Annotated in this window: 47 protein-coding genes, 2 tRNA genes and 1 pseudogene; 32 read left to right on the forward strand and 18 right to left on the reverse strand. The window is 65.1% G+C overall.

The features are described 5' to 3' along the window. The first annotated feature begins 79 nt into the window (after positions 1-79). Together E4487_RS06295 and E4487_RS06300 are read left to right on the forward strand one after the other, a co-directional pair. Positions 80-156, forward strand: a tRNA-Pro gene (locus E4487_RS06295). A 5-nt stretch (positions 157-161) separates the two neighbouring features. Continuing rightward, a tRNA-Lys gene (locus E4487_RS06300) sits at positions 162-237 on the forward strand. Positions 238-453: 216 nt separating this feature from the next. Here the strand turns inward: E4487_RS06300 and E4487_RS06305 are convergent. From E4487_RS06305 to E4487_RS06320, 4 genes are all read right to left on the reverse strand, one after another. Then, complete coding sequence (locus E4487_RS06305; protein WP_037046213.1) at positions 454-1,755, reverse strand: NAD(P)/FAD-dependent oxidoreductase; 1,302 nt, start codon at positions 1,753-1,755, stop codon at positions 454-456. Positions 1,756-1,818: 63 nt separating this feature from the next. After that, positions 1,819-1,992 carry a DUF3094 domain-containing protein gene (locus E4487_RS06310; protein ID WP_037046215.1) on the reverse strand — a complete coding sequence of 58 codons (174 nt, stop codon included), beginning with the start codon at positions 1,990-1,992 and terminating at the stop codon, positions 1,819-1,821. A 24-nt stretch (positions 1,993-2,016) separates the two neighbouring features. Further along, on the reverse strand, positions 2,017-2,565 hold the full coding sequence (locus E4487_RS06315; protein WP_037046217.1) for an MOSC domain-containing protein: 549 nt from the start codon (positions 2,563-2,565) through the stop codon (positions 2,017-2,019). Further along, positions 2,562-3,191 (reverse strand): DUF1780 domain-containing protein, encoded by a 630-nt coding sequence (locus E4487_RS06320; RefSeq protein WP_037046220.1) that lies wholly within the window; start codon positions 3,189-3,191, stop codon positions 2,562-2,564. Before E4487_RS06320 ends, E4487_RS06315 begins: the two co-directional genes overlap by 4 nt. A gap of 119 nt (positions 3,192-3,310) precedes the next feature. Between E4487_RS06320 and E4487_RS06325 the strand changes: the two genes are divergently transcribed. Beyond that, positions 3,311-4,000, forward strand: coding sequence for an energy-coupling factor ABC transporter permease (locus E4487_RS06325; protein WP_037046222.1), 690 nt, complete (start codon positions 3,311-3,313; stop codon positions 3,998-4,000). Between the two features lie 103 nt (positions 4,001-4,103). Further along, the gene (locus E4487_RS06330) at positions 4,104-4,319 is read left to right on the forward strand and encodes a hypothetical protein (protein ID WP_175252960.1); all 216 of its coding nucleotides are present in this window, start codon (positions 4,104-4,106) and stop codon (positions 4,317-4,319) included. Positions 4,320-4,373: 54 nt separating this feature from the next. Here E4487_RS06330 and yacG read toward each other — a convergent pair whose 3' ends face one another. The 5 genes from yacG to pilB all read right to left on the reverse strand — a co-directional run bounded on the left by yacG (position 4,374) and on the right by pilB (position 9,147). Continuing rightward, positions 4,374-4,568 (reverse strand): DNA gyrase inhibitor YacG, encoded by a 195-nt coding sequence (gene yacG / locus E4487_RS06335; RefSeq protein ID WP_175252961.1) that lies wholly within the window; start codon positions 4,566-4,568, stop codon positions 4,374-4,376. Then, positions 4,565-5,173 carry a dephospho-CoA kinase gene (gene coaE, locus E4487_RS06340; protein WP_175252962.1) on the reverse strand — a complete coding sequence of 203 codons (609 nt, stop codon included), beginning with the start codon at positions 5,171-5,173 and terminating at the stop codon, positions 4,565-4,567. The genes yacG and coaE overlap by 4 nt, the downstream gene beginning before the upstream one ends. A gap of 180 nt (positions 5,174-5,353) precedes the next feature. Then, positions 5,354-6,223, reverse strand: a complete 870-nt coding sequence (locus tag E4487_RS06345) for an A24 family peptidase (protein ID WP_175252963.1) — start codon at positions 6,221-6,223, stop codon at positions 5,354-5,356. Next, a complete protein-coding gene (locus E4487_RS06350) occupies positions 6,224-7,441 on the reverse strand; it encodes a type II secretion system F family protein (protein WP_218952866.1) in 1,218 nt (405 codons plus the stop codon). It abuts the gene before it with no gap. A 2-nt stretch (positions 7,442-7,443) separates the two neighbouring features. Next, positions 7,444-9,147, reverse strand: coding sequence for a type IV-A pilus assembly ATPase PilB (pilB, locus tag E4487_RS06355; protein ID WP_175252964.1), 1,704 nt, complete (start codon positions 9,145-9,147; stop codon positions 7,444-7,446). Between the two features lie 223 nt (positions 9,148-9,370). On the opposite strand from pilB, the gene E4487_RS06360 reads away from it, so the two are divergent. Together E4487_RS06360 and tfpZ are read left to right on the forward strand one after the other, a co-directional pair. Beyond that, entirely contained in the window at positions 9,371-9,859 is a 489-nt protein-coding gene (locus tag E4487_RS06360) for a pilin (protein ID WP_218952867.1), read from the forward strand. Positions 9,860-9,969: 110 nt separating this feature from the next. Further along, positions 9,970-10,704, forward strand: coding sequence for a TfpX/TfpZ family type IV pilin accessory protein (gene tfpZ / locus E4487_RS06365; protein WP_175252965.1), 735 nt, complete (start codon positions 9,970-9,972; stop codon positions 10,702-10,704). A gap of 22 nt (positions 10,705-10,726) precedes the next feature. On the opposite strand, the gene nadC is transcribed toward tfpZ, so the two are convergent. Continuing rightward, a complete protein-coding gene (gene nadC / locus E4487_RS06370; RefSeq protein ID WP_175252966.1) occupies positions 10,727-11,575 on the reverse strand; it encodes a carboxylating nicotinate-nucleotide diphosphorylase in 849 nt (282 codons plus the stop codon). Positions 11,576-11,950: 375 nt separating this feature from the next. Here nadC and E4487_RS06375 point away from each other — a divergent pair, with 375 nt between their 5' ends. The 5 genes and pseudogenes from E4487_RS06375 to E4487_RS24825 all read left to right on the forward strand — a co-directional run bounded on the left by E4487_RS06375 (position 11,951) and on the right by E4487_RS24825 (position 18,177). Further along, positions 11,951-14,257, forward strand: a complete 2,307-nt coding sequence (locus E4487_RS06375; RefSeq protein WP_150608078.1) for a DUF1631 domain-containing protein — start codon at positions 11,951-11,953, stop codon at positions 14,255-14,257. A gap of 191 nt (positions 14,258-14,448) precedes the next feature. Continuing rightward, the gene (gene ampD / locus E4487_RS06380) at positions 14,449-14,997 is read left to right on the forward strand and encodes a 1,6-anhydro-N-acetylmuramyl-L-alanine amidase AmpD (RefSeq protein WP_175252967.1); all 549 of its coding nucleotides are present in this window, start codon (positions 14,449-14,451) and stop codon (positions 14,995-14,997) included. 12 nt (positions 14,998-15,009) lie between these two features. After that, a complete protein-coding gene (gene ampE / locus E4487_RS06385) occupies positions 15,010-15,843 on the forward strand; it encodes a regulatory signaling modulator protein AmpE (RefSeq protein WP_047592421.1) in 834 nt (277 codons plus the stop codon). A gap of 1,272 nt (positions 15,844-17,115) precedes the next feature. After that, a pseudogene (locus E4487_RS24820) lies at positions 17,116-17,322 on the forward strand (HAMP domain-containing protein); the annotation flags it as partial. A 150-nt stretch (positions 17,323-17,472) separates the two neighbouring features. After that, positions 17,473-18,177 carry a methyl-accepting chemotaxis protein gene (locus tag E4487_RS24825; RefSeq protein WP_373921507.1) on the forward strand — a complete coding sequence of 235 codons (705 nt, stop codon included), beginning with the start codon at positions 17,473-17,475 and terminating at the stop codon, positions 18,175-18,177. 48 nt (positions 18,178-18,225) lie between these two features. Here the strand turns inward: E4487_RS24825 and E4487_RS06395 are convergent, their stop codons facing one another. Together E4487_RS06395 and cra are read right to left on the reverse strand one after the other, a co-directional pair. Beyond that, on the reverse strand, positions 18,226-19,005 hold the full coding sequence (locus tag E4487_RS06395; protein WP_175252968.1) for a TatD family hydrolase: 780 nt from the start codon (positions 19,003-19,005) through the stop codon (positions 18,226-18,228). Positions 19,006-19,086: 81 nt separating this feature from the next. After that, entirely contained in the window at positions 19,087-20,073 is a 987-nt protein-coding gene (gene cra / locus E4487_RS06400; protein ID WP_175252969.1) for a catabolite repressor/activator, read from the reverse strand. A 179-nt stretch (positions 20,074-20,252) separates the two neighbouring features. Between cra and ptsP the strand changes: the two genes are divergently transcribed. The 4 genes from ptsP to E4487_RS06420 all read left to right on the forward strand — a co-directional run bounded on the left by ptsP (position 20,253) and on the right by E4487_RS06420 (position 28,096). Continuing rightward, a complete protein-coding gene (gene ptsP / locus E4487_RS06405) occupies positions 20,253-23,114 on the forward strand; it encodes a phosphoenolpyruvate--protein phosphotransferase (protein ID WP_175252970.1) in 2,862 nt (953 codons plus the stop codon). Further along, positions 23,114-24,034, forward strand: coding sequence for a 1-phosphofructokinase (gene pfkB, locus E4487_RS06410; RefSeq protein WP_150608090.1), 921 nt, complete (start codon positions 23,114-23,116; stop codon positions 24,032-24,034). Before ptsP ends, pfkB begins: the two co-directional genes overlap by 1 nt. Positions 24,035-24,046: 12 nt before the next feature. After that, positions 24,047-25,774, forward strand: a complete 1,728-nt coding sequence (locus E4487_RS06415) for a fructose-specific PTS transporter subunit EIIC (RefSeq protein ID WP_175252971.1) — start codon at positions 24,047-24,049, stop codon at positions 25,772-25,774. A gap of 147 nt (positions 25,775-25,921) precedes the next feature. Then, positions 25,922-28,096, forward strand: coding sequence for a hypothetical protein (locus tag E4487_RS06420; RefSeq protein ID WP_175252972.1), 2,175 nt, complete (start codon positions 25,922-25,924; stop codon positions 28,094-28,096). A gap of 145 nt (positions 28,097-28,241) precedes the next feature. On the opposite strand, the gene cobB is transcribed toward E4487_RS06420, so the two are convergent. The 3 genes from cobB to E4487_RS06435 form a co-directional block, all read right to left on the reverse strand. Beyond that, positions 28,242-28,949 carry a Sir2 family NAD+-dependent deacetylase gene (gene cobB / locus E4487_RS06425; protein WP_152487889.1) on the reverse strand — a complete coding sequence of 236 codons (708 nt, stop codon included), beginning with the start codon at positions 28,947-28,949 and terminating at the stop codon, positions 28,242-28,244. A 154-nt stretch (positions 28,950-29,103) separates the two neighbouring features. Further along, positions 29,104-29,811 carry a response regulator gene (locus tag E4487_RS06430; RefSeq protein ID WP_051800504.1) on the reverse strand — a complete coding sequence of 236 codons (708 nt, stop codon included), beginning with the start codon at positions 29,809-29,811 and terminating at the stop codon, positions 29,104-29,106. Continuing rightward, positions 29,786-33,181: an ATP-binding protein gene (locus tag E4487_RS06435; protein ID WP_175252973.1), complete on the reverse strand. Its 3,396-nt coding sequence runs from the start codon at positions 33,179-33,181 to the stop codon at positions 29,786-29,788. Before E4487_RS06435 ends, E4487_RS06430 begins: the two co-directional genes overlap by 26 nt. 354 nt (positions 33,182-33,535) lie before the next feature. On the opposite strand from E4487_RS06435, the gene urtA reads away from it, so the two are divergent. The 9 genes from urtA (at position 33,536) to E4487_RS06480 (ending at position 42,768) form a co-directional block, all read left to right on the forward strand. Then, positions 33,536-34,768, forward strand: coding sequence for an urea ABC transporter substrate-binding protein (urtA, locus tag E4487_RS06440; RefSeq protein WP_150608098.1), 1,233 nt, complete (start codon positions 33,536-33,538; stop codon positions 34,766-34,768). A 96-nt stretch (positions 34,769-34,864) separates the two neighbouring features. After that, positions 34,865-35,782, forward strand: a complete 918-nt coding sequence (urtB, locus tag E4487_RS06445; RefSeq protein WP_047589803.1) for an urea ABC transporter permease subunit UrtB — start codon at positions 34,865-34,867, stop codon at positions 35,780-35,782. Positions 35,783-35,875: 93 nt separating this feature from the next. After that, on the forward strand, positions 35,876-37,051 hold the full coding sequence (urtC, locus tag E4487_RS06450; RefSeq protein ID WP_175252974.1) for an urea ABC transporter permease subunit UrtC: 1,176 nt from the start codon (positions 35,876-35,878) through the stop codon (positions 37,049-37,051). After that, positions 37,048-37,809 carry an urea ABC transporter ATP-binding protein UrtD gene (gene urtD, locus E4487_RS06455; protein ID WP_175252975.1) on the forward strand — a complete coding sequence of 254 codons (762 nt, stop codon included), beginning with the start codon at positions 37,048-37,050 and terminating at the stop codon, positions 37,807-37,809. Before urtC ends, urtD begins: the two co-directional genes overlap by 4 nt. Positions 37,810-37,872: 63 nt before the next feature. After that, positions 37,873-38,562 carry an urea ABC transporter ATP-binding subunit UrtE gene (urtE, locus tag E4487_RS06460; protein ID WP_037046284.1) on the forward strand — a complete coding sequence of 230 codons (690 nt, stop codon included), beginning with the start codon at positions 37,873-37,875 and terminating at the stop codon, positions 38,560-38,562. A 327-nt stretch (positions 38,563-38,889) separates the two neighbouring features. After that, positions 38,890-40,119 carry a formamidase gene (fmdA, locus tag E4487_RS06465; protein ID WP_037046287.1) on the forward strand — a complete coding sequence of 410 codons (1,230 nt, stop codon included), beginning with the start codon at positions 38,890-38,892 and terminating at the stop codon, positions 40,117-40,119. 59 nt (positions 40,120-40,178) lie between these two features. Then, positions 40,179-40,526, forward strand: coding sequence for a zinc ribbon domain-containing protein (locus E4487_RS06470; protein WP_134676905.1), 348 nt, complete (start codon positions 40,179-40,181; stop codon positions 40,524-40,526). 108 nt (positions 40,527-40,634) lie between these two features. Beyond that, positions 40,635-41,678 (forward strand): aliphatic amidase, encoded by a 1,044-nt coding sequence (locus tag E4487_RS06475; protein WP_175252976.1) that lies wholly within the window; start codon positions 40,635-40,637, stop codon positions 41,676-41,678. 55 nt (positions 41,679-41,733) lie between these two features. Next, on the forward strand, positions 41,734-42,768 hold the full coding sequence (locus tag E4487_RS06480; RefSeq protein ID WP_175252977.1) for an AAA family ATPase: 1,035 nt from the start codon (positions 41,734-41,736) through the stop codon (positions 42,766-42,768). A gap of 175 nt (positions 42,769-42,943) precedes the next feature. On the opposite strand, the gene E4487_RS06485 is transcribed toward E4487_RS06480, so the two are convergent. Then, positions 42,944-44,527, reverse strand: a complete 1,584-nt coding sequence (locus tag E4487_RS06485) for a peptide chain release factor 3 (RefSeq protein WP_037046300.1) — start codon at positions 44,525-44,527, stop codon at positions 42,944-42,946. Between the two features lie 237 nt (positions 44,528-44,764). Here E4487_RS06485 and E4487_RS06490 point away from each other — a divergent pair, with 237 nt between their 5' ends. From E4487_RS06490 to E4487_RS06515, 6 genes are all read left to right on the forward strand, one after another. Continuing rightward, the gene (locus E4487_RS06490) at positions 44,765-47,296 is read left to right on the forward strand and encodes a sulfite reductase flavoprotein subunit alpha (RefSeq protein WP_175252978.1); all 2,532 of its coding nucleotides are present in this window, start codon (positions 44,765-44,767) and stop codon (positions 47,294-47,296) included. Positions 47,297-47,753: 457 nt separating this feature from the next. Beyond that, complete coding sequence (locus E4487_RS06495) at positions 47,754-48,917, forward strand: type III PLP-dependent enzyme (RefSeq protein WP_037046306.1); 1,164 nt, start codon at positions 47,754-47,756, stop codon at positions 48,915-48,917. Between the two features lie 127 nt (positions 48,918-49,044). Next, positions 49,045-49,713: a Fe2+-dependent dioxygenase gene (locus E4487_RS06500; RefSeq protein WP_175252979.1), complete on the forward strand. Its 669-nt coding sequence runs from the start codon at positions 49,045-49,047 to the stop codon at positions 49,711-49,713. Between the two features lie 19 nt (positions 49,714-49,732). Continuing rightward, positions 49,733-50,845: an alpha-hydroxy acid oxidase gene (locus E4487_RS06505; protein ID WP_175252980.1), complete on the forward strand. Its 1,113-nt coding sequence runs from the start codon at positions 49,733-49,735 to the stop codon at positions 50,843-50,845. Between the two features lie 248 nt (positions 50,846-51,093). Continuing rightward, a complete protein-coding gene (locus E4487_RS06510; protein WP_175252981.1) occupies positions 51,094-53,298 on the forward strand; it encodes a TonB-dependent siderophore receptor in 2,205 nt (734 codons plus the stop codon). A gap of 166 nt (positions 53,299-53,464) precedes the next feature. Further along, positions 53,465-54,208: a 5-oxoprolinase subunit PxpA gene (locus E4487_RS06515; protein ID WP_037046316.1), complete on the forward strand. Its 744-nt coding sequence runs from the start codon at positions 53,465-53,467 to the stop codon at positions 54,206-54,208. Here the strand turns inward: E4487_RS06515 and E4487_RS06520 are convergent. Then, on the reverse strand, positions 54,190-54,492 hold the full coding sequence (locus E4487_RS06520) for a DUF2218 domain-containing protein (protein ID WP_037046322.1): 303 nt from the start codon (positions 54,490-54,492) through the stop codon (positions 54,190-54,192). The genes E4487_RS06515 and E4487_RS06520 overlap by 19 nt on opposite strands. A 49-nt stretch (positions 54,493-54,541) precedes the next feature. After that, complete coding sequence (locus E4487_RS06525; RefSeq protein WP_175252982.1) at positions 54,542-55,183, reverse strand: NAD(P)-dependent oxidoreductase; 642 nt, start codon at positions 55,181-55,183, stop codon at positions 54,542-54,544. Between the two features lie 100 nt (positions 55,184-55,283). Between E4487_RS06525 and E4487_RS06530 the strand changes: the two genes are divergently transcribed. Beyond that, on the forward strand, positions 55,284-56,174 hold the full coding sequence (locus tag E4487_RS06530; RefSeq protein WP_175252983.1) for a LysR family transcriptional regulator: 891 nt from the start codon (positions 55,284-55,286) through the stop codon (positions 56,172-56,174). A 69-nt stretch (positions 56,175-56,243) separates the two neighbouring features. Then, the gene (locus tag E4487_RS06535; protein ID WP_134676899.1) at positions 56,244-57,131 is read left to right on the forward strand and encodes a PA4780 family RIO1-like protein kinase; all 888 of its coding nucleotides are present in this window, start codon (positions 56,244-56,246) and stop codon (positions 57,129-57,131) included. Positions 57,132-57,205: the final 74 nt, after the last annotated feature.

The raw sequence follows: 57,205 nt of genomic DNA on the forward strand, positions 1-57,205 counted from the left end.
ATAGCTCAGTCGGTAGAGCAAATGACTGTTAATCATTGGGTCCCTGGTTCGAGTCCAGGTCGCGGAGCCAAATTCCAATCGGGGTATAGCGCAGTCCGGTAGCGCGCTTGCTTTGGGAGCAAGATGTCGGGAGTTCGAATCCCCCTACCCCGACCATATTTGGGTCGTTAGCTCAGTTGGTAGAGCAGTTGGCTTTTAACCAATTGGTCGTAGGTTCGAATCCTACACGACCCACCACCATTCGAAGAAGCCCGCCTAGCGCGGGCTTTTTCGTGTCTGGCGTTCGGGTTTGCGGCGTGGTCGCTCGCTTGTCTCTCCTCTCGCGCTTGCGGAGAGGAGGTGGGGGAGGGTGTAAGCGGGGTATGTGGACGCCGGTTTTGCCCTCTCCCGCCCTGCGGGCACCCTCTCCCATAAATGGGAGAGGGTCATCAGAAGGCCGCTCCGCGGCCGCTGTCAGTGCAGTTTCAGGCGCGGCTCGGTGCTGCGGCCGATGCGGTCGCTGAGCATCAGCAGCAGCGTGCGCGGCACGCCGTACAGCGCCATCTGGTGCATGCGATACAGCGATACGTAGAACACGCGCGCCAGCCAGCCTTCCAGCATCACGCTTCCGGTGAGGTTGCCCATCAGATTGCCCACGGCGGAGAAGCTCGACAGCGAAATCAGCGAGCCGTAGTCACGATAGCGATACTCCGGCAGTGCCTGGCCGCTGATCTTCAGGCGCAGCGACTTGGCCAGCAGTGACGCCTGCTGGTGCGCGGCCTGGGCGCGCGGAGGCACGTTGCGCCCTTCGCTGCCGGGTTGCGGGCAGGCGGCGCAGTCACCGAAGGCGAATACGTCGTCATCCCGCGTGGTTTGCAGCGTCGGGCGTACCTGCAGCTGGTTGATACGGTTGCTCTCCAGGCCATCCAGGTCCTTGAGAAAGCCCGGTGCGCGGATACCGGCGGCCCATACCTTCAGGCTGGCGGGGATGAAGTTGCCGTCGGCGGTCTTCAGGCCTTCGGCCGTCACTTCGCTGACGGCGGCGCCGGTCAGCACGGTAACGCCGAGTTTTTCCAGGGTCTTGTGTACCGGCCGGGCGATGCGCTCGGGCAGGGCCGGGAGAACGCGCGGGCCCGCTTCGATCAGGGTGATGCGCATGTCTTCGGGGCGAATCCGGTTCAGGCCGTAGGCTGCCAGCTGTTTTGCCGCATGGTGCAACTCGGCCGCCAGTTCCACCCCGGTGGCCCCGGCGCCGACGATGGCGATGTTGATCTGCGAGCCATCCTCGTGCTCGCTGGCGTGGGCGCGCAGGTAGTGGCTGAGCATGCGGCGGTGGAAGCGCTCGGCCTGCTCGCGGGTATCCAGCAGGATGCAGTGCTCGGCGGCGCCAGGCGTGCCGAAGTCGTTGGTGGTGCTGCCCACCGCGATCACCAGGCTGTCGTAGGCGATGCGCCGCTCGGGCATCAGCACCTGGCCGTCATCGTCCAGGGTCGGGGCTAGGGTGATGTGCTTGTCCGCGCGGTCGAGACCGGACATGCGGCCGAGCTGGAACTCGAAATGATTCCACTTGGCCTGCGCCACGTAGTTCAGTTCGTCTTCCGAGGAGTTCAGCGAGCCGGCCGCCACTTCGTGCAGCAGGGGCTTCCAGATATGGGTGAGGTTGGCGTCGACCAGGATGATCCGGGCTGCGCCGCTCTTGCCCAGTTTTCTACCAAGGCGGGTGGCCAGCTCCAAACCGCCGGCGCCGCCGCCGACAATCACGATGCGATGGGACATGGAAAGTGCTCACAAGGCTTTGAAAAAGACGGTGTGAGTGCGAGAGGGCGAGCGCGAGGCAGCTCATAGCACCAGTCGACTCAGAAAGCGGCTCAGCAGGCCCAGGCCGATGACGGCGATCAGCACGATGGTGAGCAGGCGCCAGACGCGAAAGGGCTGACGCTCGACCTGATGCTGCGGCGCACTCAGGTACTGATCGACTTTCTGCTGGTCTTCGGGGCTCAGGCGGCTGGTCATGGAAGGGCCTCTGCGTGAATGCGGCTATTCTAGGCGCGCCCGCCAGCCTTGGCGAGCGTCGTTGTCCTGCGGGTCAGAAAGGTTGTCGAGGATTTCGACTCGCACGCTGTCGTCGAGGCGAATGATGCCGCCCTCGATCACCCGTGCGGTGATGCCGCCATGGCCGCGCATGGCCTGGAAGGTGCCACGGCCAAGGCGCTCCTCGAGGCGCGCGCAGGGCTGGCACCAGCCGGTGGTCTGCAGGAGCGCCTGGCCGATGCGGAAATAGCGGCCCTTGAGGCTGAACAGGTTGATGCCGGCGACCGCGATATTGCGCCGTAGCTCGTCCGGCGGCAGTGGCGTGTCGCGGCCGAGCAGGGCGGCGACCACGGCCAGGTGCTCCCACTGGATCAGGGTGACCTGCCGTGCGTTGCGTGGTCCGGGGCGGCTGTGGTCGCCGGTCAGTCCGGCTTCACGGCGGGCCTCGACGGCTTCGACTTCGAGCATGGCTTCCCGTGCCTTGGGGCGTACGCCAATCCAGCGCACGCGTCCGCTTTGCGGCACATCGGCCAGCAGTTCCTGCAGCGGGCTCACAGGCCGATACCGATGTCGAACAGCACGCTGCGGCCCAGGTTGTGGCGCAGGAAATCCGGGGCGTCCGGGTGGGCGAACAGCACGCGGGCGAAGCGCGGACCGACCAGCGACAGCGAACGCCAGCCCTGGCGCAGGTACTCGGTGGGCGGTGGGAAATGGCTGTTGCAGTCCAGCACGGCCCGCTTGAGGCTGACGAACGCGACCAGGTCCAGCTCGCCCAGGTCGATGCCGCGCTCGCGGTAGTTGTGTGCCTTTTTGCGCAAGGTCGGAGCCAGGCGCGCCTGCATTTCGCTGGCGGGAATGCGCTTGGGGCGGGCTTCGCGGCGCACCAGCTGGCTCAGGGAAAAGGCACTGCGACGGCGCTCCAGCTCGGCTCGCCATTCGTCGTTGAGGCGCCGCCCCTCGTCGAGGACGAAGAACACTTCGAAGTTGGCCTCGCGAAACAGCACGTCGGGCGGTTCCTGGCCGCTCGGGTTGAAGTCGTCGCTGTGGTGGCGCACGTTCAGTGCCTGCAGCAGGCGCTGGCAGACCCAGCGTTCACGCTCCCATTTCCTGGCGTTGGAGAGGAAGGCGTTGGCCTGTTCGGCCTGATGCGTGAGCAGACGCAGGTAGTCGGAATCGTCCATCACCGAAGCTTAGCCGTTGCACGGGGCGATGCGCCAGGTGTCTGAACAGGCGTTCTGAGGCGGTGTAGACTGCCTGGCAAACCCCGCGAGCGACGAACGGAAAGGAAGGTCGAGACCCCATGATCGCTTCTGAGCTGTTGGCGTTCAGCACATTGCTGGGCGGTTGGCTGATCTATGCACTGGCGCTGCTCTGGGCACTGGTGCGCGCGCCCTGGCTGGAGCTGTTCAGCGATCTGCGCCGCCAGCACCTGCTGTTCGGCACGATGCTGGGGTTGTTCCTGCTCTGGCTGGTGCGTCGCGATTTCGACTCGGGGCTGTCCTACCACTTCATCGGCATGACGGCGGTCACCCTGTTGCTGGACTGGCCCCTGGCGATACTGGCAGGCCTGGCAGCGCAGATGGGGTTGCTGGTCATGGGGCGTCTGGATCTGGCCGCGCTTGGCGTCAATGGCGTGCTGCTGGTGCTGATCCCGGTGCTGGTGACCGAGCTGTGCGCGATACGGGTGGAGCGCGCGCAGCCCCGCAATCTGTTCGTCTACATCTTCTTCTGCGGCTTCTTTCCCGCGGCACTGGCCACCCTGATGACCTTGCTCGGTGGTCTGGCATTGCTGTGGATGGATGGCCTGTACCCGATGCCGCCGTGGCTCGATGACTTTGCCGGGTACCTGTGGCTGGTGGCGTTTCCCGAGGCCTTCATCAACGGCACGATCGTCACGGCACTGGTGGTGTTCTATCCCGACTGGCTGGAGACCTTCAATCGCAGTCGCTACCTGCAGGCGCCCTGGAAGGAAGGCGATCGCGGCGAGTGAATGGCGCTGCATCGAGCGCCTGAATGGCGGGCCAGGCGTTGACGCGAGTCAATGCCCGGGCAGGGGCGTGCGCCATGCTGTGGAAAACCATGGGAGGCTAGGCATGAGCATTTACAAGTGGGCCAGAGACGCCCTTGGCGACGACCTGCGTGAGGCCGAGGCGCAGGGCTTCGATCGGCTGATGGTGCTGCGTGCGTTGCTGGCGGAGGTGGTGCAGCAGAACAAGGCGTCGCGCAACGCGCAGGAGCTGGCGCACGAGCTGCAGTTTCTTGCCGACAACCTCGACGAGGAGCGTGACTACGCTTTCATGCGCCCTTGAGCGGCAGCGGGGAGCCGCTTCGAGCGACGGGCTGCTTGGCCAGGCGGTTGCTGCTCAGTGCGGCCGCGTCGGCAGGTCGCCGCTGAACAGCTCGTCTTCCAGGTTGTCGCCGGGGATGGCGTGTTCTTCCGCAGCCCAGGCGCCCAGATCGATCAGTTTGCAGCGTTCGCAGCAGAAGGGGCGGTAGGTGCTTTCCGTTTTCCATTCGACGGGCGCGCCGCAGGTGGGGCATTGAACGGTGGTGGTCATGATTGGCCTCCGCGCAGGGTCAGATAGAAGGTGTGCAGACGCTCGACTTGCGCATCGAGCCAGGCCAGGTCGCGATCGTTGTTCAGCACGTCGTCGGCATGCCGCAGCCGCTCCTCGCGGCTGGCCTGTGCCTGCATGATGGCGCGTACCTGCTCCTCGGAGCTCTGGTCGCGGGCGATGGTGCGTTGCACCTGCAGGTCAGCGGGCGTGTCGACGACCAGAATACGCTGCGTCATATGGCGCTGGCCGGACTCCACCAGCAGCGGCGACACCAGGATGGCGTAGGGTGACTCGGCGCGCGCCAGGACCTGCACGATTTCCTGGCCGATCAGTGGGTGCAGCAGGCTTTCCAGCCAGCGGCGTTGCTCCGGGTCGGTGAAGATCAGCTTGCGCAGCGCGGCGCGGTCCAGCTCGCCATTCGCCTGCAGCACACCGTTGCCGAAATGCTCGACGATCCTGGCCAGCGCCGGTCGTCCTGGCTCCACGACCCAGCGCGCCGCGTGATCGGCATCGACCACATGTACGCCGCGTTCGATGAAGCCTTGCGCCACGGCGCTCTTGCCGCTGCCGATGCCGCCGGTGAGGCCAAGTATCCAGGGTTTCATAACGCCGATGCGGTCCCGTGATTGCTCAAGGGCGCGATTGTAAGGGGGATTGCCGGGTGAGGCGAACAGTCAGTGGATGCGTACCCGCCGGCGAGCGGATGAGCGTGTGTATCGCTGGCGAGCTGACTCCTGCAGGAGTCAGCGTCATGCAGTGTGGATCTTGGGGGGCGGTATGGATTCCTAGAAGCCGGCAAACTTCAGGTAGCTGCCGGTAATCACATCGCCCCACAGCAGCGCGATCCAGCCGGCAATGGCCAGATAGGGCCCGAAGGGCATCGGCGTGCTGGAGTCGCTGCCGCGCATGCGCAGCAGGATCACGCCAAGTACCGCGCCAACCAGCGAAGACAGGAGGATGGTCAGCGGCAGAATCTGCCAGCCACCCCAGGCGCCAAGCATTGCCAGGAGCTTGAAGTCGCCGTAGCCCATGCCTTCCTTGCCGGTGACCAGCTTGAACAGCCAGTACACCGACCACAGGCTCAGGTAGCCGGCAATGGCGCCCCAGAGCGCGTCTTCCAGGCTGGTGAACAGGCCGAAGCCGTTGACGATCAGGCCCAGCCACAGCAGCGGCAGTACCAGAATGTCCGGCAGGATCTGGTGGTCGGCGTCGATCAGGCTCATCGCCAGCAGGCCCCAGCTCAGTGCCAGCATGGCGCCGGTCTGCCAGGTGAAACCGAAGTGCCAGGCGATATAGCCGGACAGCACACCGCAGGCCAGCTCCACCAGGGGGTAGCGCTTGCTGATGGGCGTCTTGCAGTTCGAGCATTTGCCACGCAGGAACAGGTAGCTGATGACCGGCACGTTCTCCCAGGGGCGAATCTCATGCCCGCAGCCAGGGCAGCAGGAGTTCGGCAGCACCAGGTTGAAGGTCTCTGCTTGAGGTGCCGACGGTATCTCCAGCACCTCGCGGGCCTGGGCTTGCCAGTCGCGGTGGAGCATCTTCGGCAGGCGGTAGATCACGACGTTGAGGAAGCTGCCGATTAGGACACCAAATAGTGCGATACATAAAACAAAGGCCAGCGCATGGCTGGCCAGGAAGTCAAGGACGAGCATTTAAACCACGGAGCCCAGTTGGAATATGGGGAGGTACATTGCGATGATCAGGCCGCCGACCAGTACACCCAGTACGGACATGATGATGGGTTCCATCAGGCTGGTTAGGCCGTCAACCATGTTGTCCACTTCTGCTTCGTAAAAACTGGCGACTTTATCCAGCATTTCATCCAGTGAGCCGGACTCTTCACCAATGGCTGTCATTTGCACCGCCATGCTTGGGAATGTGCCAGTGGTGCGCATGGAGAAGTTTAATTGCATGCCTGTGGAGACATCAGCCTTTACTTTGTTTGTTGCATTCTTGAATACGATGTTACCGGTCGCGCCAGCCACGGAGTCCAATGCATCCACTAGGGGGACACCTGCGGCAAATGTAGTGGACAGTGTGCGAGCGAAACGTGCGACTGCAGATTTGTACAGGATATCGCCGACGATGGGGAGCTTGAGTACGCCCCGGTCTACCGAGTCTCGCAGCTTTTGGGATCGTTTCATCGACTCTTTGAAGGTGAAGGCGGCTGCAAAAATAACGATCAGGATGATGAACCACCACTCCTGCAGTGACTGAGATATGCCAATGACCATCTGGGTGAAAGCCGGCAGCTCTGCACCAAAGTTTGCGAAAACCTGCTCAAATTGTGGCACGACTTTAATCAGTAGGATGGCGGTTACAATGACGGCCACTACCACAACGGCAATGGGGTAGTTCATTGCCTTTTTGATCTTCGCTTTCAGTGCCTCGGTTTTCTCTTTGTAGGTCGCGATACGGTCCAGCAGGTTTTCCAGGGCACCGGCTTGCTCTCCCGACTCCACCAAGTTGCAGTAAAGTTCATCGAAGTATTCAGGTTTTTTTCGCAGTGAGGTGGCAAAGCTGTTTCCCGCTGCTACTTCCTGCTTTATCTCGTCAACCAGCTTCTGCATGTTGGGATTGTCGAAACCTTCGGCAATGATGTCGAAGGACTGCAGTAGTGGCACCCCGGCCTTCATCATGGTCGCCATCTGTCGGGTGAACAGGGCGATATCCATGGGCTTGATCTTCTTGCCCTTGCTGAAGGACAGGGAGGATTGCTTGCGCACCTTGGTCGGATTGATGCCCTGTTTGCGCAGCTGTGCCTTGACCAGGGCAGGGTTCTGCCCATTGATCACGCCGGAGACGACCGCGCCGCGTCTGTCTTTGCCTTCCCACTTGAATGCGCTGGTTTTTAGAGCTTTTTCCGCCATGGTTAATCCTTGGTCACGCGGTTGACTTCCTCAAGGCTGGTAACCCCTTGCATGGCCTTGAGCAAAGCGGAGGTGCGTAGATCATTAAAGCCGTCTTTACGCATCTGTGTGGCGATATCGATGGAGTTGCCTTCCTCCATGATAATCCGCTGCAGGTTGGCCGTGTTTTTAACCACTTCATAAATACCGACACGACCCTTGTAGCCGCCCTTGCAATTATCGCAGCCAACCGGGCCGTAGATCTTGAAGGTGCCGATCTTGTCTTCGGGGAAACCTTCGGCCAGCAGGGTATCGCGTGGTACGTCGACTTCTTTTTTGCAAGTGCTGCACAGCTTGCGTGCCAGGCGTTGGGCAATGATCAGGTTGACCGAGGTGGCGATGTTGAACGACGGCACGCCCATGTTACGCAGGCGAGTCAGGGTTTCTGCCGCGCTGTTGGTGTGCAGGGTGGACATCACCATGTGTCCGGTTTGTGCGGCCTTGACGGCGATTGAGGCGGTGTCGAGGTCACGGATCTCGCCCACCATGATGATGTCCGGGTCCTGACGCAGGAACGCACGCAAGGCTTGGGTGAAGTCCATGCCCTGCTTGGGATTGACGTTGACCTGGTTGATACCCTCGAGGTTGATCTCCACCGGGTCTTCCGCAGTCGAGATGTTCACGTCCGGGGTATTGAGAATATTCAGGCCGGTATAGAGCGAAACGGTCTTGCCCGAACCGGTGGGGCCGGTCACCAGGATCATGCCCTGTGGTTGCTTGAGGGCGCTAAGGTATAGCTCCTTCTGATCCTCCTCATAACCGAGGGCATCGATACCCATCTGTGCGCTGGTCGGATCGAGAATCCGCATCACGATTTTCTCGCCCCACAGAGTGGGCAGTGTGTTGACGCGGAAGTCGATGGCCTTGGTCTTGGAGATCTTCATCTTGATCCGACCATCTTGTGGCTTGCGGCGCTCGGAAATATCCAGAGCGGCCATGACCTTCAGGCGGGCGGAGATGCGTGGGGCAAGTTGGATTGGCGGGCGGGCAACTTCATGTAACAGGCCGTCCGTTCGGAAGCGTACCCGGTACGCTTTTTCGTAAGGTTCAAAGTGCAGGTCGGATGAGCCTCCCTTGATGGCGTCCAGCAGCATCTTGTTGACGAAGCGCACCACCGGGGCGTCATCTGCATCAGCGCCACTGTCACCGGCAGGCTTGTCGTCGTCCACTGCTTCGACATCCAGCCCGTCCAGGTCGACATCGGCGAGGTCCTCCATGCCACTGGTGGATGAGTCGAAGAACTTGTCGATCGCGTCGCCCAGCTTGTCATCCTCGACCAGAATCGCTTCGGTGGTGAGGCCGGTGCTGAACTGCACATCGGTCACGGACTGATGGTTGGTCGGGTCAGAGAGGCCAACGAACAGCTTGTTGCCGCGTCGCCAGAGCGGCAGCACGCGATGCTGGCGTACCAGCTTCTCGCTGACCAGGTCGCGCGGCTGCCCTTCCTTGTCGATGGCGTGGAGGTCAAAGAAAGCCACGCCGAACTGCTCGGCAGCCAGTTCGGCCAGGGCTCGGCTTTTGACCAGCTTGTTCTGCACGAGATAGGTGACCAGCGAGAGTTTATTGCGCTGGGCCTGCTGCTGGGCCTGTTGGGCTGCTTTTTCGTCCAGTAGCTCGGCCAGCACCATCTGCTTGGCCAGACCGGACAGGGTTACGCTTTCGTTCATCAGAGGCTCCACAAACTATGCTTGCCTTATAACCCAGTCGCCAGAGGGCTGCCAAACGCGCTTGTGTGGGGTGACAAAAAATGGCAGTTAGTGCTTGGTTGGGTTTGCATGTGCAGTTGAAGAGTGATCCAGTTGCCCAGAAAAGGTGGCTGTGGAAAGTTGGCACGTAGACTGCATTGTGCTTTGCAGGTCGCAGGACCTATCCATTTCTAGGAGAGAATGCATGAAAGCTCAAATGCAAAAAGGCTTTACCCTGATCGAATTGATGATCGTGGTTGCGATCATCGGTATTCTGGCTGCCGTCGCTCTGCCGGCCTACCAGGACTACACTGCACGTGCCAAGCTGTCCGAAGTTATTCTGGCCGGTTCGGTGTGCAAAACTTCTATTCAGGAATCCGCAGATGCCGGCCTGCGTGCAGCAAAAACGGGCGATGACTGGGGTTGTGGTGAAGAAGGTTCTGCTAACCCAGTTGAAACTCAATACGTTGAGAAGATCAACACTGATGCTGCTGGCGTGATCACTATCACCGCTCAGAACATTAAGGCCACTGACGTCGATGGTCAGACCGTGATTCTGACTCCTTATTCCGATGCTGGGGGCTCTACTGCAATGGGCTCTGGCGATTACGTTTCCCCGGATAACATTCCTGTCAAAGCTTGGATCTGCACCTTCAGCGGCGATGCCAAGTACATGCCGGCTACCTGCCGCTAATCTCGCTGCAGGCAACGGGTGGTGTTGATGCCATCTGGCGCATAGCATGAGTGGGGCGCCCCGTTTTACGGGGCGTTCTTGTTTCTGCTCTTGATGCAATGGACTTTTTGATGAGTGCCCGTTTCAAAGCTTTCTTTATCCATCTGCTCTGCTCCCTGGGGCTCGCCTTGTGCGGTCTGTACTGGGTATTTGAAGTCTGGTACCCCGCGCCGTTACACATTGCGCTTGGTGTGACCTCCATTTTTATCCTGCTGATATCGGTGGATGTGATAATCGGGCCGCTGTTGACCTTGCTGGTTTACAAACCGGGTAAGAAGACTTTGGTGCTCGATCTTTCGGTGATCGTGGTACTGCAAATGGGGGCGTTGACGTATGGTCTGTGGTCGGTAAGTCAGGGGCGTCCGGCCTGGATCGTCTTCAATACGGACCGTTTCGATCTTGTGCAGGTGTTAGATATTGATGAGCGGGGCCTGGCGAGCGCTTCGCCAGCATATCGTGCTGCGTCTTGGTTTGGGCCGCAGTGGGTAGGGGCTCGTAAGCCCGATGATGCTCGCCAGCAGCAAGATCTTATCTTTGAGAGCTTGGCTGGCGGCAGTGATCTTGCCCAGAGACCGGAGTTTTTTGTTCCGCTGAGTGCTCTGTCAGAACAAATGCAGCAGCGTGTTCAGCCCCTGCAGCGTCTGAATGAGTTCAATGACAATGCAAGCGTGGCTCATGTGCTGAAGAAGTGGCCTCAGGCTGTTGCCTGGGTACCGATGATGGCGCGTGTTGAGCCGATGGTGGTGCTACTGGGAGAGAATCACAAGGTTCTGGCAGTAGTTGCGCTCCATCCTTGGGCTCCTTAGTGGGTATAGGGGGCAGAATTTCTCACAGCGCCAACCGCATCGACAAATCCACCGCCTTCACATCCTTGGTCAGCGTCCCCAGCGAGATGTAGTCCACTCCGGTCTCGGCGATCACGCGCAGGGTGCTGTCGGTGATGCCGCCCGAGGCTTCGAGTTTCGCGCGGCCGGCGGTGAGTTTGACCGCTTCGCGCATGTCCTCCAGTGACAGCTCGTCGAGCATGACGATGTCGGCGCCCGCGTCGAGGGCTTCGCGCAGTTCTTCCAGGCTTTCCACTTCTATCTCCACCGGCTTGCCCGGGGCGATCTGGTGGGCGGCGTTCACCGCCTGGGCGATGCCGCCGCAGGCGGCGATGTGGTTTTCCTTGATCAGGAAGGCGTCATACAGGCCGATGCGGTGGTTGTGGCAGCCGCCGCAGGTCACCGCATACTTCTGGGCCAGGCGCAGGCCGGGAAGGGTCTTGCGGGTGTCCAGCAGTTTCACCCGGGAGCCTTCGACCAGGTCGGCGTAGTGGCTGCAGCGGGTCGCCACTGCCGAAAGGGTCTGCAGGAAGTTGAGAGCTGCGCGTTCTCCGCTGAGCAGCGCGCGTGCCGGGCCCTCCAGGCTGAACAGGGTCTGCTCGGCTTGGGCGCGCTCGCCGTCCTGCACGTGCCAGTGCACCGTGACCCGCGGATCGACCTGGCGAAAGACCGCATCGACCCACGCCGTGCCGCAGATGGTCGCTGCTTCGCGGGTGATCACGCGGGCGCTGGCCAGTCGCTCCGCCGGAATCAGCTGGGCCGTGATGTCCCCGCTGCCGATGTCTTCGGCCAGGGCACGGCGGACATTGGCTTCGATTTCGCTGCTGAGGTCGGCGAGGGTCAGGTTGGGCATGATCGGCTCCGGAGTAGGCGAGGGGCGATTATAGAGGCAGGACGGCATCGGGCTACAGCGCTCGCGGGCATCGCTTCGATCCACGGGTGACGAGCAGAGCTCTGCCCGACCGCCGGTGCGGCGTCACGCGGCTGTCAGCGTTAGTCTGTAGGCTCCACGGTCGTCGGGTACTGGCTACCGTCTGGAGGTGGCGTGTGGCTATCTGTGACCTGCATCATGTCTGTAGGAAAAATTGGCTTGGTATGGCTCGCAGCCTCCCTATAATGCCTTTACATTTTTCATTATTGACGCCAGGCCTTTGACGTTAGGGATGACGCTCGGTTGACGCTGTGCAGACCAGGAAGCCCGGGTTCGGGCAGTCTGCGGGAGACTAGAATGAAGACCGACGCGAATGTGGTGCACCTGAACAAGGCCACCGCAGAGCAATCGCCAACTTCGCCGGTAGGAAGACTGCCCGTGGCGCTGATTCAGGTGCGTGACAAAGCCGCGCAACAGCTCAAGCAGAATCTGCAGAGTCTGTTCGACAACGCCGACGATACCCTCTTCGAGATGGCGGATCGGGCGACCAGCAATGCCGAGCAGAATGCCTTCTTCGAGGCCATGCGCGACCTGCGTCTCAAGCGCAAGACCATCGAGCGTGGTTTCCTGCAGAAGGTGTTCGAGTCTTTCGCCAATCTCAACCAGTACGAGATCGGCAAGCCGCAGCCTGCCCTGGATGCGGTGTCCTTCGACAGCCTCAGCCTGGTGCAGAACGACGAACTGGAAGAAACCGTGGCACTGGACGCCATGGTGGCCAAGGTCATGAGTCGTGACGCCGCAGCGCTGGGGCATCTTACTACGCGTCTCAACGCGGTGATCAGCAAGAAGCTGGATGACAAGAGCAACCCGCTCGGTCCGACCCTGCTCAGCGAATACTTCCTCGATGCCTGCAGCGGCCTGGGTGTCGAGATCAAGGTCAAGCTGATCATCCTCAAGCTGTTCGAGAAGTACGTCCTGGGCAGCTGCGACAATCTGTATGCCGAGGCCAACCAGGCGCTGGTCAGTGCCGGCGTATTGCCCGAGCTGAAATCCGCACCACCGCGCCGCCAGTCGCGCCCGGCAGCCTCCACTTACGTGCAGTCCTCTGCCGAGGAAGGCATGCCGCTACTCGAAGGGGCCGACCAGGGCGTGCAGGAGGTCTTCGGCGCGCTGCAGGACCTGTTGTCCCAGGTGCGTGGCAGCGCGATGCCGCGCCGCGCCCAGGTAGCCGATGCGCTGCCCATCACCAGCAACGATCTGATGCGCCTGCTCTCGCACATGCAGCAGCGCACGCCGGCGCAGATCAACCTCGACGACTTCGACCTGCGCAACCAGCTCGAGCACCTGCTCGAGCGCGCCAGTGCCAAGAGTGGCAAGGCGCGTGTGGTCGGTGAAGTCGACGAGGACGTGATCAACCTGGTGTCGATGCTGTTCGAGTTCATCCTCGACGACCGCACCCTGCCGGATTCGCTCAAGGCGCTGATCGGCCGCCTGCAGATCCCGATGCTCAAGGTCGCGGTGCTGGACAAGACCTTCTTCAGCCGTGGCAGCCATCCGGCTCGTCGCCTGCTCAACGAAATTGCCTCTGCGGCATTGGGCTGGGGCGAGCAGGACGATGCGCAGCGCGACAGCCTGTATCAGAAGATCGAACAGGTGGTGCAGCGTCTGCTGAACGACTTCGTCGATGACCCGGCGATTTTCTCCGAGTTGCTCGCTGACTTCATGGCCTTCACGGGCGATGAGCGTCGCCGCAGCGAGTTGCTCGAACAACGCACCCGTGATGCCGAGGAAGGCAGCGCCAAGGCCGAGCTTGCCCGCCGTCAGGTCGAACAGGCATTGAACGAGCGCCTGCTGGGCAAGACGCTGCCCGAGGTGGTGGTGCGTTTGCTGCAGGAAGCCTGGAGCAAGGTGCTGATGCTCACCTGCCTCAAGCACGGCGTGGAATCGCCGGAGTGGCAGGCTGCCCTGCAGACCATGGATGACCTGGTCTGGAGCGTTGCGCCGCATGAGGACCCGGAAGCCCGTCTGCAACTGCTGGAGCTGGTCCCGGGCCTGCTCAAGGCTTTGCGCGAAGGCATGGCCAGCGCAGCCTTCGATCCGTTCTCCACCAGCGAGTTCTTCAGCCAGCTGGAAGTGCTGCATGTGCAGGCCTTCCAGCGCTTCAAGCGCGCTGCTGCCGAGGCCGAGGTCACGCCCGAGCAGGCCGAGGCCGTGCAGGCTGACGCCGGCGAGGGTGACCTCGAACTGCCGCTGCTGGAGTTGCCCGCCGAGGAAGCGGTGGTCGAGGACGCACCGGCGATGGTCGAGGTGGTCGAGGAAATCATCCTGCTGGCTCCAGGGCAGACCCGCCCACAGGAGCCGGAAGTGATGTTGCCGGACGACGACGAGGCGCTGCTGCAGGTAGACAGCCTGCGTGTGGGCAGCTGGGTCGAATTCCAGGAAGACGAGGAGCACAAGCTGCGTTGCAAGCTGGCGGCCATCATCAAACCGACCGGCAAGTATGTGTTCGTCAACCGCACCGGTATGAAGGTGCTGGAGAAGAGCCGCAACTCGCTGGCCGTGGAGTTCCGTCGCAACGCCATTCGCCTGCTCGACGATGCGCTGCTGTTCGATCGCGCGCTGGAGTCGGTGATCGGCAACCTGCGCAAGCTGAAAAACGCCTGATCGATCGCCGATGCGTGCGCTGTCCTCAGGGCACGCGCTTCCGGCGTGAGGCATTGCATGCCTCGTCCTGGCGTGCCTGACGGCGACACGACCCATTCGACATTTCCTGTCCCGCGCACATCCTGTTGCCGTCTCGCGCTTGGCCGTCCGGGTTGGCTGCTCTAGAGTGATGGCTCGCTCAGGAGTGTCACATGCAGCTCGACCCCTCAACCGGCTGGTTTCAGGGCATTTGTCATTGCCCGTCACCCAACTTCAACGCCCGTCCCGACGGCGAGATCTCGTTGCTCGTGGTGCACAACATCAGCCTGCCGCCTGGACAGTTCGGTACCGGCAGGGTGCAGGCGTTCTTCCAGAACCGCCTGGCGACGGATGAGCACCCCTTCTTCTCCGAAATTGCCGACCTGCAGGTCTCTGCGCATTTCTTCATCGAGCGTGATGGCTCGCTGACGCAATTCGTCTCCTGCCTGGATCGCGCCTGGCATGCCGGTGTTTCCCGCTTCGATGGACGGGACAACTGCAATGATTTTTCGCTAGGTGTGGAGATGGAGGGGACCGATGACCAGCCCTACACTGACAGTCAGTACGCAAGGCTGACCGAGCTGACGCGCCAGTTGCTGGACGCCTACCCGGCCATCTCGACCCAGCGCATTCGTGGGCACTGCGACATCGCGCCGGGACGCAAGACCGATCCGGGCCCCGCGTTCGACTGGCCACGCCTGTACGCCACATTGAAGGATTGAGGAGAGGTAGCGATGAGTTTTCTGGTCATTCTGCTGGTGCTTTGGGTCGAGAAGTTCTCCGCCTGGCGCCTGCGCATCCAGCAGGACGGCCCCTGGCTCGCGCAGTTGCGACGCGTGCAGCAGGGCAGTCTGCAGCAGGCACCGTGGCTGTGCCTGGGCCTTCTGGTGCTTCTGCCAGTCGCGGCACTGGGGTTGGTCCTGCTCGTGCTCAAGCCGCTGGCCTATGGCTGGCTTGCCTTGCCGGTGCACCTGCTGGTGCTGATCTACAGCCTGGGCCGTGGCGATCTGCTCGCAGCCCTAGGCCCTTTCCGTGATGCCTGGCGTCGCGGTGATGGGCAGGCCGCCTACCACGTCGCCGAGCGTGACCTGGCGTTGCAGCCGGAAGAGGGCACTCAGCTGCTGCAGCAGGTCCAGGGGCACTTGCTGTGGCAGGCCTACCAGAGTTTCTTCGCGGTGATCTTCTGGTATCTGCTGCTCGGTCCGCTGGCGGCGCTGGCCTACCGGCTGCTGGCGCTGACGTCCGAGCACGCCGAGCAGGCCGCGCTGCGCGAGCGGGCGGTTCAGCTGCGACACGCCTTCGACTGGTTGCCGGCGCGGGTGCTGGCTTCCAGCTTCGCCCTGGTGGGCAACTTCGTTGCGGTCACTCGTGCCCTGTTGCACGAGTTGCTCAGCTGGGACATCGCCGCCGCCCAACTGGTGATCAAGGCCGGGCGTGCAGCGGGGGAGATGCCGGCCCCGGTCATGGGTGAGGAGGGCGTGGATACGCTGGATCAGCTGTGGCAGCTGCTGATTCGCGCCGCAGTGGTCTGGTACGCCGCTTACGCGGTGTGGGTGCTGCTCATCTAGAGGTGATCGGAGCGCCCTGGCGAACGTTGGCCGGGGTCGCTGCAACCTCGAAGGCTTCCTGCGAGGCGGTTCGGGGTGTCGCGCGGGTTTAACCTTAAGTTACAGAGAGGCGGGTCGATAAGGGGTATAAGGGGGCGGTAGCCTGTCCTGTTTAGTGATTCGCGTCACATTTATCTGCCTGTATTCGCCGCGTGGATTCGCGCGCCGCAGGTCGGGCTGCACAGGACGCCGTCGTCAGCCCGTGAGAGGCTCAGCGGCCGTTCAAGCAACACCCATAACAATAATGGCAACTGGAGACGTCTAGTGAAGACCGTGTTGTATCCGGCCATCGCGCTGATGAATCGCCTCAGCTTCGGCATGAAGTTCAGTCTGATCAGTGTCCTGTTTTTCCTGCCCATGCTGGTCACCAATTTCTATCTGGTGCGTGACTCCTACCGACAGTTCGTCGGGACCGAGAATGCACTGGAGAGCCTCGAGCTGCTGGGCCAGAGTCTGCAGCTGCGGCGTGACCTGGAAAGCCTCAATGACCTGGTGCAGATTAACTCGATGATCGGCCAGTCCGGCCAGGCGGGCGATCTGGAAAGCCGCATCGGCCAGCTGCAGCAGGCGTTGAGCGCGGGGCTGCAGGGCCTGGAGCCGGTCACCCAGGATGCCGAGCAGGCGGCCGAGTTCGTCAGCAAGCGCGACGAGCTGCTGGCGGATCTCAAGAGCGCGGAAGGCGAGACGTCGCTGCAGAGCAAGGCGGTCATCGTCGAGAAGCTGCTCGGCTCCTCGCAGGTGTTCATCAAGCTGGTGGCCAGCCAGGCCGGTCTCAGCCAGGACCCGCAGCGCCAGGTTCGCCAGATCACCGAGCTGATCACCAACGTCACTCCGCAGATCACCGACGTGCTGAGCCAGGGCCGTGCCATCGGCGCCTACTCGCTGGGGCAGGGCTTTCTCAACTCGGCAGCCAGCACCAAGTTCGATGATCTGTTGCTGCAGCTGGAGAAGCTGCACGCCGAATATGGCCTGAACCTGCAGGAGGCGCTGGCGGGCAGCGTCGCCGCGCAGAATGGCCTGGGCGGTCTGGCCGAGGCCAGTCGGCAGAGCCTGAAGGACAGTGCTGTGCTGTTCGAGGACCAGGTGATCATCGCCGACAGTCTCGATACGCCCTGGGCCCAGTTCTACGAGCAGGTCAGCCAGCAGATGGCCAAGACCTACGCGTTCAACGATGGCCTGCTGGCCTTTCTCGATAGCCAGCTGAGCGAGCGCCTGACCGAGAACCGCGCGCAGATGGTGTTGCTGGTGGTCGCGCTGGTCGTGGTGTTCCTGCTGATCGTCTACCTCTACAGCGGTTTCTACGTGTCCACGCGCTCGACTCTGAAGACCCTTGGCCAGGTCATGGACAAGGTGGCGGCTGGCGACATGACGGTCACCTTCCAGGCGCAGAGTCGCGACGAACTGGGTGAGCTGGGGCAGGTGTTCAACCAGACCGTCATGCGTATCCATGACCTGATCGAGCGCGTCGGCCACACGGTCGGCGAAGTGGGCGGCCAGGCCGACCGCGTCGAGCTGGTGTCGGGCGAGAGCAACCAGGCCGTCGCCGGTCAGCGCGCGCAGATCGAGCAGGTCGCCACGGCGATGAACCAGATGTCGGCCACGGCCCAGGAAGTGGCGCGTAGCGCCGCCGCTGCGGTGAACAGTGCACAGAGCGTCAACCAGGAAACGGTCAGCGGCCGGGCACTGGTCGAGTCGCAGGTCGGGGCTATCCAGCGCCTGGCCGGGGAAATCGACCAGTCGGTGGCGGTCATCGACCAACTGGCCAGCGACAGTGCCGCCATCAGCCAGGTGCTGGACGTGATCAAGGGCATCGCCGAGCAGACCAACCTGCTGGCGCTCAACGCGGCCATCGAGGCGGCGCGTGCCGGAGAGCAGGGGCGCGGGTTCGCGGTGGTCGCCGACGAGGTGCGCAACCTGGCCAAGCGCACCCAGCAGTCCACCGAGGAGATCGAGGCGATGATCGCCAAGCTCCAGGGCGGTGTCGGCGCCGCCGTCAAGGCGATGAATGCCAGCCACCAGATGGCCGATGGCACGGTCAGCGAGTCGGCCAAGGTGCAGCAGGCACTGGAGAACATTCTCGGCGCGGTGGGCATGATCGTCGATCAGAACCAGCAGATCGCGGCGGCCGCCGAGCAGCAGACCGCCGTGGCGCACGATATCGACCAGAACATCGTCGAGATCAACCATGCCGGTGAGCGCACCGCCGCTGGCGCGAGCCAGACCGAGCAGGCCAGCCGCGAGTTGAGCGAACTGGTCACCCGCCTCAAGCAGTTGATCGGCGCGTTCCGCGTCTGATCGGCCCGAGGGCTTGAGTCGCCCTGATCGCGGCTCAAGCCTGGTGGCCTAGCCCCAGCCGAACAGCGCCTCCGCATTGCGGCTGCTGGCCGCCGCCAGCGCCTCGGCCGACATGCCACGCAATGTCGCCAGCTCGTTGCAGATTTCCGCAAGGTGCTCCGGGCTGTTGCGCTGGTTGGCGTGCATGGAGGGCGCCATGTCCGGCGCGTCGGTCTCCAGCACGATGGCCTCCAGCGGCAGCCCGGCCACGACCTTGCGCAGGCGATTGGCCTGCGGCCAGGTCGCCGCGCCGCCCAGGCCCAGGCGAAAACCCAGCCTGATGTATTCGCGTGCTTCCTCGGCGCTGCCGGCAAAGGCGTGGATGATGCCGCCACGCGCCGGACGCAGGCGCTTGAGCGTGGCGATGGTCGCTGCGTGCGCACGGCGTACGTGCAACAGGACGGGTAACTCGAACTCGATTGCCAGGTGCAACTGGGCTTCGAACAGGGCCTGCTGGCGCTGGCGATCGAGGTGGTCCAGGTAGTAGTCCAGGCCGAACTCGCCAACGGCGCACAGCCTGGGGTGGCCGATCAGCCTGTCCAGCCAGGCGCGCAGCTCGCCCAGGTGCTCAGGGCGGTGCTCGTCCAGATACACCGGGTGCAGGCCGAATGCGGCGTACAAGCCTTCGTTCGACTCGACCAGCTGCCACAGGCGCTGCCAGTTGCTCTGGTACACCCCGAGGACGACCACGCGCTGTACGCCCAGGGCCTGGCTGCGTGCGAGCACCTCGGCGCGGTCGGCGTCGAAGTCCGGGAAGTCGAGGTGGGTGTGGGTATCGATCAGGCGCATCGTTCACTCAGGGTCGACCATTTTCGACCAGGTTGCCAGTACCGGGGCGAGCCGCCGCCCCATCGGGATTGCCAGCGGGGGTCAGATACGCGCCTTGAAGCTGCGTCCGATGGCCTCGATGCCGGGCTGATAGTCGTCCTGTTCCACGGCCCGTAGGGCCCAGCTCAGCACGCGCTCGGCGATGCGCTCGTGCTGCTGGCTCATCGCATTGACCCGCAGCGGCAGGAAGTCCAGCAACTGGGTGTCACCGAAGGTCGCCAGGCGTATCGCCGGCTGCTGCTCGCCGTGTCGCTCGCGCAGGGCGTCGAACACGCCTTCGAGCAGGACGTAGGCGGTGCTCAGCAGGGCGTCGGGCGGGCCGGCGTCGGCCAATAGCGCCTGCATCTGGCGGTAGCCGCAGGCCCGGCTGAACAGCTCGCCGTGGTACACGCTGACGCGCCCGTCGAAGCCGGCCAGCGCGGCATGGAAGCCCCGTTCGCGCGCCTGGCTGATGACCAGTTCCGGGCGGGCACCGAGCAGAGCGATATGCCGGGGGCGGGGCGTCAGCAGGCTGGCGGTCAGGGTGCGTCCGGCCTGTTCGTCATCGCTGACCACCGAGCGGATATGCCGGGGTGACAGCGCGCGGTCCACCGCGATCACCGGCAGGCCGGAGGCGACGATCGACGGATACAGCGGGTCGTCCGGCGGCAGGCAACTGGCGACGATCAAGGCGTCGCAGCGGCGCGAGCGAAACAGCTCGAGCAGTTGGCGCTCGCTGTCCGCGGCGTCGTCGGAGCTGGCGATCAGCAGCTGATAGCCGGCGGCGCGCGCCTTCTGCTCGAGCAGCTTGGCCAGGCGCGCATAACTGGGATTCTCCAGGTCAGGCAGGATGAAGCCCAGGCAGCGACTCTGCCCCCTGCGCAGGCTGGCGGCCTGCTGGTCGGGTCGATAGCCATGTTCCTCCACCACCGCCAGCACGCGCGCCACGGTCGCGGGGCTGATGCGCCGGCGTTCGGCCTGGCCGTTGATCACGTAGCTGGCGGTGGTGACCGAGACCTGGGCCAGGCGGGCGATGTCGCTGAGTTTCACGGGCGCACCCTGTAGAGATGAGGTTTCGGCTGTGCGAGCGCGGCGAGTCTACACCGTCCCGGCGACGACCGGGCTTCAAGGATGCCCCGTTATCGGCTAAGGTGCCGGAATGTGGTGAATCGTTTCAGCAGTCTAGTTCACCTGCTCGTCTTAGCCAGAACAATAAGTCGGAGACTCCCATGCTCGAACTCGATGCCAGTCAGATCCAGATGGGCCGGGCCGCGGCGAACAAGGATGAAGCCCTGGCCATGCTTGCCGATGCATTGGCCAGCGCTGGCCTGGCCACAGCGGCTTATCTCGACGGTTTGCAGGCACGCGAGCACCAGGGCTCGACCTTTCTGGGGCAGGGCATCGCCATTCCCCACGGCACGCCGCAGACACGCGACCAGGTGCTGCGCACGGGGGTCAGCCTGATTCAGTTTCCGGCGGGTGTGGATTGGGGTGACGGGCAACGGGTGTACCTGGCCATCGCGATTGCCGCCCAGTCCGACGAGCACCTGCATCTGTTGCAACTGCTGACCCGTGCCCTGGGCGAAGGGGACCTGAGCCAGGCCTTGCGTGAGGCGGGTGAAGCCACGCAGATCCTCGAACTGTTGCAGGGCGCGCCGCAGGCGCTGGCCCTGGATGGCCAGCTGGTGGCGTTGGGGCAGGCGGCCGAAGACTTCGACGAGTTGCTCTGGCAGGGTGCCCGCCTGTTGCGCCAGGCCGGTTGCGCGCGCACGGGCTTTGCGCTCGGCCTGGCGCGTGGCGAGCCGTTGCCGCTGGGTGACGGCCTGTGGTGGCTGCACAGCGAGGCCAGTGTCGAGCGGCCGGGCCTGGCGTTCGTCACCCCGGCGCAGCCGCTGACCTTTCGTGGCGAGGCGCTGCGCGGCCTGTTCTGCCTGGCCAGCCAGGGTGAAGCGCATCGGCAGGCGCTGGAGCGGCTCTGCGATGTGCTGATCGGCGGTCGCGCGGCGGCGTTCAGCGAGGCCAGCGACAGCCGCCAGGTGATCGAGGCGCTGGGTGGCGAGGTGGCGCCGGACTGGCCCAGCCTCAGCGTGCCGCTGCTCAATGCCCACGGCCTGCATGCACGACCGGCCAAGGCCTTGAGCGAGCTGGCGCAGGGTTTTGCCGGCGAGATCCGTGTGCGCCTGCTCGGTGACGGCGCTGCAGGCGTCTCGGCCAAGAGCCTCAGCCGGCTGCTGGCGCTGGGGGCGCGTCGCGGGCAGATGCTGGAGTTCAGCGCCGAGCCGGCGATTGCCGAAGCGGCGTTGCCGGCGCTACGTGCGGCATTGCAAAGCGGCCTCGGTGAAACGGTCGAACCGCTGAGCGAGGCGCTGCCGGAGGTGGCCGCGCAGCTGCAACCGGTCGCGCCGGTCGCGCCTGTCGCCGGCGCTCGCCTGCTGGCGGTTGGTGCCTCGCCCGGTATCGCCATCGGGCCGGCGTTGGTGCGCACGCCTCCGACCTTTCATTTCGCCGAACAGGGGCAGGGCATCGAGCCTGAGCGGGCGCGCCTCGAGCAGGCCCTGGCCGTCGTCTCGGCGCAGATTCAGCGCCTGGTCGACGGCGCGGGCGTGGCCAGCATCCGGGAGATATTCAGTGCGCACCTGGCCATGCTTGGTGACCCGGCACTGCGTGAGGATGTCGAGGCACGCCTGGGGCAGGGCGCCAGTGCCGAAGCCGCCTGGCAGGTCGAGGTCGAGGCGACGGCCAGGCGTCAGGAAGCCTTGCATGATGCGCTGCTGGCCGAACGCGCGGCCGACCTGCGCGACATCGGCAATAGGGTGCTGGCGCAGCTGTGTGGCGTGGCGCTGCCCAGCGAGCCGGACGAACCCTACATTCTGGTAATGGCCGAGGTGGTGCCGTCCGATGTCGCCGGGCTCGATCGTCGACGCGTTGCCGGCATTCTCACCGCGCGCGGTGGGGCGACGGCGCACAGCGCGATCATCGCCCGCGCCCTGGGCATTCCTGCGCTGGTCGGCGCCGGCGACGGCGTGCTGCAGTTGGCGCAGGGTACGCCGCTGCTGCTCGATGGCGACAGCGGCGTGCTGCGGGTGGCGCCGGATGCGCGCGAGCGTGACCAGGCGCTGCATGAACGCGAGGCTGCGCAGCGCCGCCAGGAGCAGGCGCATGCCCGGCGCTTCGACACGGCGCAGACCCGTGACGGCGTGCGAGTCGAGGTGGCGGCCAACATCGGTGCCAGCGGGGAAACCGCCGACGCGGTGGAGCTGGGCGCGGAGGCCGTGGGCCTGCTGCGCACCGAACTGGTGTTCATGGAACATGCCCAGGCGCCGGACCAGGCCGCGCAGCAAGCCGAGTACCGCCGCGTGCTCGACGCGTTGGCTGGCCGCCCGCTGGTGGTGCGCACGCTGGACGTCGGCGGCGACAAACCCTTGCCGTACTGGCCGATGCCCGCCGAGGAAAACCCCTTCCTCGGCGTACGCGGCATTCGCCTCAGCCTGCAGCGCCCGGACATCCTCGAAACCCAGCTGCGCGCCTTGCTCGCCTCGGCCGACGGTCGTCCGCTGCGGATCATGTTCCCCATGGTCGGCGCGGTGGAGGAGTGGCGCGCGGCGCGTGACCTGGTGCAGCGCCTGCGCGAAGAGATCGAGGTGCGCGACCTGCAGCTCGGCATCATGATCGAAGTGCCCTCGGCTGCGCTGCTGGCGCCGGTGCTGGCGCGCGAGGTGGACTTCTTCAGTATCGGCACCAATGACCTGACCCAGTACTGCCTGGCCATCGACCGCGGTCATCCGCAGCTGTCGGCGCAGGCCGATGGTCTGCACCCGGCGGTGCTGCGCCTGATCGAGATGACTGTCACGGCAGCCCATGCCCAGGGCAAGTGGGTCGGCGTCTGTGGCGAGCTGGCCAGCGATCGCCTGGCCGTGCCCCTGCTGATCGGCCTGGGGGTGGACGAGCTGAGCGTGACGCCGCGCTCCATCGCCCTGGTCAAGGCGCGGGTGCGCGAGGTCGACAGCCGCCAGGCTCGTACCCTGGTCGATCGCGCCCTGGCGCTGGACAGTGCCAGCGCCGTGCGCGCGCTGGTCGCGGAGATGCACTGATGGCACGAATCCTGACCCTGACCCTGAATCCGGCGCTGGACCTGACCCTGCGCCTGCCGAGCCTGCAGCCCGGCGCGATCAACCGTTGTGACGAGCTGCGCAGTCATGCCGCCGGCAAGGGCCTCAACGTCGCCCAGGTGCTCGCCGACCTGGGCCACAGCCTGAGCGTCAGCGGCTTTCTGGGCCGTGCCAATGCGGCGCCGTTCGAGCGCCTGATGCAGGCGCGCGGCTTTCATGACCTGTTCGTCCGCGTGCCGGGCGAGACGCGCAGCAACATCAAGCTGGCCGAGGCCGATGGCCGCATCACCGACCTCAATGGCCCTGGGCCGCAGGTCGAGGCGGAGCACCTGCAGCGCCTGGAGGAGGAGCTGCAGCCGCTGCTCGCCGGGCACGACGCCGTGGTGGTCGCCGGTAGCCTGCCGCGTGGCGTCACCACGCAGTGGTTCGCCAGCCTGCTGCGACGGATCAAGGCCAGTGGCGTACCGCTGGTGGTGGACAGCAGCGGCGCGGCCCTGCACGCGGCCCTCGGCGTCGTGCCGTGGCTGATCAAGCCCAACGAGGAAGAACTGCGCGAGGCCTGCGGCAACGACCTGCCAGCGGCCATCACGCGCCTGCGCGGGCAGGGCATCGAGCATGTGCTGCTCTCGCGTGGCGCCGACGGCGTCGAATGGCACGGGCCGGGTATCGCCCTGCGTGCCGTGCCGCCGCGCGTCGAGGTGGCCAGCACCGTCGGTGCCGGCGACTCGCTGCTGGCGGCCAGCCTGCATGGCCTGCTGCAAGGCTGGCCCGCCGAGCGCACGCTGCGCCTGGCCACGGCAGTGGCGGCGCAGGCGGTCACCCAGATCGGCTTCGGTATCCATGATCGCGAGCAACTGGCCCGCTTCGAAGCGGCCGTGCAACTGCACCGTCCAGAACAATAAGAGGCACCCACCATGAATCTGCTGATCGTCACTGCCTGCCCCAATGGCCAGGTCACCAGCGTGCTGTGCTCGCGTCTGTTGCAAGCGGCTGCCGAACGCCTGGGCTGGCAAACCCGCGTCGAGGTGCACGACGCCCGCGCCATTGGCTCGCCGCTCAGTGCGGCGGACATCGCCGCCGCTGACTGGGTGCTGGTGGTTCGGACCGGCGATCTGCCGTTGCAGCGCTTCGCTGGCAAACGCCTGTTGCAGGCCTCGCCGGCCGAGGCGCTGGCCGACCCGCAGCGCTTCCTGCGTGAGGCGGCCGAGCGCGCCGAGCCCTATCAGGCTACGGCCGAGCCGTCGACCGCTGGCACGCGCCGGTTGGTCGCCATCACCGCCTGCCCGACCGGGGTGGCGCACACCTTCATGGCCGCCGAGGCGCTGCAGCAGGCGGCGACGCGTGCGGGTATCGAGCTGCAGGTGGAGACCCGTGGCTCGGTCGGTGCGCGCAACCTGCTCGACGAGGCCGCCATCGCCGCTGCCGACGCGGTGCTGCTGGCCACCGACATCGAGGTAGACACCAGCCGCTTCGCCGGCAAGAAGGTCTATCGCTGTGGCACCGGCGTGGCGCTGAAGCAGCCGCAACAGACGCTGGAACGGGCGCTGAACGAGGCCCGGCCACTGAGCGAGGTGGCGTCCGGCGAAGGCCAGGCCGCAGCCAGCCAGGGCGAGAAGAGCGGGCCCTACAAGCACCTGCTCACCGGTGTCTCCTACATGCTGCCGATGGTGGTGGCGGGTGGTCTGCTGATCGCCCTGTCGTTCGTCTTCGGTATCGAGGCCTTCAAGGAGGAGGGCACGTTCGCGGCAGCGCTGATGCAGATCGGTGGCGACGCCGCCTTCAAGCTGATGGTGCCGGTACTGGCCGGCTACATCGCCTATTCCATCGCCGATCGTCCGGGGCTGGCGCCGGGCATGATCGGCGGGCTGCTGGCCGGCTCGCTGGGCGCCGGTTTCATTGGCGGCATCGTCGCCGGGTTCATCGCCGGCTACAGCGCCAGGGCCATCGCCCGCTGGGTGCGTCTGCCGGAGAGCCTGGAAGCGCTCAAGCCGATCCTGATCATCCCGTTGCTGGCCAGCCTGGTGACCGGCCTGCTGATGATCTATGTCGTCGGCACGCCGGTGGCGGGTGTGCTGCAGTCGTTGACCCGTTTTCTCGACAGCATGGGCAGCACCAACGCCATTCTGCTCGGTGCGCTGCTCGGCGGGATGATGTGCGTGGACCTTGGCGGGCCGATCAACAAGGCGGCCTACGCCTTCTCCGTCGGCTTGCTGGCGTCGAGCAGCTACGCGCCGATGGCCGCGACCATGGCCGGGGGCATGGTGCCGCCGATCGCCATGGCCATCGCCACCGTGCTGGCGCGGCGCAAGTTCGCCCAGAGCGAGCGTCAGGCTGGCAAGGCGGCGGGCGTGCTGGGGCTGTGCTTCATCTCCGAGGGGGCGATTCCCTTCGCCGCCAGGGACCCGCTGCGGGTGATCCCTGCCAGCATCGCCGGCGGGGCGCTGACTGGCGCCCTGTCGATGTACTTCGGCTGCAAGCTGATGGCGCCGCACGGCGGCCTGTTCGTGCTGCTGATCCCCAACGCCATCAACCACGCCGCCTTGTACCTGCTGGCCATCGTCGCCGGCAGCCTGCTCACCGGCGTGCTCTATGCGCTGATCAAGCAGCCCGACGCGCAGCCGCTGGCGGTCGAGGCGCAATGAGTGCGTGCCGCTGAAGCTCGGGTACACTGGGCCGAACAGCGCCTGGGATGTAGGAGTCCAGGGCATGACCGTGCGCCCGTGCGTGGCGACGGGAGCATGCCGGACTGCTTGGCGCAGTCGCCCTCACCAAGAAAGGATCTTTTGTAGATGACTCAAGCTCTCGCGCATCGCTGGCGCTTCTTCCGGGCCGGCGGCTTCGATCAGGTGCAACTGGAAACCCCGGCGGATCTCGCCGCACTGCGTGGCCTGGACCAGAAGCTCTGGGCCAGCCTGGCCTGCCCGGTGAACAACCTGGAGCTGGATCGGCGCATGCTGGACTACATCGACCTGAACAAGGACGGTCGTATCCGCGCCCCGGAAATCCTCGACGTGGTGGACTGGACGCTGGCGCGTCTGCGCGATCCGGCCGTGCTGTTCGAGAACGGCCCGCTGCAACTTGCATCGCTCACCGATGACGCCGTGGGGGCGCGCCTGCGCCTGGCGGCGCAACGCCTGCTGGCGGTGCTGGGGCGCGCCGATGGCGACAGCCTGGTGCCGGCTGACACAGCCAACCTGGCGCAACTGTTCCCGCCGCACGAACCCAACGGCGACGGCCTGGTGCCGGCGACGCTGACCGATGACGCCGAGCTGAAGGCGGCCATCGCCGACATCATCGCCAGCCTGGGGGCGCAGACCGACCGCAGTGGCGAGGCCGCGATCGGCGCCGAGCAGATCGGCGAGTTCTTCGCGCAGGCGCGCCAGCTGCACGCCTGGCATGCGCGTGCGGCGGAGCAGGGACTGGACGCCTTCGGCGAGGGCACGGTCGCGGCGGTCGAGGCGCTGAGTGCCGTGCGCGCCAAGATCGACGACTACTTCACCCGCGTTGCCATGGCCGAGTTCGACCCGCGTGCCGCGGCGCTGATGAATGCCCAGGAAGCCGAGCTGGTGCGTCTGTCGTCGCTGTCCCTGGCGGATGCCGGCGAAGTCGCCGGCCTACCCCTGGCGGCGGTGCAGCACGGTGACGAGTTGCCACTGGACAAGGGCCTCAACCCGGCATGGCAAGGCGCGATCGGCGAGTTCCGCCAGCGCGTGGTGGTGCCGGTCTACGGCGAGCTGGAGCGCCTGTCGCGCGAGCAGTGGCAGCACCTGGTCGCGCTCTGCGGCAACTACCTGGCCTGGCAGGCCGAGACGCCCAAGGTGGCGATTGTCGAAGTGCTCAAGCGCGGGCGCATCCTCGAACTGGTGGAGCAGGACGCCGAAGCCCGCCTGCTGGCGCTGGTCGAGAAAGACAAGACCGTGGCCGAGGCGGCCGACGGGCTGGTCGAGCTGGACAAGCTGATTCGCCTGCGCCACGGCCTGATCACGCTGCTGCGCAACTTCGTGTCGTTGCAGAGTTTCTATGCCCGTCAGGACAAGGCCGTGTTCCAGGCCGGCACGCTGTACATCGACGGCAAGAGCTGCGACCTGGCGGTGGAGGTCGACAACATCGAGGCGCATGCCAAGGTGGCGGCGGCCAGCGACTGCTTCCTGCTCTACTGCGCCTGTACCCGTCGTGGCGAGCCGGTGCGAGGCAAGGAGGCGATGAATATCGTGGTGGCGGTCACCGCCGGTAGCGAGGGCGACCTGCAGGCCGGGCGCCATGGCCTGTTCTATGACCGCGACGGCAATGACTGGGACGCCAAGGTGGTCAAGGTGGTGCAGAGCGCCATCAGCATCCGCGAGGCCTTCTGGTCGCCCTATCGGCGCATCTCCAAGCTGGTCTCCGACCAGGTGCAGAAACTGGCGGCCAGCCGCGACGCCGACATGGTCAGCAAGACCGCTGCCAAGGTCGGTGAAACGGGGGCGCCGGCTGCTGCAACGCCGGCACCGGCATTCGACATCGCCAAGTTCGCCGGGATCTTCGCTGCCATCGGCCTGGCGGTCGGTGCCCTGGGTACGGCCCTGGCCGCAGTGGTGACCGGCATCCTGTCGCTGGCCTGGTGGCAGGTGCCGTTGCTGTTGCTGGGCGTGCTGCTGGCCATTTCCGGCCCGGCCATGTTGCTGGCCTGGTTCAAGCTGCGTCGGCGCAGCCTCGGGCCGATTCTCGATGCCAATGGCTGGGCGGTGAACGCCAAGGCGCGCATCAGCATTCCCTTCGGTACTGCGCTGACGCAAATGGCCGAGTTGCCCAAGGGCAGCGACCGTGCCCTGCGTGACCCCTACGCCGACAAACCGGTGGTCTGGCCCTGGGTGGTCCTGCTGCTGGTGCTGTTGGCTGGCGGCTACCATGCCTGGAACAGCGGCATGTTCAGCCCCACGGCCGCCGAAGCTCCGGCCGAAGTGGTCGCACCAGCACAGCAGTAACCGTAGGGCGGGTGCAACCCGCCGGTTTCGGCGTGGCGGGTTGCACCCGCCCTACGTCGCTGTCTGGTAATGCGCGTGCGTTTGTAGGAGCCGGCGATCCTGCGCGAGGCTGATCGCCAGCAAGCTGGCTCCTGCATGTCGACGCTCAGCCGGCCAGCTGCTCCGCGACCCAGCGGGGCAACTGCTCGGTCGCCAGGCCATAGCGCTTTTCGGCGAACAGCGAATGGCCCTGGCTGGGCTCCAGGTTGATCTCCAGCGTGTGGGCGCCTGCCCGCCGCGCCTGTTCGACGAAGCCGGCTGCCGGGTAGACATGACCGGAGGTGCCGATGCTGACGAACAGCTCGCAGCGCTCCAGCGCATCCTGGATGCGCTCCATCTGATAGGGCATCTCGCCGAACCAGACGATATCCGGGCGCAGCGTGCCCCTCAGGCCGCAGCAGGCACAGGCCTGGCTGACCGGCATGTCGCCGTCCAGCGGGAAGCGTCGCTGGCTGTTGCTGCACAGCATCGACTGCAGTTCGCCGTGCATGTGCAGCAGGCGCCGGGAGCCCGCGCGTTCGTGCAGGTTGTCGACGTTCTGCGTGACCAGCAGAAAATCACCCTGCCAGGCTGCCTCCAGTTCGGCCAGCGCCAGGTGCCCGGCGTTCGGCGCGATGGCCGGGTCGCGCAACTGGGCTCGGCGCAGGTCGTAGAAGCGCTGCACCAGCGCCGGGTCGCGCGCGAAGCCTTCGGGAGTCGCCACCTCTTCGATGCGATGGTCTTCCCACAGGCCGTCGCTGGCGCGGAAGGTGCGGATGCCGCTTTCGGCGGAGATACCGGCACCGGTGAGGATGACGAGGTTGGGGTGGGGCATGGCAGGCTCCGAAACAGGTGCGTTGCCATCACTCTAAGCCAATTCGGGATGCCGCAGCCTACGGACTTTCGCTCGTTCCGTAGGGCGGGTGAAACCCGGCTGTTCTGTAGTGGCGGGTTGCACCCGCCCTACTCAAGGATCAGCCGAGCGTGCGTCATGCGCGTTCGCTCATCGCCGCCAGGGCCACCGAGGCAGCGGCGGTGCGGGTCTCCACGCCGAGTTTCACGTAGACGTGTTCCAGGTGCTTGTTCACCGTCCGCGGGCTGAGGCCGAGGATGTCGCCGATATCGCGGTTGGTCTTGCCGCACGCCACCCAGCGCAGCACCTCCACCTCGCGCTCGGTGAGCTGGAAGCGTGCCGACAGGTGAGCGTGCGCCGGCGCATTGTCCAGGCTGAGGTCGACCGGTCTGGACGCGGCCCTGGCAGCCTGCAGGATGCGCGCGGTGCGCAGGTGCGAGGCGACCCGGGCGAGCACCTCGTCGGGGTTGATCGGCTTGGTCACGTAGTCGATGCCGCCGGCCTCGAAGCCCTGCACCACGTGTTCGCTGTCGGTCAGGGCGGTCATGAACAGCACCGGGATGTCGGCGCTGGCGGGATCGGCCTTGATCCGCCGACAGGTCTCGAAGCCATCCAGCCCCGGCATCATCGCATCGAGCAGGATCAGGTCGGGGCGCCGCCGCTGGATGCGCCCCAGCGCACTGCTGCCATCCAGTGCCACCAGCACCATGTAGCCCGCGTCGTCGAGGGCGTCGGAGATCAGCGCCAGGTTGTCCGGCGTGTCGTCGACGATGAGGATGATGCCGCGTTCGGCCGACAGGCTGGCAGGCAGACGCGACTCAGGCTGGTGGAGCGGCGCATTCATGTTCGGCCTCCTTCAGTTGGCGGTTGAATTCGTCGAGCTGGAAGTGCTTCACCAGGCTGCGCAGCGAGGCGGTGAAGCTGGCGCAGGCCGGGTTGCGCTGGTCGATGTCGTCCAGGCGCTGCTGGATGCCACGGATGTAGCCCAGCGCCCCCAGCTCGCGCAGTGCCTGCAGGTCGTCGCTGTCGGGCAGGGTCACGCGCTGCACGCTGGCGGGCCGCTCCTGGGTGCGATGCAGCCAGGTCAGGCCCAGCTGCTGCTGAATGCGTTCGAGCAGTTGCGGGGTGTACACCGGCTTGGCCAGGTAGTCGTTGCAGGCGGCTGCCACGCTGCGTTCGCGATCGTCGGTGAAGGCATTCGCGGAGATCACGATGATCGGCGCCTGGCACTGGGTGTTGCGCCGGATCAGGCGGCTGGTTTCCCAGCCGTCCAGCTGCGGCATGGACAGGTCCATGAGGATCAGCGCCGGATGCTGCAGGGCCACCTGGCGAATGGCTTCCTGGCCGCTGGCCGCCTGGATCACCTCGAAGCCCAGTGGCTCGAGCATGCCGGCGAGCACGCGGCGGTGTTCGAGGTGATCGTCCACCACCAGGATCAGCCGGCGCTCGCCCTGGTAGCCGATGATGTCGTGCTCCACGTGCACCACCGCCTGCGGCACGCGCACCTCGGAGAGGAACAGGCGCACCTGGAAGCGGGTGCCCTGGCCCGGTTCGCTGTCCACCGACAGCTCGCCGCCCATCAGCGCGGTGAGCATGCGGGTGATGGTCAGACCCAGGCCGACGCCATTGTCCTGGCGCATCAGGTCGCCGCGCTCGAAGGGCTGGAAGATGCGCTCGATCTGCTCCGGGGCGATGCCGACGCCGGTGTCGATGATCTCGAAGGTGGCGGTCTCGCGCATGTAGCCGACGCGCAGGCGCACCTCGCCGCGCTCGGTGAAGCGCACGGCGTTGCCCAGCAGGTTGATGAGGATCTGCCGCACACGTTTTTCGTCGCCGCGTACCACCGCCGGCATGCGGCCGATGCATTCGAGGCGAAAGCGCAGGCCTTTCTCGGCGGCTTGCGGGGTGAACATGCGTTCGAGCTGATCGATGAATTCGGGGAAGGGAATCTCCGCCAGCTCCAGGTGCAGTTTGCCGGCCTCGATCTTGGCTACGTCGAGCAGGCCGTCGATCAGCGACAGCAGGTGCGAGCCGCTGCGCAGGATGGTCGCCAGGGCGTCCTGGTGCTGGCTGGGCATGGCCGTGTCGCGCTGCAGGATCTGGGTGTAGCCGAGGATGCTGTTGAGTGGCGTGCGCAGTTCATGGGACAGGCCGGTGACGTAGCGGCTCTTCGCCGCGTTGGCGGATTCGGCTGCCTCCTTGGCCTGTTGCAGGGCTTCGTCGGTCTTGCGGTGCGCTTCGATCTCCTGCATCAGCAGCAGGGTCTGGCGGTCCGACTCTTCTTGCGCCACGCGGCGGCTCTCGCGGGTCAGCACCAGCCACCAGGCGAGCATGGCGGCGAATAGCGAAAGAGTGAGGAAGGCCTTGAGGAAGGCCTGGAACAGCGTCTGGCGTACCTCCGGTTCCTGCGTCAGCAGGCTCAGCGAGACCTGGCTGTAGATCAGCGCCAGGGCGCCGAACAGCATCAGCACCAGCAGACCGAGCAGGCCGAGGTACTGGGCCAGGCGGCTGTGCAGGCGCGGGATCGATGCACGCGGGAAGACCCAGCTGACGAAGTCGTCGAGCTGGTCGGCCAGGCGCGCACGGGGTTTGCAGCGATCATCGCAGCGCGCATCGAGCGAGCAGCACAGCGAGCAGATCGGTGCGCCGTAGGCCGGGCACAGCGCGGTGTCCGGCTCTTCGAAGCGGTTGTTGCACAGGCAGCACTGCACCTGGCCGGACTCGGCGTAGGGGTAGAGCAACTGTGGCTGACGCTCGCGGGCGATGTAGTAGCGGCCAGCGGTGAGCCAGGCCAGCAGCGGGGCGAGGAGGAAGGCCGAGCCCAGTGCCACGATTGGCGAGGCGGCCTGCGCCAGGGCGCCGAACAGGCCGCCGTGGGCCAGCACCGAGAGCAGCGAGGCGATCAGCATGGCGCCGACGCCCACCGGATTGATGTCGTAGAGGTGCGCGCGCTTGAACTCGATGTACTTCGGCGACAGGCCGAGCGGTTTGTTCACCACTAGGTCGGCGACCAGCGCGCCGATCCAGGCGATGGCGATGTTGGCGTAGAGGCCGAGCACTTCCTCGATCGCCTCGAACACGCCCAGCTCCATCAGCATCAGGGCGATGGCCACGTTGAACACCAGCCAGACCACGCGCCCCGGATGGCTGTGGGTGATCCGTGCGAAGAAGTTCGACCAGGCCAGCGAGCCGGCATAGGCATTGGTCAGGTTGATCTTGATCTGGCTGACGATGACGAACAGGACCATGGCGGCCAGCGCCCACTGCGGCGAGGCGAACACGTAGTTGAAGGCCACCAGGTACATCTGCGTGGGTTCGGCGGCGCGCTCCATGGGGATTTCATGCTGCAGGGCGAGAAACGCGAGGAAGGCCCCGGCGAGCATCTTCAGTGCACCGGGAATGATCCAGCCGGGGCCGGCGAGCAGCAGGGCGGTCCACCAGCGAGTACGATTGGCGCGGGTCTTTTCCGGGAGAAAACGCAGGTAGTCGACCTGTTCGCCGATCTGCGTCACCAGCGCCAGGGCCACGGTGCAGGCGGCGCCGAAGTGCAGCAGGTTGAAGCTGCCGGGTTCGCCTTCGCGCCCGGCGAAACTGGTCCAGTCCGACAGGGCATCGGGGTTCTTGGCGGCGACGAAGGCGTAGGGCAGCAGGAGCAGCAGCAGCCATACCGGCTGGCTCCACATCTGCAGGCGGCTGATCAGCGTTACGCCATAGGCCACCAGCGGGATGACGATGACCGAGCAGATGACGTAGGCCAGCGCCAGGGGAATGTTGAAGTACAGCTCCAGGGCCAGCGCCATGATCGCCGCTTCCAGGGCGAAGAACAGGAAGGTGAAGCTGGCGTAGATCAGCGAGGTGATGGTCGAGCCGATGTAGCCGAAGCCGGCACCACGGGTCAGCAGGTCCATGTCCAGGCCGTAGCGGGCCGCGTAGTAGCTGATCGGCAAGCCGGTGAGGAAGATCACCAGCGCGACCGCGAGCACGGCCCACAGGGTGTTGGTGAAGCCGTAGGAAAGGGCCAGGGCGCCACCGATGGCCTCCAGCGCGAGGAACGACACGGCGCCCAGTGCGGTGTTGGCGATGCGCAGCTCCGACCACTTGCGGAACGACCTGGGCGTGAAGCGCAGGGCGTAGTCCTCCATGGTCTCGTCGGCGACCCAGGAGTTGTAGTCGCGGCGAATCTTGATGATGCGCTGGGTGCCGGTCTGCTGCACGGGCGTCGTCCTGCTGGCGTTGTCTGATAGATCGTCCCTGTCGAGCGTTCCTGCAGGAGCCGGCTTGCCGGCGATCTGCATGACCAGGAAGGACGCATCGCCCGCAAGCGGGCTCCTACAGGCAGATCCCAGCAACTTCCATGCCCCGGTTCGGCGAGCCCTCTGCCGCGCGCGCGAGCTTCTGTCTGCCTGGTTTTTCTGCGCCCAGCTTGCACCAGGCTGGCGCGCGAGGCTGTACGTCAGATGACGTATGCCGTTACGTCATGCTGCGTATACCCCGCGTGCCGGGGCAAACGCATCCTTGCTGCGAAGCCGGCGTGGTTCGGCACGAATAACCAGCACAGGAGCACGACCATGGATTCTCAACCGATTCGACTTCTTCCCCGCCGGCTGGCGCTAGGGGCTGCGGCGCTCTCGCTGCTGGCTGCCAGCCTGTTCAGCCATGTCGCCAGCGCCGAGGTCAACACCACCGGCCTGGCCGTCACCGACAGCGAGGTCACGGTCGGCATCCTGCACTCGGCGACCGGCACCATGGCCATTTCCGAAACCGGTTCGATCCAGGCCGAGCGCCTGGCCATCGAGCAGATCAACGCCAGCGGCGGGATCCTCGGCCGGCAGATCAAGGTCATCCAGGAAGATGGGGCTTCCGACTGGCCGACCTTCGCCGAGAAGGCGCGCAAGCTGCTGGTCGGCGACAAGGTCGCGACCGTGTTCGGCTGCTGGACCTCGGCATCGCGCAAGGCCGTGCTGCCGGTGTTCGAGAAGGAAAACGGCCTGCTCTACTACCCGACCTTCTACGAGGGCCTGGAGCAGTCGAAGAACGTCATCTACACCGGCCAGGAAGCGACCCAGCAGATCCTCGCCGGCCTCGACTGGGTGGCCAAGGAGAAGGGCGCCAAGACCTTCTACCTGATCGGTTCGGACTACATCTGGCCTCGTACCTCGATGAAGATCGCGCGCAAGCACATCGAGAATGTGCTCGGCGGCAAGGTGGTCGGCGAGGAGTACTACCCGCTGGGCAACACCCAGTTCGGCTCGCTGATCAACAAGGTCAAGCTGAAGAAGCCTGACGTGGTCTTCTCCGCCGTGGTCGGTGGTTCCAACGTGGCGTTCTACAAGCAGATGAAGGCCGCCGGCGTGACCTCCGCCAAGCAGACCCTGCTGACCCTGTCGGTCACCGAGGACGAGCTGCTGGGCATCGGCGGCGAGAACATGGAGGGCTTCTACGCCTCGATGAAGTACTTCCAGAGCCTGGACAACCCGAACAACGCCGCCTTCGTCGAAGCCTTCAAGGCCAAGTACGGCAAGGATGCGGTGATCGGCGACGTGACCCAGGCCGCCTACCTCGGCCCGTGGCTGTGGAAGGCTGCGGTGGAGAAGGCCGGCAGCTTCGACATCGACAAGGTGGTCGCCGCCTCTCCGGGCATCGAGCTGGGCACCGCGCCGGAAGGCTACGTCAAGGTGCACGACAACCATCACCTGTGGAGCAAGACGCGCATCGGTGAAGTGCAGAAGGACGGCCAGTTCAAGGTGGTCTACGAGTCCGACCTGATCGAGCCGAACCCCTTCCCGGAAGGCTACCAGTAACAGCAGCGACGAGCTGCAAGCCGCAGGCGGCAAGTGGAGGGTGCTCTGCTTGCCGTTTGAAGCTTGAGGCTTGCAACTTCTTTTGAGGGCGCTTCTATGGAATGGCTATCTGAATTCGGCGCCATCGCAGCCATGCAGGGTTTCAACGGCTTGTCCGTGTTCTGCGTGCTGCTGCTGATGGCGCTGGGGCTGGCGATCATCTTCGGCCAGATGGGCGTGATCAACATGGCGCATGGCGAGTTCCTCACCATCGGCGCCTACACCACGTTCGTGGTATCGACACTCACCGAGCAATACGCTCCGGCCTTCGGGCCTTACTACTTCTTCCTCGCGATCATCCTCTCGTTCTTCATCGCCGGGGCCATTGGCTGGCTGGTGGAGTGGGCGATGATCAGCAAGCTCTACCAGCGCCCGCTGGACACCCTGCTGGCCACCTGGGGCCTGTCGCTGGTGATGCAGCAGGGCTTTCGCTCGATCTTCGGCGCCCGCGAGGTCGGCGCCACGCTGCCGGAATGGCTGATGGGCTCGTGGAACCCCACCGAAGCCATCGACATTCCGCGCAATGGCCTGTTCGTCATGGGCCTGACCCTGCTGCTCACCGCGCTGCTGTTTGTGATGCTGTACCGCTCGCGCTGGGGCCTGCAGGTGCGCGCCACGGTGCAGAACCGGGTGATGGCACGGGCCGTGGGCATCAACACCAAGCGCGTCGACCGCATGACCTTCGCCCTCGGCTGTGGCGTCGCCGGCGTGGCGGGCGCGGCGTTCACCACCATCGGCTCGACCGGGCCAACGGCCGGTTCGCTGTACATCGTCGACACCTTCCTGGTGGTGGTATTCGGCGGCGCTTCCAGCCTGCTCGGCACCATCGCCTCGGCATTCAGCATTGCCCAGGCGCAGTCGCTGCTGGAGTTCTTCACCAGCGGATCGATGGCCAAGGTGCTGACCCTGTCCGCCGTGGTGCTGATCCTGATGCTGCGCCCGCAGGGGTTGTTCTCGAGCAAGGTGCGCAAATGAACCCTGGTGCTTTCGCAGGAGCCCGCTCGCGGGCGATCAGGGACCGCAGGATCGCCAGCAAGCTGGCTCCTACAGTGATTTGAGGACGCGGACATGAACAAGACACTCGACAAACTGCTCGGCGGCAAGCAGGGGGCCATCGGCCTGGCGCTGCTCGCGGCGCTGATCCTGGTGGTGTTCCCGCTGGCGCTCGATGCCTTCCGCCTGAACATGGTGGGCAAGTACCTGACCTACGCCTTCGTCGCCGTCGGCCTGGTGCTGTGCTGGGGCTATGGCGGCATCCTCAGCCTCGGCCAGGGCATCTTCTTCGGCCTCGGCGGCTACTGCATGGCGATGTTCCTCAAGCTCGAGGCGTCCGACCCGGAGAGCACCAAGATCCAGTCCACACCGGGCATCCCGGACTTCATGGACTGGAACCAGATCACCGAACTGCCGCTGCTCTGGGAGCCGTTCCACAGCCTGGGCTTCACCCTGGTCGCCGTGGTCGCGGTGCCGGTGCTGCTGGCGCTGGTGATCGGCCTGGCGATGTTCAAGCGCCGCGTCGGTGACGTGTATTTCTCCATCGTCACCCAGGCCATCGCGCTGATCCTCACCGTGCTGATCATCGGCCAGCAGGGCCTCACCGGCGGGGTCAACGGCATCACCGACCTGCGCACGCTCAAGGGCTGGGACATCCGCACCGACGAAGCCAGGCTGATCCTCTACTTCGTCAGCGCAGCGCTGCTGATCGGCTGCATCCTCATCGCCCGTTTCATCGTCGCTTCCAAGCTGGGGCGCCTGCTGCTGGCGATGCGCGACAAGGAAGAGCGGGTGCGCTTCTCCGGTTACGACGTGGCCAGCTTCAAGATCTTCGTGTTCTGCGTCGGCGCCGCCTTCGCCGGTATCGGCGGGGCCATGTTCACCTTGCAGGTGGGCTTCATGTCGCCCAGCTTCGTCGGCATCGTGCCGTCGATCGAGATGGTCATCTTCGCCGCGGTCGGCGGGCGCCTGTCGCTGCTCGGCGCAGTGTATGGCGCGCTGCTGGTCAACTTCGGCAAGACCTACTTCTCCGAGAGCTTTCCCGAACTGTGGCTGTACCTGATGGGCGGGTTGTTCATCGTCGTGGTCATGTACTTCCCCAACGGTCTCGCCGGCCTGTGGGACAGCCACGGCAAGCGCTGGCTGGCACGCCTCAGGCGCAAACCCCAGGCCCGGGTCGCCGCGCAACCTGCGGCTAGGAGCGTCGCTGCAAGCAAACGTCCCGCCCCTGAACTGGAGACCACGCCATGAACAGCCCAGCAGGCTTCCAGGCCGCCAAGCCGGTACTGGCCATCGAGGGACTGACCGTGTCCTTCGACGGCTTCAAGGCGGTCAACGACCTCAACCTGTATGTCGACCGCAACGAGGTGCATGTGGTGATCGGCCCCAACGGCGCTGGCAAGACCACGGTGCTCGACCTGATCTGCGGCAAGACCCGCGCCACCGCCGGCAGCATCGCCTTCGACGGGCGCGAGCTGACCCGCATGCGCGAGTACGACATCGTGCGTGCCGGCGTCGGGCGCAAGTTCCAGAACCCGTCGATCTACGAGAACCTGACGGTATTCGAGAACCTGGAGATGTCCTATCCGGCCGGGCGCAAGGTGTTCGGCGCGCTGTTCTTCAAGCGCTCGCGGGAGGTGATCGAACGGGTCGAGCAGGTGGCGCAGGAGATCATGCTCGGCGAACACCTGCACCGCCAGGCCGACCTGCTTTCCCACGGGCAGAAGCAGTGGCTGGAGATCGGCATGCTGCTGATGCAGGACCCGCAGCTGCTGATGCTCGACGAGCCGGTGGCCGGCATGAGCGTGAGCGAGCGGGTGGCGACGGCCGAGTTGCTCAACCGTATCAGCCAGGGGCGCTCGGTGCTGGTCATCGAGCACGACATGGAGTTCGTCAAGAGCATCGCCCACCGCGTCACCGTGCTGCACCAGGGCAAGGTGCTGGCCGAGGGCAGCATGGAGGCGGTGCAGAGCAATCCCAAGGTCATCGAGGTGTACCTGGGGCATTGATCCCGGTCGCGCGTATCTGTAGCCCGGAGGCAATCCGGGGGCATGTCCAGCAAGGAGTCATTTATGTTCCAGATCAGCAACCTCGCCTCGGGCTATGGCCAGAGCCAGATCCTCCATGAACTCAACCTCGATGTGGCGAAGAAGGAAATCGTCGCGGTGATGGGCCGCAACGGCATGGGCAAGACCACCCTGTTCAAGAGCCTGATGGGCATCCTGCCGCAATGGGGCGGGCAGATCCGCGTCGATGGCAAGGACGTGTCGCAGCTGGAAACCCACCAGCGGGTGGAGAGCGGCATCGCCTACGTGCCACAGGGGCGGATGATCTTCTCGCACATGACCGTGCTGGAGAACATCCAGACCGGCCTGCCGGCCTCCGCCGGCGGCAAGGTACCGGATGACCTCTATGCGCTGTTCCCGGTGCTGCATGACATGCGCCACCGCAAGGGCGGCAACCTGTCCGGTGGCCAGCAGCAACAGCTGGCCATCGCCCGGGCGCTGGCGACCAATCCCAAGGTGCTGTTGCTCGACGAGCCGACCGAGGGCATCCAGCCGTCGATCATCAAGGACATCGCCCGCAGCCTGAAGGAGATCCGCAACATGCGTGATCTGACCATCGTCGTCTCCGAGCAGGTGCTGTCGTTCACCATGGAAATCGCCGACCGCTTCCTGGTCATCGAGAAGGGCAAGTTCGTGGTCGAGGAGAGCCGCGACCAGGTCGACGAGGCGAGCATCAGTCGTTATCTGTCGGTGTGACTTTCTTGCCCTCTCCCTAACCCTCTCCCGCAAGCGGGAGAGGGGACTGTTCGGTGGTGTGCCATTTCGCACCGCGTGCTGCTCCCCTCTCCCATTCATGGGAGAGGGGTTGGGGGAGAGGGTAGTGGCTCCCGCTTTACGGTCACTGTGTTCTCCATGCAGTGGCCGCTTTTTCGCGTCCGCGAAAAATGCCTGCAGGCCCCGTGAGGTCGGCGTTCCGGGCATACGTCATCCAACGTATTTGCCGATTTCCCCGCGCGCTTGAGACTGGCTGCGTACCCGGCACACAGCGGCCGGCATTCCTCACAGGTCCCATGGAGCTATGTCATGACCGATACCCTGATCAAGGTCGACCTCAACCAGGCCGCCACCGAGAACGAGCAAGTCCACAACCGCTGGCACCCGGACATCCCGATGGCCTGCTGGGTAAATCCGGGCGATGACTTCATCCTCGAGACCTACGACTGGACCGGCGGCGCGATCAAGAACGATGACGATGCCTCGGACGTGCGCGACGTCGACCTCTCCACCGTGCACTACCTGTCCGGTCCGGTGGGCGTGAAAGGGGCCGAGCCGGGCGATCTGCTGATCGTCGAGCTGCTCGACATCGGCGCCAAGCAGGACATGCTCTGGGGCTTCAACGGTTTCTTCTCGCAGAGCAATGGCGGCGGCTTCCTCACCGATCACTTCCCGGCGGCGCAGAAGTCGATCTGGGACTTCGAGGGCATGTTCACCAAGAGCCGGCACATCCCCGGCGTGCGCTTCGCCGGCCTGATCCATCCCGGCCTGATCGGTTGCCTGCCGGATCACAAGATGCTCGCCGACTGGAACAAGCGCGAGCAGGCGCTGATCGACACCAACCCGACCCGCGTACCGCCGCTGGCCAACCCGCCGTTTGCCGCCACCGCGCACATGGGCAAGCTCAAGGGCGATGCCCGCGACATGGCCGCCGCCACCGGCGCGCGCACCGTGCCGCCACGCGAGCATGGCGGCAACTGCGACATCAAGGACCTGTCGCGTGGTTCGAAGATCTTCTTCCCGGTCTATGTCGACGGCGCCGGCCTGTCGGTCGGTGACCTGCACTTCAGCCAGGGCGATGGCGAGATCACCTTCTGCGGCGCCATCGAGATGGCCGGCTGGGTGCACATGAAGGTCGAGCTGATCAAGGGCGGCATGGCCAAGTACGGCATCAAGAACCCGATCTTCAAACCCAGCCCGATCGTGCCCACCTACAACAACTTCCTGATCTTCGAAGGCATCTCGGTGGACGACGACGGCAAGCAGCACTACCTCGACGTCAACCTGGCCTACAAGCAGGCCTGCCTGAACGCCATCAACTACCTGAAGAAGTTCGGCTACAGCGGCGCGCAGGGTTACTCGCTGCTGGGTTCGGCACCGGTGCAGGGGCATATCAGCGGGGTGGTCGACATCCCCAACGCCTGCGCCACGCTGTGGTTGCCGACCGATATCTTCGAGTTCGACATCAACCCCAGCGCCAGCGGCCCGACCCGGTTCCTCGACGGCAGCATCGACATGCCCATCGCCTACGACAAGTGATGCCACTCCCCCTCTCCTGCATGCGGGGGAGGGGCCCTGGTCTTTCGAGGAATGCCGTCATGCCCATCTACGAATACGACTGCCCGCACTGCGGCGACTTCACCGTGCTGCGGCCAATGGCCGAGCGCGACCAGGCCTGCGCCTGCCCGTACTGCGACACCGCCAGCGAGCGGGTGATCCTCAGCGCGCCGGGCCTGTCGACCCTGCCGGGCAGCCAGCGCCGCGCCCATGAAAGCAACGAGCGCAGCGCCAACGCGCCGATGAATCTCGACGAGTACAAGGCCAGCCGCAAGCATCCGGCCGGTTGCAGCTGCTGCGGCCCGAGCAAGCCGGTGCAGCGCACCAAGGCCAACCCGCACGGCCTCAAGGCCAGCCCATCGGCACGGCCGTGGATGATCAGCCACTGACGGCCGGACGTTCCCGTAGGAGCGGCTTCAGCCGCGAAGAACGACCACTCGAAGAAAATTCGCGGCTGAAGCCGCTCCTGCGAAGTACATCGCAAACGGAGGTTTTCCATGCGCCACGGCGACATTTCCAGCAGCCCCGATACCGTCGGCGTTGCTGTCGTCAACTACAAGATGCCGCGTCTGCACAGCAAGGCCGAGGTGCTCGACAACGCGCGCAAGATCGCCGAGATGATCAAGGGCATGAAGCTCGGCCTGCCCGGCATGGACCTGGTGGTGTTCCCCGAGTACAGCACCATGGGCATCATGTACGACAGGGACGAGATGATGGCCACCGCCGCCGCCATCCCCGGCGAGGAGACCGCGATCTTCTCCGCCGCCTGCCGCGAGGCGAAAACCTGGGGCATCTTCTCGCTCACTGGCGAGCGCCACGAAGAGCATCCGCACAAGGCGCCCTACAACACCCTCGTCCTGATCGATGACCAGGGCGAGATCGTGCAGAAGTACCGCAAGTGCATTCCCTGGTGCCCCATCGAGGGCTGGTATCCGGGCGACCGCACCTATGTCTCCACTGGCCCCAAGGGCATGAAGATCAGCCTGATCATCTGCGATGACGGCAACTACCCGGAAATCTGGCGCGATTGCGCGATGAAGGGCGCCGAGCTGATCGTGCGCTGCCAGGGCTACATGTACCCGGCCAAGGAGCAGCAGGTGCTGATGGCCAAGACCATGGCCTGGGCCAACAACTGCTATGTGGCGGTGGCCAACGCCAGCGGCTTCGACGGTGTGTACAGCTACTTCGGCCACTCCGCGTTGATCGGTTTCGACGGTCGCACCCTGGGCGAGTGCGGCGAAGAGGAAATGGGCATCCAGTACGCCCAGCTGTCGGTGTCGCAGATCCGCGATGCGCGGGCCAATGACCAGTCGCAGAACCACCTGTTCAAGCTGCTGCACCGTGGCTACACCGGCGTCTACAACTCCGGGGATGGCGACAAGGGCGTGGCCGACTGCCCGTTCGAGTTCTACCGCACCTGGGTGTTGGACGCGCAGAAGGCCCAGGAGGATGTGGAGAAAATGACCCGCTCGAGCATCGGCGTGGCCGACTGCCCGGTGGCAGAACTGCCGCATCCGGGCAAGGAACGCACGGCTGGCTGATCGCCCGTAGGAGCCGGCTTGCCGGCGATGCCTTTGTCTCTATGGAATAAACGAGATGCCCTTCGCCAACGACCTGATCGACAGCAACCGCGAGCGTCTGGATGAACAGGGCGTTGCTCGCCTGCAGTCGCGTTTCCTCTTCGAGCCGGCAGCGGTCATGGCGTTGCTGCGCTCGCGCATCGTCGGCCAGGACGCCGTGCTGGCGCAGGTCGAGGCCATGCTCAAGGTGGTCAAGGTCGATATCGGTGAGCGCGAGCGGCCGCTGGCGGTCAACCTGTTCATGGGCCCGACCGGTGTCGGCAAGACCGAGATCGTGCGCCTGCTGGCCCAGGCCATTCACGGCCGCGCCGACGCGATGTGCCGCATCGACATGCACACCCTGGCCCAGGAGCATTACGCTGCGGCGCTGACCGGCGCGCCACCGGGTTACGTCGGCAGCAAGGAGGGCACCACGTTGTTCGATGGCGAAGCCATCGCCGGCAGTTTCGGGCGACCCGGTATCGTGCTGTTCGACGAGCTGGAGAAGGCCAGCGCGGAAGTGCTGCGCAGCCTGCTCGGCATTCTCGAACATGGCCGGCTGACTCTGACGGCCGGGAGCCGCACCCTGGATTTCCGCAACAGCCTGATCTTCATGACCAGCAATGTCGGGGCGCAGCAGGCGCAGCGCTACCGTGAGCGCTTCAGTCGTGGCTGGCGGCGCTGGCTGGGCCTGGCACCGAAGGGGGAGGCGGCGCTGCTGGAGCAGGTGCTGCACCAGCGTTTCGAGCCGGAATGGCTCAACCGTATCGACCGCATCCTGGTGTTCGAGCGGGTCGACGAACGCTGGCTGGACGCCTTGCTGGAGATCGAACTGGACAAGCTGGACCAGCGCCTCGCGCGCCAGGGCCGTTCGCTGCATCTGGAGCCGAGCGCCCGCGCCTGGTTGTGCCGTGAGCACGATGTACGTTTCGGCGCCCGCGCCCTGGCGCGTCGAATACGTACCGAACTGGAACCGGCGATCGCCGATTGCCTGCTGGCAGAGCCGAGCACGGCGCGATTGCTCTGTACCTGCGACCACGATCGCTTGCAGGTAACGCCGCACTCCTGGTAGGAGCCCGCTTGCGGGCGATGCGCTTTCGTCGCCATGATCGCCGGCAAGCCAGCCTCTGCAGTTGCGTAGGGTGGATGACGCTTCATTCATCCACCACCCTGCAACCGCTTCGGTGGATGAAAAGAGCGTCATCCACCCTACAGGTCGGCGTTTTTGGCCTTATGCGGTGCGACGATCAGTGGTGCTCGCGGGTGGCGCGGAATTTGACCTCCGGCCAACGCTCTTCCATCAGGCTGAGGTTGACGCGGGTCGGGGCCAGGTAGGTGAGGTGGCCGCCGCCGTCGACGGCGAGGTTCTCGTAGGCCTTGTCCTTGAACTCCTTGAGCTTCTTCTCGTCGCTGCATTCGATCCAGCGGGCGGACCAGACGTTGATCGCCTCGTACGCGCATTCCACCTTGTATTCCTCTTTCAGGCGGCTGGCGACCACGTCGAACTGCAGCACACCGACCGCACCGAGGATGATGTCGTTGTTGCGCTCGGGGAAGAACACCTGGGTCGCGCCTTCCTCGGCCAGTTCCTGCAGGCCCTGGCGCAGCTGCTTGGATTTCAGCGGGTCCTTCAGGCGTACGCGGCGGAACAGTTCCGGGGCGAAGTGCGGGATACCGGTGAAACCGAGGTTCTCGCCTTCGGTGAAGGTGTCGCCGATCTGGATGGTGCCGTGGTTGTGCAGGCCGATGATGTCGCCGGCATAGGCCTCTTCCAGGTGCTCACGCTCGCTGGAGAAGAAGGTCAGCGCGTCGCCGACGCGCACGTCCTTGCCCAGGCGGGCGTGGCGCATCTTCATGCCCTGGGTGTACTTGCCCGAGCAGATGCGCATGAAGGCGATGCGGTCGCGGTGTTTCGGGTCCATGTTCGCCTGGATCTTGAACACGAAGCCGGAGAACTTCTCCTCGGTCGGCTCCACGCTGCGCTCGTTGGCCACGCGCGCCAGCGGGCGCGGGGCCCAGTCGACCACGGCGTCGAGCACATGGTCGACACCGAAGTTGCCCAGTGCGGTGCCGAAGAATACCGGGGTCATCGCGCCCTTGAGGAAGGCCTCGGGGTCGAACTCGTGGCAGGCCCCCTGGACCAGTTCCAGCTCTTCGACGAAGCGCTCGTACATGTCGCCGAGGTGCGCGCGCGCCTCGTCGGAGTCGAGGCTCTGGATGATCTTGGCTTCGGTGCGCTCATGGCCGTGACCGGGGGTGTAGACGATGATGTAGTCGCCGGTCAGGTGGTAGACGCCCTTGAAGTCCTTGTAGCAGCCGATCGGCCAGGTGATCGGCGCGGCCTTGATGTTGAGCACCGCCTCGATCTCGTCGAGCAGCTCGATGGGGTCGCGGATGTCACGGTCGAGTTTGTTGATGAAGCTGACGATGGGCGTGTCGCGCAGGCGGCAGACATCCATCAGGGCGATGGTCCGCGGCTCGACGCCCTTGCCGCCGTCGAGCACCATCAGCGCCGAGTCCACCGCGGTCAGGGTGCGGTAGGTGTCTTCGGAGAAGTCTTCGTGGCCGGGGGTGTCGAGCAGGTTGATCATGTGCTCGCGGTAGGGGAACTGCATCACCGAGGTGGTGATGGAGATACCGCGCTGCTTCTCCATCTCCATCCAGTCGGACGTGGCATGGCGGTCGGACTTGCGCGACTTCACGGTCCCTGCGACTTCGATGGCCTTGCCCATCAGCAGCAGTTTCTCGGTGATGGTGGTCTTACCGGCGTCCGGGTGGGAAATGATGGCGAACGTGCGGCGCTTGGCGACTTCGGCGGCCTGGGTGGTCATGAATGCGTGCCTGGATGGAATCGTTGAGGGCGCCTTGGCGCCCGGAAAACTGGCGATTATACCGATAACTGCAGGCTCTGGCCGAGGGGCGGCCATCGGGTTTCAGGTGCCCTGGCCGGGCAGGTGAGTCGCGCAGGCTGCGGATGCGTAAAAATCGCGTAAATAAATGGTTATGAAAATTATTCCCATATAGAGTAGCCGCCCGTCGCAAAGGGTCAGGGTAAGGGTGGCGCCGTCGTGTTCAAGAAAATCATCTTCCAGTTGCATTGGTTCTTTGGCATCAGCGCCGGCCTGGTGCTGGCCGTCATGGGCATCACCGGCGCGCTCTACAGTTTCGAGGGCGAGATCACCCGGGCGCTCAATGCCGAGCGCTGGCAGATCGAGCCGAGCGCGCAGGGCCACCTTGCGCCGCGCGAACTGGTGTCACGGATCGAGGCCGCGACCGCTGATCGCGTCACCGGCTTGTGGGTCGATGCCCGGCATGACGGGCCGGGCATGGCCTTTCTCGCGCCGCCGCCAGGCGAGCGACGCGGGCCACGCATCGCGTTCGATCCCTACACCGGCGAGGTGCTGGCCGAGCCGATCGGCCAGGACTTCTTCCACCTGATGCTGATGCTGCACCGCTTCCTGTCGATGGGGGAGGTGGGCAAGCAGATCACCGCCGCCAGCACCCTGGCGCTGATTTTCTTCTGCCTGTCCGGTCTCTACCTGCGCTGGCCGCGCAAGGCTCTGAACTGGCGCACCTGGCTGACCCTGGACTGGAAGAAGAAAGGCCGTGGCTTCAACTGGGACCTGCACGCGGTGGCCGGCACCTGGGTGCTGCTGTTCTACCTCTGCGCGGGGCTCACCGGCCTGTACTGGTCCTATGAGTGGTACCGCGAAGGGCTGACGCGCATGCTCTCCGACACGGCGCCGGAGAAGCGCGGGGAAGGCCGTGGCCGGGGTGGCCGTGACGCGGGCAACGGCCCGGCCCCCGAAGTCGACTACGACGCCGTCTGGCAGAGCATCCAGCAGGCCGCCGGCCCCGGCCTGGTCGCCTGGAACCTGCGCTTGCCAGCCGTGGCCGGGCAGCCGGGGACCGTCTTCTACATACTCGACGGCGCCGATCATGTGCGCGCCTTCAACCAGTTTCAGATCGACCCGAAAAGCGGCGCGGTCAGCCGCCATGAGCGCTATGCCGACAAGAGTTTCAAGGCGCAGCTGCTGGCCAGCGTCTATGCGCTGCATGTCGGCGAGTACTTCGGCATGCCGGGGCGCATCCTGATGATGCTGGCCACGGCGGCCATGCCGCTGTTCTTCATCACCGGCTGGCTGCTGTACCTGGATCGCCGGCGCAAGAAGCGGGCTGCGCTGGCGGCGCGCAGCTCTCTCAAGGACGCGGATTCGGCGGGTGGCTGGCTGGTGGGGTTCGCCAGCCAGAGCGGCTTTGCCGAGCAGCTGGCCTGGCAGAGTGCCGGCCAGTTGCAGGCCGCCGGTATCCCGGTACGGGTCGAGCCGCTGTCACGCCTGGATGCCGACAGCCTGCGCCAGACGCAGAAGGCGCTGTTCGTGGTCAGCACCTTCGGTGATGGCGAGGCGCCGGATGCGGCGCAGGGCTTCGAGCGCAAGGTGCTGGCGGGTTCGGTGCCTCTCGAGCAACTGAGCTATGCGGTGCTGGCGCTGGGTGACCGGCAGTATCAGCACTTCTGTGGCTTCGCTCGGCGCATCAACGCCTGGCTGGGGCTGCAGGGCGCTCGGCCGCTGTTCGACAGCATCGAGGTGGATGGCGCCGATCAGACGGCACTGCAGCGCTGGCAGCAGCAGTTGAGCGACCTGACCGGTGCGGCGCCGATGCGCTTCGAAGAGACGCCCTGGCAGAACTGGACGCTCGCCGAGCGCCGCCTGCTCAACCACGGCAGTCAGGGCGCGCCGGTGTACTTCATCGGCCTGACGCCGCCTGCGCAGAGCGACTGGCAGGCCGGCGACATCCTGGAAATCCGTCCGCGCCACGGGGCCGCCGCCGTGCAGGCCTGGCTGCAACACTCCGGCTTCGACGGCAGCGAGCCGGTGACGCTGGATGGCCAGGCGACCAGCCTGCGTGAAGCCTTGGCCGAGCGCCAGTTGCCGGGCAGCTTCGCCCACCTGGTCGGGCTGCATGCCCAGGCGCTGGTCGATGCCCTGGTACCCCTGGGGGCGCGCGACTACTCCATTGCCTCGGTGGCAGCCGACGCTGTGCTGCAGCTGATCGTGCGCCAGGCCGTACAGGCGGGTGGCCGCCTGGGCCTGGGGTCCGGCTGGCTGAGCGAATACCTGCCTGTGGGCGGGCAACTGCTGGCGCGGGTGCGGCGCAACACCGGTTTCCATCTGCCGGAGGACGATCGTCCGCTGATCCTGATCGGCAATGGCACCGGCCTGGCCGGGCTGCGTTCGTTGCTGCGGGCGCGTGCACTGGCAGGCCAGGGGCGCAACTGGCTGCTGTTCGGCGAGCGCAGTCGTGCCTGCGACTTCTTCTGCGGCGACGAGCTGCAGGCGGCGCTGGAGGCCGGCGATCTGCAGCATCTGGACCTGGCCTTCTCCCGCGATCAGGCCCGCAAGCACTATGTGCAGGACCTGCTGCGCGAGCACAGCGCACGTCTGCAGGCCTGGCTGGACGAGGGCGCGGCGATCTATGTGTGCGGCAGCCTCGACGGCATGGCCGGCGGTGTCGATGTGGCACTGCGTGAGGTGCTCGGCGACGAGTGCGTGCAGCAACTGGTCGAGGACGGACGTTACCGGCGCGACGTGTACTGAATCGAGGTCGTTCCGACGGGGCAATCGGGAGGTCGGCGTGCACCCGGTTGCCATGCCGCTGACATCTCGCTCGTCTAGACTTGGCAGAGGCTGAAAGCCGCGTCCGTTCAGCATTTCCGCCTGTTCTGTGTGATATCCGGAACGTTTGCCAGGGCCGCTTCAGATAGGGGGAATTTCCGGTTGATCTGACGGGCGCATGGTCTTAAAGTCCGCGCCCGAACGTCATGCTGGAAACGATCCATCCGGCTCAAGTACTGACGACGAGAGATCGCTGGTGGCCCACCGCGATCAGTGATGCTCGGCGACATGCCTTGGGAAGTAGGCGAACCAAAGTGGGGAAACTGTCAGACGTTCAGGCTCGCGCGTTGCGCGGCCAGCCCCGACACGTAGCGGAACCTGTCAGGCGTTTCGCTGCCCGAATTCATGTGTTCCTGGTTTTGCCATTGGAGTCCCCAGCATGTCGATCAAGGTCGAAGACTACTACGCACCCGCCACTTTCCAGCGCATGAAGGCATTCGCCGATCAGCACGAGACCCCCTTCGTGGTGATCGACCGGCAGATCATCGCCGATGCCTATGACCAGCTGGGCAACTGCTTCCCGTTCGCCAAGATCTATTACGCGGTCAAGGCCAACCCGGCCATCGAGATCATCGAGCTGCTGCGCGACAAGGGCTCGAGCTTCGACATCGCCTCGATCTACGAGCTGGACAAGGTCATGAGCGCAGGTGTCGGCCCGGAGCGCATCAGCTACGGCAACACCATCAAGAAGTCCCGCGACATTCGCTACTTCTACGACAAGGGCGTGCGCCTGTTCGCCACCGACTCCGAAGCCGACCTGCGCAACATCGCCAAGGCGGCGCCGGGTTCGAAGATCTACGTGCGCATCCTCACCGAAGGTTCGACCAGCGCCGACTGGCCGCTGAGCCGCAAGTTCGGCTGCCAGCCGGACATGGCGCTGGACCTGCTGATCCTGGCCAAGCAGCTGGGCCTGGTGCCGTACGGCATTTCCTTCCATGTCGGTTCGCAGCAGCGCGACATCGACGTGTGGGATGCCGCCATCGCCAAGGTCAAGGTGATCTTCGAGCGTCTCAAGGAAGAAGACGGCATCACCCTGCAGATGATCAACATGGGCGGCGGCTTCCCGGCCAACTACATCCAGCGCACCAACGACCTGGAAACCTACGCCGAGGAGATCACCCGCTTCCTCAAGGAAGACTTCGGTGACGAACTGCCGGAGATCATCCTCGAGCCGGGCCGTTCGCTGATCGCCAACGCCGGCGTGCTGGTCTCCGAAGTGGTGCTGGTGGCGCGCAAGTCGCGTACCGCCGTGGAGCGCTGGGTATACGCCGACGTCGGCAAGTTCAGCGGCCTGATCGAAACCATGGACGAGGCCATCAAGTTCCCCATCTGGACCGAGAAGAAGGGCGAGATGGAGGAAGTGGTGATCGCCGGCCCGACCTGCGACAGCGCCGACATCATGTACGAGAACTACAAGTACGGCCTGCCGCTGAACCTGGCCAGCGGTGATCGCCTGTACTGGCTCTCCACCGGCGCCTACACCACCAGCTACAGCGCCGTGGAGTTCAACGGCTTTCCGCCGCTGAAGTCCTACTACCTGTAAGGCCCTACGCTGTCTGCAAGCGCCCACCTCGTGTGGGCGTTTTCATTTCGGTCGCGCATGGCTGTTGTTTGGTACGCCAGTTATTTAGAATCATTATCACTTTTGGTCTTTGCCCTGGAGCGGCACCATGATGCTGATCATCCCCGATGTGCTCGATGCCGAGCAGTTGCGCGATTGCCGTGCGGCGCTCGAGACCGCGAGCTGGCAGGACGGGCGCCTGAGCGCCGGGCACCAGGCGGTGCACGCCAAGACCAATCAGCAACTGGCGCAGAACGATCCGCTGACGCAGCAGCTCGGCGACTTCCTGCTCGAATGCCTGAGTCGCAACCCGCGCTTCATGGCCGCTGCCCTGCCGCTCAAGGTGGTGCCGCCGCGCTTCAACCGCTATGCCGGCGGAGGCCAGTACGGCGACCACATCGACAATGCGATCTTCAGCGTGCCGGGGACCTCGCAGCGTATCCGCGCCGACCTGTCGGCGACGTTGTTCTTCAACGAACCCGACGAGTACGACGGCGGCGAACTGGTGACGCGCGAGCGGCGGATCAAACTGCCGGCCGGGCACCTGGTGCTGTATTCCAGTGGCAGCCTGCATCGCGTCGAGCCGGTGACTCGCGGTGCGCGTCTGGCCTCGTTCTTCTGGCTGCAGAGCCTGGTGCGTCAGGATGACCAGCGCGAGCTGCTGCTGGAACTCGACGACAGCATCCAGGCGCTGCGCCTGCAGGTGCCGGACTGCCCCGAGCTGCTGCGCCTGACCGGGCTGTATCACAACCTGCTGCGGCAGTGGTCGCAGACCTGAGTCGCCATCGAGAGTCGCCATGCCCCTTGCCCCGCTGCAACAGATTCCCGCTGACATCGCCGCCGTCGGCGACTACCAGGCCTATGCCCGCGAACGCATGAGCGAGCAGGCCTGGGCCTACCTGGCCGGAGGGGCGGCGGATGAGCTGACCCTGCAGGACAATCGCCAGGCGTTCGATCGCCTGCGTCTGCGCAGTCGCGTGCTGCAGGACCTGCGCGGTGGCAACACGCGCCTGCGCCTGTTCGGTCAGGACTACGAGCATCCGATCTTCGTCGCGCCGGTGGCCTATCAGAAGCTGGCCCATGCCGACGGCGAACTGGCCTGCGTGCTGGGCGCCAGCGCGCTGCGTGCCGGCATGGTGGTCAGCACCCAGGCCAGCATCGAGCTGGAAACCATCGCGGCGCAGGCGCAGACGCCGCTGTGGTTCCAGCTGTACATCCAGCCCGATCGTGACTTCACCGCCGCCCTGGTGCGGCGCACCGAAGCCGCCGGTTATCGTGCCCTGGTACTGACGGTGGACGCGCCGGTCAGCGGCATCCGCAACCGTGAGCAGCGCGCGGGCTTCGCCTTGCCCGCCGGTATCGAGGCGGTGAATCTGCGCGGCATGCGCCCGCTGGCGGTCAGCGCCGATCCGTCCGCCAGCAGCCTGTTGCTCGGCGGACCGCTGCTCAACGCTGCGCCGACCTGGGCCGACCTGGCCTGGCTGCGCGCGCAGACGCGCCTGCCGATCCTGCTCAAGGGCATCCTCAGCGCCGCCGATGCCGAGCAGGCGCTGGCGGCTGGGGTCGATGGGCTGATCGTGTCCAACCACGGCGGCCGCACGCTCGATGGCCTGCCGGCGACCATCGAGGCGCTGCCGGAGGTGGCGGCCGCGGTGCAGGGACGTGTGCCGGTGCTGCTCGATGGCGGGATCCGCCGTGGCACCGACATCCTCAAGGCGTTGGCCCTGGGCGCCGACGCGGTGCTGGTGGGCAGGCCGTGCATCTTCGCCCTGGCCGCAGCCGGTGCGGTGGGGGTGGCGCATGTGCTGCAGCTGTTGCGCGCCGAACTGGAGGTGGCGATGGCACTGACCGGCTGCGCCGATTTGGCCAGTATTGGCCCGCAGACGATCTGGACTCCACACAGCTGCTGAGGTCTTTCACGCGCTGCGCAAAGGAACTGCTCCGCCCTGTTGAGCCGTCCGTACGGCAGGTATCAAATAAGAATGCATTTAATAGTGTTTCTTATTTGACATAAATTTATTTACAAATAATATACGTTCTCTTTTAGAGGGCAGGGCCGTTTCAGGCCCTGCGCCAGGGCGTTGTGCGGGGGATTTCTGCGGATTCCTCTGTACATGTTTGTAAATAATTATCATTAGATATTGACAGGTTGTCTCAAATGCGTGCCACGAATTACGATCAGGTTTTGCCCGTCAAACGCGTGCTGGCCACTGCCATCGGCCTGGCCATTGCCTCGCTGACGCTGCCGGCGCTGGCAGACGAGTCGCTCAAGCTGGACAGCGTCACGGTCAAGGGTGAGCAGGAAGGTGACTACAAGACCGAGTCGGTCTCGTCGCCCAAGTACACCGCGCCGCTGCTGGACACCCCGCAGACCGTCACCGTGGTACCGCAGAAGATAATCGCCGAGCAGCAGGCGCTGAGCCTGCGCCAGGTGCTGTCCAACGTTTCCGGCATCACCTTCACCGCCGGTGAGGGTGGTGGTGGTTCCGGTGACAGCATCAACATCCGTGGCTTCAGCGCCAACGCCAACATGCAGATCGACGGCCTGCGCGACAGCGCGCAGACCAACCGCACCGACACCTTCAACATCGAGTCGGTCGAGGTCATCAAGGGCCCCAACTCGGTATTCGGCGGCAGCGGTACCACCGGCGGCAGCATCAACCAGGTGACCAAGGCGCCTCGCCTGCGTGACTTCACCCAGATCGGCGCCAGCATCGGTACCGACAGCTACCGTCGCTTGACCCTGGACAGCAACCAGACCCTCGACGGCCTGGGTACCGACAGTGCCTTCCGGCTCAACCTGATGACGCACGAAAACGACGTGGCCGGCCGCGACGAGATCGACCGCAAGCGTTGGGGCATCGCGCCGTCGCTGGCCCTGGGCCTGAGCGAGGACACCCGCCTGACCCTCAGCTACTTCCACCAGACCGACGACATCCTGCCGGACTACGGTGTGCCGGCCATCGATGGCAAGAAGGTCGCCGGGGTGGACCGCGAGAGTTACTTCGGCTGGAAGAACCTGGACAAGGACGACATCAAGACCGACTCCTTCACCATCAAGCTCGAGCACGCCTTCAACGACAGCCTGAGCCTGCAGAACCTCACCCGCTACAGCCAGATCGACCGCAACACGGTGATCTCCGCCTCGCATGTCAACACCACCGGCGTACCGGCCGGCAACTACCTGCCGGCCGGCCCGCAGGCCTATGGGCGTGACGTGAACAGCAAGATGCTGATCAACCAGACCAACCTGCGTGCCGACTTCGACACCTTCGGTCTGCAGCACAGCCTCTCCACCGGGGTGGAAATCTCCCGCGAGGACTACGACCGCCTGACCTACAACCACGGCCTGGGCACCGCGCTCTACCCGACCGATGGCTATTCGCTGGGCAACCCGCCGGGCTACTGGAACGGTGCGGTCAACAAGACCATGAGCGCGGATTTGTCGACCCGCCTCGACAACCAGGCGGTGTACGTGTTCGACACCATCGCCCTGAACTCCGACTGGGACCTGAGCCTGGGGCTGCGCTACGACTGGATCGAAGGCGACTACAAGAACACCGCGCTGCCGGCCGGCACCCTGACCAAGCTCGACACCCGCGACGAAGAACTCAGCGGGCGCATCGGTCTGGTCTACAAGCCGGTCGACAATGGCCGCATCTACGTGGCCTACGGCACCTCCTTCAACCCGTCGGCCGAATACCTGGCGACCACCGGCAGCGGCGTTTCGGACGCGACCTCAGGCCTCGATCCGGAGAAGAACAAGACCTGGGAGCTGGGTACCAAGTGGGAACTGCTCGACCGTCGCCTGGAGCTGGACGCGGCGATCTTCCGGGTAGAAAAGACCAATGCCCGCGAAACCATGGCTGACGGCAGCACCCAGCTGGCAGGCAAGCAGCGCGTCGAAGGGATCGAGGTGGGGCTGACCGGCCATGTCACCGAGCGCTGGGACGTGTTCGCCAACTACACCGTACTCAGCAGCGAGACCCTCGAAGCGGCCGACACTACCGCCGGCATCGCCCGCGAGGGGCAGGCCCTGGCCAACACGCCGCCGCGTTCGTTCAACCTGTGGACCTCCTACCAGCTGCCGGCCGGCTGGTCGCTGGGTTACGGCGCCCGCTATGTCAGCGAGCGCAACGTCAGCTCCAGCAGCAACGCCAAGCTGGACTCCTACTGGTTGCACAACGCGATGGTCGGCTACAAGGTCAACGACAACGTCGACCTGCAGCTGAACCTCAACAACCTGTTCGACGAAGACTACGTGGAGCGCGTCCGCCAGACGCCGGGCACGGGTGCCCGTTCCTCGGCCATCGAGTACGGCGACGGCCGTTCGGCGATCCTCTCGGCGACCTACAGCTTCTGAGTCCGCCTCCGGCGTGCCGACAGGTACGCCCGGTTGTCCAACGCCCCGGCTGGTCCGGGGCGTTGGCGTTCATGCCGGTTGGAATCAAGTGTGCCAGTGCTCGACGTCACCACGCGGAAGCGGGGCGCGCGCTGGACTTTGCCGGCGTCCGTCTTATGCTGCGTGGATGAAGCGAATACTGCTCAACTGTGACATGGGCGAGGGCTTTGGCGCCTGGCGCATGGGTGACGACGCGCTGGCCATGCCGCTGATCGATCAGGCCAACCTGGCCTGTGGCTTCCACGCGGGCGATCCACTGATCATGGCGCGTAGCGTCGCGCTGGCCATCGAGCATGGCGTGAGCGTCGGTGCACATCCTTCCTACCCCGACCTGCAGGGGTTCGGGAGGCGCCACCTGCAGTGTTCGCCGGAGGAAGTGCGTGCCCTGATGCTGTATCAGATCGGCGCGCTGGATGCCTTCTGCCGTGCTGCGGGCGGCCAGCTGGCCTATGTCAAACCCCATGGCGCGCTGTACAACGACCTGGTGCTCGACGATGCGTTGCTGATGGCGGTGCTCGATGCCTGCGCCAGCTATCGCAGAGGCTTGCCCCTGATGGTGCTGGCCCTGGCCGACAACAGCCGCGAACTGCGCCTGGCGGACGAGGCGGACGTACCGCTGATGTTCGAGGCGTTCGCCGACCGCGCCTATCTCTCCGATGGTCGGCTGGCACCGCGACGTCTCGCGGACGCGGTGCACCAGGACCCTGAACGCATACTGGAGCAGGCCCTGACCATCGCCCGTGGCGAGGCCTTTGCCGACATCGATGGCAAGCCGCTACGCCTGCGTGCGGACAGCCTCTGCGTGCACGGCGACAACCCCGAGTCGCTGGCCGTGCTGCGGCGCCTGCGCGCTCAGCTGGATGCGCTCTGAGGTTGCCAGTCCAGGGTCAGCGCTTCCTGCCAGGCGAACCGCTCGAAGTGGCTGGCGACGACAGCTTGCAGGCGTTGCAGGTCATCCGCGTTGCCACTCTCGACCTGCAGGCGCAAACCCTGTTCTTCGGCCTGCAAGGTGGCCAGGCCCGAGTCGAACTCGATGCGGCCCTGCTGCTCGTCGAAGCTGACTGGAATCTTGTGTGCGAAGTGTTTGCACAGACGGCTGATGTAACGTGCCGGTGTGTCGGTCGCGACGAAGGCACTGCTGCTCAATGGATTCATGGTGACTCCTGATCGGGTGCGCGCTGCGCACCCTGTCTGTGGGCTGAGGTCAGTACGCCAGGGTGAAACGCTGGCGGACGTGCTGTGGCTGTTCCGCTTCGTCGATCAGCGCGACGGCCAGGTCGGCCACGGAGACGCTGCCGGGCTCATCGCCGTTCATCAGCAGCTCGTCGTTGCCGAGGCGGAACTTGCCGGTACGCGGGCCGGGCACGAGCAGGGCGGCCGGCGAGAGGAACGTCCATTCCAGCGCCTGTTCGTCACGCAGCAGGTCGAGGACCTGGCGGGCACCTTCTGCACCTTCCTTGTATTCGGCGGGAAAGTCCGCTGTGTCGATCAGCTGGAGGCCGGGGGCCACGTACAGGCTGCCCGCCCCGCCGACCACCAGCAGGCGCTGGGTGCCCGCCTGCTTGCTCGCCGCGATGATCGAGCGGCTGCCGCTGATGAACTGCTCGCGGATGTCCGCCACACCCCAGCCCGGGTTGAAGGCGCTGATCACCACGTCATGGCCTCGCAGCTGTTCGGCCAGTTTGGCGGTGTCTTGCACGTTCGCCTGTACGGCGCTCAGGCGAGGGTGGGCGGCGAGTTTCTCCGGGTGGCGCACCAGCGCGGTGACCTGATGTCCGCGCTGCAGCGCTTCCTGCAACAGGGGGGCGCCGACATAACCAGTGGCGCCGATCAGAGCGATCTTCATGGGGTGGACCTCGAGTAGTTGGGGTGAACACATGATCGCTGCTGGATAAACCCGGGAAAAAGTGGCTTCATGAACTGGAATAGTTAAGCGGAGCTTCATAATGGAGCAGCTCAAGCGCATGGCGCTGTTCGCCACCGTGGTGGAAAAGGGCTCGATGGTCGGTGCAGGGGAAGCCATGGGCATGTCGGCTTCTGCGGTCAGTCAGCAGGTGCGGCGACTGGAGGAAGCCACGGGGGTCACGCTGTTGCACCGCACCACCCGCAAGCTGACCCTGACCGAGGCCGGCGCAACCTTCTATGACAGTTGTCGACAGATCGTCGAGCTGGCGCAGCGCGCCGAGCAGCGCCTGGCCGAGCAGCGGGATGCGCCGGTCGGGGAGCTGCGCGTCGCGGCCCCGGTCGGCTTTTCCGGGCCGCTGCTGTGCGAGGCGCTGGCCCCACTGCTGAGCGCCCACCCCGGCCTCAGCCTGACGCTGTTCTTTCAGGACGAGCAGATCGATCTGGTCGAGTCGCGCATCGATCTGGCCATCCGCGTCGGGCGCCAGGAGGACTCCAGTCTGGTCGCCCGCTACATCGTCGACTGGCGCATGCTGTTGTGCGCCGCGCCGGCCTACCTGGCGCGTGCCGGTTTGCCGAGCGAGCCGCAGCACCTGCTCAAGCTGGACTGGATCGGCCTGCACCTCGAGCGCATCCAGCACCTGGTATTGCAGGGCCCCGCTGGCGTGCAGCAGCGGCTGCGCCTGGAGAGCCGCGTCACCTGCAACAACATCCTGGCGGCGCGCCAGTTCACCCTGGCCGGCATGGGCGTGTCGTTGCAGCCCGAGGCGGAAATCCGCGGGCTGCTGGCCAGTGGCGAGCTGCTGCCCCTGCTGCCCGACTGGCAGCTGGAACCGGTGGGCCTGTACATCGTCACGCCGCGCCGCGATGCTCAGCCCGCCAAGGTGCGCTATGCCATCGAGGCACTCAGACGGCACCTGATCAATGCGTTATGATCGACTCAGGCTGTGCGAGGATGGCCAATACTCAGATCCCCGGCTAGAAAGGACCCGTGACCCACACCGATGAAGACGCCCAAACGTATTGAACCCTTGGTCGAGGATGGCCTGGTGGACGAAGTGTTGCGACCGCTGATGAGCGGCAAGGAGGCAGCGGTCTATGTGGTGCGTTGCGGCGACGAGCTACGCTGCGCCAAGGTCTACAAGGAGGCCAACAAGCGCAGTTTCCGCCAGGCCTCCGAATATCAGGAGGGGCGCAAGGTGCGTGGCAGCCGTCAGGCGCGCGCCATGGCCAAGGGCAGCAAGTACGGGCGCAAGGAGCAGGAGCAGGCCTGGCAGAATGCCGAGGTCTCGGCACTGTTCCGCCTGGCCAGTGCCGGCGTGCGGGTGCCCAAGCCCTATGACTTTCTCGATGGCGTGCTGTTGATGGAGCTGGTGGACGATGGCGAAGGCGACGTCGCGCCGCGGCTCAATGACGTCGACCTGCACCCGGATGATGCGCGTGAGTTTCACGCCTTCATGATCCAGGAGATCGTCAAGATGCTCTGCGCCGGCCTGGTGCACGGTGATCTCTCGGAATTCAACGTGCTGCTTGGCCCCGAGGGGCCGGTGATCATCGACCTGCCGCAGGCGGTGGATGCGGCGGCCAACAACCATGCCTTCAGCATGCTCGAGCGCGATGTGCGCAACATGGCCGAGTACTTCGGCCAGTTCGCCCCGGAACTCAGGTACACCAAATACGCCAAGGAAATGTGGGCGCTCTACGAGGCCGGCAAGTTGCAGCCGCATACGCAACTGACCGGCGAGTTCGCCGAACCGCAGGACGCCGCCGACATCGATGCGGTCATGCGCGAGATCAAGGCCGCGCTGGCCGAAGAGGCGAAGAAACAGGCTCTGCGCAACGCCGAGGATGAACCCAAGGATACCGAGCCGACGCCACCCTGGATGCGCTGAGGCAATGCCCGGTGCTGATCCGCTGGCATAACATCCGGCTGTTGATCATGACGCTTGTGTGATCGCCCGCAAGC

It is taken from the genome of Pseudomonas sp. BMW13, assembly GCF_013357275.1.
Classification (GTDB): Bacteria; Pseudomonadota; Gammaproteobacteria; order Pseudomonadales; family Pseudomonadaceae; genus Aquipseudomonas; species Aquipseudomonas khazarica.

Coding starts and splice junctions, on each gene's coding strand:
- E4487_RS06305 (WP_037046213.1), bottom strand. CDS start 1,755: ATGTCCCATCGCATCGTGATTGTCGGCGGCGGCGCCGGCGGTTTGGAG.
- E4487_RS06310 (WP_037046215.1), bottom strand. CDS start 1,992: ATGACCAGCCGCCTGAGCCCCGAAGACCAGCAGAAAGTCGATCAGTAC.
- E4487_RS06320 (WP_037046220.1), bottom strand. CDS start 3,191: ATGGACGATTCCGACTACCTGCGTCTGCTCACGCATCAGGCCGAACAG.
- E4487_RS06325 (WP_037046222.1), top strand. CDS start 3,311: ATGATCGCTTCTGAGCTGTTGGCGTTCAGCACATTGCTGGGCGGTTGG.
- E4487_RS06330 (WP_175252960.1), top strand. CDS start 4,104: ATGAGCATTTACAAGTGGGCCAGAGACGCCCTTGGCGACGACCTGCGT.
- yacG (WP_175252961.1), bottom strand. CDS start 4,568: ATGACCACCACCGTTCAATGCCCCACCTGCGGCGCGCCCGTCGAATGG.
- coaE (WP_175252962.1), bottom strand. CDS start 5,173: ATGAAACCCTGGATACTTGGCCTCACCGGCGGCATCGGCAGCGGCAAG.
- E4487_RS06345 (WP_175252963.1), bottom strand. CDS start 6,223: ATGCTCGTCCTTGACTTCCTGGCCAGCCATGCGCTGGCCTTTGTTTTA.
- E4487_RS06350 (WP_218952866.1), bottom strand. CDS start 7,441: ATGGCGGAAAAAGCTCTAAAAACCAGCGCATTCAAGTGGGAAGGCAAA.
- pilB (WP_175252964.1), bottom strand. CDS start 9,147: ATGAACGAAAGCGTAACCCTGTCCGGTCTGGCCAAGCAGATGGTGCTG.
- E4487_RS06360 (WP_218952867.1), top strand. CDS start 9,371: ATGAAAGCTCAAATGCAAAAAGGCTTTACCCTGATCGAATTGATGATC.
- tfpZ (WP_175252965.1), top strand. CDS start 9,970: ATGAGTGCCCGTTTCAAAGCTTTCTTTATCCATCTGCTCTGCTCCCTG.
- nadC (WP_175252966.1), bottom strand. CDS start 11,575: ATGCCCAACCTGACCCTCGCCGACCTCAGCAGCGAAATCGAAGCCAAT.
- E4487_RS06375 (WP_150608078.1), top strand. CDS start 11,951: ATGAAGACCGACGCGAATGTGGTGCACCTGAACAAGGCCACCGCAGAG.
- ampD (WP_175252967.1), top strand. CDS start 14,449: ATGCAGCTCGACCCCTCAACCGGCTGGTTTCAGGGCATTTGTCATTGC.
- ampE (WP_047592421.1), top strand. CDS start 15,010: ATGAGTTTTCTGGTCATTCTGCTGGTGCTTTGGGTCGAGAAGTTCTCC.
- E4487_RS24825 (WP_373921507.1), top strand. CDS start 17,473: ATGTCGGCCACGGCCCAGGAAGTGGCGCGTAGCGCCGCCGCTGCGGTG.
- E4487_RS06395 (WP_175252968.1), bottom strand. CDS start 19,005: ATGCGCCTGATCGATACCCACACCCACCTCGACTTCCCGGACTTCGAC.
- ptsP (WP_175252970.1), top strand. CDS start 20,253: ATGCTCGAACTCGATGCCAGTCAGATCCAGATGGGCCGGGCCGCGGCG.
- pfkB (WP_150608090.1), top strand. CDS start 23,114: ATGGCACGAATCCTGACCCTGACCCTGAATCCGGCGCTGGACCTGACC.
- E4487_RS06415 (WP_175252971.1), top strand. CDS start 24,047: ATGAATCTGCTGATCGTCACTGCCTGCCCCAATGGCCAGGTCACCAGC.
- E4487_RS06420 (WP_175252972.1), top strand. CDS start 25,922: ATGACTCAAGCTCTCGCGCATCGCTGGCGCTTCTTCCGGGCCGGCGGC.
- cobB (WP_152487889.1), bottom strand. CDS start 28,949: ATGCCCCACCCCAACCTCGTCATCCTCACCGGTGCCGGTATCTCCGCC.
- E4487_RS06430 (WP_051800504.1), bottom strand. CDS start 29,811: ATGAATGCGCCGCTCCACCAGCCTGAGTCGCGTCTGCCTGCCAGCCTG.
- urtA (WP_150608098.1), top strand. CDS start 33,536: ATGGATTCTCAACCGATTCGACTTCTTCCCCGCCGGCTGGCGCTAGGG.
- urtB (WP_047589803.1), top strand. CDS start 34,865: ATGGAATGGCTATCTGAATTCGGCGCCATCGCAGCCATGCAGGGTTTC.
- urtC (WP_175252974.1), top strand. CDS start 35,876: ATGAACAAGACACTCGACAAACTGCTCGGCGGCAAGCAGGGGGCCATC.
- urtD (WP_175252975.1), top strand. CDS start 37,048: ATGAACAGCCCAGCAGGCTTCCAGGCCGCCAAGCCGGTACTGGCCATC.
- urtE (WP_037046284.1), top strand. CDS start 37,873: ATGTTCCAGATCAGCAACCTCGCCTCGGGCTATGGCCAGAGCCAGATC.
- fmdA (WP_037046287.1), top strand. CDS start 38,890: ATGACCGATACCCTGATCAAGGTCGACCTCAACCAGGCCGCCACCGAG.
- E4487_RS06470 (WP_134676905.1), top strand. CDS start 40,179: ATGCCCATCTACGAATACGACTGCCCGCACTGCGGCGACTTCACCGTG.
- E4487_RS06475 (WP_175252976.1), top strand. CDS start 40,635: ATGCGCCACGGCGACATTTCCAGCAGCCCCGATACCGTCGGCGTTGCT.
- E4487_RS06480 (WP_175252977.1), top strand. CDS start 41,734: ATGCCCTTCGCCAACGACCTGATCGACAGCAACCGCGAGCGTCTGGAT.
- E4487_RS06485 (WP_037046300.1), bottom strand. CDS start 44,527: ATGACCACCCAGGCCGCCGAAGTCGCCAAGCGCCGCACGTTCGCCATC.
- E4487_RS06495 (WP_037046306.1), top strand. CDS start 47,754: ATGTCGATCAAGGTCGAAGACTACTACGCACCCGCCACTTTCCAGCGC.
- E4487_RS06500 (WP_175252979.1), top strand. CDS start 49,045: ATGATGCTGATCATCCCCGATGTGCTCGATGCCGAGCAGTTGCGCGAT.
- E4487_RS06505 (WP_175252980.1), top strand. CDS start 49,733: ATGCCCCTTGCCCCGCTGCAACAGATTCCCGCTGACATCGCCGCCGTC.
- E4487_RS06510 (WP_175252981.1), top strand. CDS start 51,094: ATGCGTGCCACGAATTACGATCAGGTTTTGCCCGTCAAACGCGTGCTG.
- E4487_RS06515 (WP_037046316.1), top strand. CDS start 53,465: ATGAAGCGAATACTGCTCAACTGTGACATGGGCGAGGGCTTTGGCGCC.
- E4487_RS06520 (WP_037046322.1), bottom strand. CDS start 54,492: ATGAATCCATTGAGCAGCAGTGCCTTCGTCGCGACCGACACACCGGCA.
- E4487_RS06525 (WP_175252982.1), bottom strand. CDS start 55,183: ATGAAGATCGCTCTGATCGGCGCCACTGGTTATGTCGGCGCCCCCCTG.
- E4487_RS06530 (WP_175252983.1), top strand. CDS start 55,284: ATGGAGCAGCTCAAGCGCATGGCGCTGTTCGCCACCGTGGTGGAAAAG.
- E4487_RS06535 (WP_134676899.1), top strand. CDS start 56,244: ATGAAGACGCCCAAACGTATTGAACCCTTGGTCGAGGATGGCCTGGTG.